This window comes from Shinella sp. CPCC 101442 (assembly GCF_024704725.1).
GTDB lineage: Bacteria > Pseudomonadota > Alphaproteobacteria > Rhizobiales > Rhizobiaceae > Shinella.
The window spans coordinates 1-52164 of sequence record NZ_JALIQS010000018.1; the positions used below are offsets into that span (position 1 = coordinate 1).

The following is a 52164-nucleotide window of genomic DNA, read 5'->3' on the forward strand; positions in this document are numbered from 1 at the left end:
CCCCTCGTGGGGCTTTCTTGCGTTTTAAGCCTTCAAACACCCCACATCCGATGGCCTATGCTCCCTATAACGAGGTTTGTCAGCATGAGGCGGAATCGTTTTGGGATTCTCTTCCAGTCTTGCTTATGATTGAAGATCATTGCTGGTGCGGAGGCTAGCCATGATGGCGCGACCTCTTTCTCTGGATTTACGGACGCTGCCCCTGGACCTGAAGACTGCAGGGATCGACGTGCCCTACGGCACGGCCTGGTGGTTCCTGCGCAGTGAAAGCAAAACCTTCAAAAAACTCCGCATGGCCACTGGAAGACCCTGACCGTTCTGGCGGGTCTGCGCCGCGACAGCATTGTCGCGCCATGCGTGCTCGACGGTCCCATCAATGGCATCGCTTTTACCGCAGGGGGCTGGGAATTCCTCGGCTTCGGCTGGCGGTATCTTGCCGATGGGCTCCAGAAGGCGTCGATGGTTGAACCAATCGACCTATTCCAGGGTAGCAAACTCGACCGCCTCGACGTTGCGCCATGGCCCACGGCGATGGATGACCTCGGCCTTGCAGAGACCGTTGATGGTTTCAGCGTGTGCGTTGTTGTAACTGTCGCCGACGCTTCCGACAGAAGGCTCGATGCCTGCTTCTACCAGCCGTTCGGAAGAGCGAATGGACACGTATTGAACGCCCTGTCCGAGTGATGCAGGAGGCCGCCGCCATGAACGGGACGCCGATTGTGAAGAGCCTGCTCCAGAGCATCAAGAACGAAACCCGCATGTGCCCGCCAGTCAACAATGCGACGGGCGAAGGCGCCGATGACGAAGGTCACGCAAACGAAGCTCTGCCAGGTCGCGATAGAGGTAAATCCGAAACCTACAGCCTGTTCGGCGCAGGCGCTTGAACTGGCGGTTCACGCGATCCAACGGGCTCGGGGCCGACATGTCCGGCAAGGTCGTGCGGATCGGCTTCCGCGAATGATGCCCTGCGGGCTCATCGATCTCATAAGCCTGGCGACTGTGCAGCGGGTGACCTCGGTTTTCTTCACCCATTCATGCAGCGTGGCAGGCGAACAGCCGATCTTGGTCGCGATAGATGGAACGGCAGCCCACGGCGACGGATGTTCTGGTTCGTGATCCTGCACCATACGGATGGTACGCTCACGGACTTCAGGTGAAAACGTATTCGTTGTCTTGCTCATAGCGGCTCCACTTTCTCAGAAGTTGGAGCCTCCGGCAAACCCCGAGCGGTTCAAAACGGTGGATGCAGGTATGCATCCTTTGGGGCTTCCTCGTCTGTTAGGATTTTGTGAAATCAATATGTTAGGACACCGTCTACCGCTCACGCCGGCAACTGCTTGTAAGGGCGGCTTTCCTCCTGGAGCCATTTAATCAGCGACTTTATCACAGGAAGGTTCTTCCGTTCGTTCTTCACGACCAAGTAGTGGCCGTCGGTGCTCGGCATGGTGTGAGGCTGGAACCGCACAAGCTGTCCAGCAGCGATCTTGTCGGTGACATGCGACTGCCAGCCCATCAGAATGCCATGGCCGGCGATCGCGGCGAGCAAGGCGTCGGTGTAATAAGTGTAGTGATGCGCGATGTTCAGCCGTTCGCCATGGATATCGTGATAGGCCATGAACTGGGACCAGTCCGGCCACTCACCATAGTTGTCGCAGTCGATGATCTTGTGGCGCCAGAGATCCTCTAGCAGGATTTCGCCGCCGCACTTGCGCAGATAGTCTGGGCTGCAGACCGGGAACAGCCGGTCGTGAAAGAGGTAATGCACCTCGCCATCGGTCCACCCGCCCTGACCGTATCGTAGCGCGACATCTACGGAACTCATCTGCAACTCCGCGCCACGATGCTGGCTCACAGTATGGAAGCTGACATCGGGATGGTTCTCCCCAAACCTCATGATCCGCGGGACGAGCCAGAGGCTGGAAAACGAAACGTAGGACGTGATCTTCAGGTCGACGGTTTTCCGGCTAACTCGAAGCCGCTCGACAGATCCGGCGATCTCCTCAAGGCAGCGTGTCAAAGTTTGTGCGAGTTCCCTACCGCGCTCGGTGAGTTCGACCGAGCGGTGGAGCCGATCGAAAAGCGGTGCGCCAATCATGTTTTCGAAGTCACGAATCTGCCGTGTGACGGCTGGCTGGCTGACGCCCAGCTCGTTGGCGGCACCGGTGAAACTTTTCAACCTGGCGGCTGCCTCGAAGGCGACCAGAGCGGCGAAAGGGGGCAGGCGAGTCCGGAACTTTGTCATGGAGAGCTCCACATAATCTCGCATTCTCCGATAATCTACGGTTATGTCAAGGTGATGCGAATTCGCGTTGACGCTTGGCGTGTCGGGCGTTGAAATAGGCCTTACAAACACAGCAGATAAATGCTGGTGAAGGGGAATGTGATGTCTAGTCTGATGCAGCCGGCGTCGGGAAATCGCCCAGCGAGAGAGATTTTCCATGTCGTATCGAGCGAGGCCCTGACGTGGGGCGATGGCGGCGGCGACGGGTTTCTCGGAAAGGAGTTGCTCAACGCCGAGGACGGGCGCCAAGCCTACATCATTAAGGTCGAGCCGGGCGCTTACGCCGAGAGCCATTCGCATGACCGTATGGAGCACCTCCTCGTGCTGGAGGGAGACTTCTACGACCAGAACCAGACTTACGTAAAAGGCGACTTCGTCGTCCGGGGGGCGGGCGCGAACCACATTGCAGGAAGCCACAACGGCGCGCTCATCTTCCTGATGTTCACGTAAGGCCTGCGCCGCAGGGCGGCACGCTCAATTCGCTCCTCCGCCTGGAGGTATGCAAGCCAAGCCTCGTCGCACCTCGCGCGGGCAATAGCCAAGGATGCGCCATGAAGGCCTCCCCCGTCGTCAAACTGCAAGGCATCTGCAAGAGCTACGGCAGCCACGCCGTGCTGAAGAATGTCGATCTGGAGGTCCAGGCCGGCGAGGTTCTGGCGATCATCGGACCGAGCGGGTCCGGCAAATCCACACTCCTGCGTTGCATCAACTACCTGGAAAGGCCGGACTCGGGCGTCGTCGCGGTGAACGGGCTCGCCGTGCAGGGCGGCACCGAGCCCAAGCGGAACGAGCTTTTCCTGTTGCGCCGCAGCTTGGGCATGGTTTTCCAGTCCTTCAACCTCTTCCCGCACATGAGCGTGCTGCAGAATGTCAGTCTGCCGCAGCAGCGGGTGCTCCGCCGGTCGCGCGCCGAGGCGGATAAGGTCTCGATGCAGCTTCTGGATCGCGTCGGCTTGGCCGACAAGGCACAGCAATATCCGGGCCGATGTTCGGGTGGCCAGCAGCAGCGCATCGCCATCGCCCGGGCGCTCGCGCTCGACCCGAAGGTCATGCTCTTTGACGAGCCGACGTCGGCACTCGATCCGGAACTCGGCCTGGAAGTGCTCGCAGTCATGCGTCAGCTCGCCGAAAGCGGTATGACGATGATCGTCGTGACACACGAGATGGGCTTTGCCGAGAACGTGTCGGACCACGCGATGATCATGGCCGACGGTCGGGTCATCGAATATGGGGCAAGCCGCGACGTCATCCGGTCACCGAAATCGGAGCGCGCCATCCGCTTCCTGCGTGCGGTCAACGAACGATGACCATCGACACCGCGCTCTATATTCTGGCCGGACTGCCAATCACGATCGCTGTGACCGGGCTGGCGCTGATCTTCGGGGCGATTATCGGCTTTCCGCTGATGCTGGCCGCGCAGTCGACCTTCGCGCCGCTTCGCCTCCTGACGGTAGGAATCATCAGCCTCGTGCGGTCGGTCCCGCCAATCCTCTGGCTTTTCCTGATCTTCTTTGGGCTCGGATCAGGACTCATCACGCTCAGCGCATTCTCTGCCGCAGTCGTAGCATTCGGCCTCATCGCTGCCGTCAACATGGCAGAGATTTATCGCGGCGGCATGGTTGCGATCCACCACGGTCAGTACGAGGCCGCGACCGCGCTCAACTTCAGCAAATACCGCCTCTATTGCGACATTCTGATCCCCCAAATGATGCGTGTATCGATTCCCTCCGCAGCGACATACGCGATCGGCCTGCTAAAGGACTCCGCGGTCGCCTCGACGATCGGTGTGGCCGAGCTTGCCTTTCGCGGTAATCAGGTCTCGCTCCAGACCTATCGTGGCCTCGAAGTCTATGCGGTCGTGGGCCTCCTCTACATCCTTCTGAGCCTGCCGATCGCCGCCCTGTCGCGCGAGGCCGAGCATCACCTTCGTGCAAAGGTATCTCGCTGATGGACGCTTTGCTTATGGGCGTGACCTGGGAAGACATCCGCAGCTGGCTTCCCTCCTTCTGGAGCGGCTTCCTTGTCAGCGTGCGCATCACACTGGTGTCCCTCGCGATCGGCATTCCGATGGGCTTCCTGTTCGCCCTGGGCGTGCAGGTGAAAAACCGCGGGGTCCGCTATCTCTGTCTGCTGCTGGTCGAGGTCGGCCGCGGCGCGCCTGCACTGGTGCTGCTGCAATTCGTATATTTCGGCCTCCCCAGTGCCGGCCTGTCGATTGGCGCCTTTGTTGCAGCCTGTACCGCCATCAGCTTCAACACGGGCGCCTATACAAGCGAGATCATCCGTTCGGGTCTCGCAGCCGTTCCGGCAGGCCAGAACGAGGCGGTGATGGCGCTCGGCATGACCCGTTGGGATGGCTTGCGTTTCGTCATCATCCCGCAGGGTGTGCGCGTCGCAATACCCGCGCTGCTCGGCTTCGCCATCCTGGTGTTCCAGGGGACATCGCTCTGTTTCGCGATCGCCGTGCCTGAGCTCATCAGCCGTGCCTACGACATCGGCTCGATGCAATTCTTCTATTTTCCCGCGCTCGGCGTGGCCGGGATATTCTACGTGGCCATCTGTATCCCCGCCTCCTTCATCGTGTCATGGGCGGAACGCAGGGCAGGCGCGTATTCGCAACGATAACTTCCAGAGGAGACTTAAATGCGCATCACACTGCTTGCTTCCGTACTCGCGACGACTGCCATGATGACTGTTCCGGCCTATGCGCAGGACTGTAAGCCAAAGCACGAGATCACCACTGCAGACAAGGGCTTCATCACGGTTGGCGCCGTGACCTTTGCTCCATTCTCCTACATCGATAGCTCGGGCAACGTGCAAGGCGTGGACGCCGACATTCTGGCGGAAATCGCCAAGATGGAATGCCTGGAGCTCAAGACCCTGCCGACCGATGCCGCAGCCGGCATCCAGACAGTTGTGTCGGGCCGCGCCGATGTCAGCACTGGCGCCTGGTACCGCACCAAAGCACGCACCCGCGTCGTAAATCTGTCAGCGCCGCTCTACCTCGATCAGATGGCGCTTTTCTCGAAAGAGGGCCTTGTCGAGTTAGGCACGCTGGAAGGCAAACCTGTGGGCTCCGTACAGGGCAACCTCTGGGTCGCAGACTTGCAGAAGGTGTTCGGCGAAAACCTCAAGCTCTATCCGACCTCGGTCGCCATGCATCAGGATCTCGTTGCCGGTCGCCTTGCGGCTGCCTTCGACGGCTACTCGACCGGCATGAGCGCTATCAAACAGGGCACGCTGAGCGGCATCCAGGTGAAAGTCATGGACGCCGACGATCGCATCGCCGCCTCGCGTGAAGCCGGCCAGGGCACTTTCCCGATGAGTAAGAAGAATGAGGCCTTCTCTGCTGCGATCGACGCCGACATCGCCGAACTGCATGAGAGCGGCAAGATCGCCGAAATCCTCGTGAAGCACGGCCTCGAAGCCTCGGCCGCTGACACCGGCGCGCCGCGCCTGATCGAATAACATATTCCCCTCTCCAGCGGATCGAAAGCCTGCAAACAGCTCCGGCAGGCGGGAGACTATCCCGCCTGCCGCATAGAACTCCTATTTTTTGGACAAGCCCCGTGCCTGAACCCACGACAGCCATGTTCGGTATTGTTGCCTTCGGCGTCCTGGTTGCCGTGGTCAGGGTCGCCATGCTTGCCATGCGCTGGCGGGTGGGCGCCAGCGCCCGAGTGCCTGTTCTTGCCGGTCTCGCCAGCATGCCGCGGCGATATCTGCATGACGTGCACGAAGTCGTGGCGCGCAAGCCGGAAAATGCACGCATGCACGCCACACTCGCCGGCGGCTTGCTGCTGGTGCTGGTGCTCGCCGTTGCCCTCGTCTTCCACGCTGGGACGCGTGCCCTGTCCTGGATGATCCTGGCCGCCAGCGCTGTCGCGCTTTACGGCCTGATCCTTCAGGGCCGTCGCCGGTTGCCTCGCCGGCCGGCTCATCTTTCGGGCGGCAAGTGGTCGATGCTGACGCCGGCTTTCGCCCTGGTCGTCGCGTCCTTCGCGACTCTTTCCGTCGCCGCGCTTGCCGCGCCGTCTACCGCCTGGGCCGTATCCAATGGCATCGCGTTCGCATGCGGCCTAGTCGGCCTTGGCTGGCTGGCCTGGACCGTGACCAGCGGCCCGATGCGCCATGCCATCGCTGGTGCCCTTCATCTTGCCTTCCACCCCCGTCCGGCTCGCTTCGGAACGAATAAGCCGGATGGAGCCCTCCGTCCGCTCGATCTTGATGCACCCGTTCTGGGTGTCGAGACCGCCGGAAGCTTTGCCTGGAACCGGCTGATCGGCTTCGACGCCTGCGTCCAATGCGGCCGCTGCGAAAGCGCCTGTCCGGCATTCGCCGCCGGCATGCCGCTGAATCCCAAGCGTCTCATTCAGGATATCGCCGGGAATCTTTCCGCGCCCGGAACCCCTCTGAGCTATGCCGGAAGCCCGCACCCCCATATTGATCTGGCGCGCCTTGCCGCCGGGCCGATTGCGCCACTGGTTTCGGACCGAGCGGGCACGTCGCTCGGCATCGCACCGGAAACACTCTGGGCCTGCACGACCTGCCGCGCCTGCGTCCAGGAGTGCCCGATGATGATCGAGCATGTTGATGCGGTTATCGACATCCGCCGCTTCCAGACCCTCGAAGAGGCCGCCGCTCCCGGCAAGGCGGCCGAAGTGCTCGACAATCTTGATAAGACCGACACGGCCTCCGGCCGGGCTCTATCTGAACGTCTCGACTGGGCCGCCGATCTCGCCCTGCCAGTAGCGACGCCGGATTGCGAAGTCGATATCCTGCTCTGGCTCGGCGAAGCAGCCTTTGATCGCCGCAACCAGCGCACGCTGCGCGCGCTTGTCACACTCTTGCGTCAGGCCGATGTCGACTTCGCAGTTCTGGAAGAGGAGCGCGACTGTGGCGATCTCGCGCGGCGTCTGGGCGACGAGGCGAGCTTCATCCGGCTCGCGTCGGAGAACACGCGCATTCTCTCCGGACTGCGGTTCAGGCGCATCGTGACGATCGATCCGCACGTCGTCCATTCGCTGCGCAACGAGTATCAGCAGTTCGGTACTCCGCTGCATGTCGAGCACCATACCGAAGTGCTGATGCGTCTCGTCGAAGAGGGAAGGCTCAAGCCTGGCCGCCTGGAAGACCGGCGTGTGACCTACCACGACCCTTGTTATCTCGGTCGCTACAATGGCGAGACGACAGCGCCGCGCATGCTGCTGTCTGCCATCTCAACGGATTTCGTCGAGATGGAGCGCTCAGGCATGCGCTCGCGCTGTTGCGGCGGCGGCGGCGGCGCACCGATCACCGATATTGCGGGTGACAGACGCATTCCCGACATGCGCATGGGGGATGCAAGGGAAATTGACGCGCAACTCCTGATCACAGCCTGCCCATACTGTACACAGATGCTGGAAGGCGTCGCGCAGCCCCGGCTCGAAATCATCGATATCGCCGAGCTTTTGCTGGCGACAGCGGGCGAGGCCCGGCCATGATGCGCATTCACAGGCAAAGGCGCGCTCCCTCGGCACCTGGCACCGTGCCACGCGTTGATCCGCGCAAGCATGAAGCGGATACCCGGGCTGATGCCGTCGAACGTTCCGGCGCCAGCGGCCTTCTACGTCGCGATCCTCGCAAGGACAAGGATCAGAGGCTTCGCCGTGAACTGCATACCGCCCGCGCGACCAGCCGCATCGGCCAAAACACGCACCTGCCTGTTGCACCGCAGCGGATCGTGCTGGCGGACGACGTTTCCTGGATCGTCGTCGTCAGCCTTTCGGAGGAGCCGTGGCCGGATGCCGAACGCGAACTGCTGGGTGCGGCGCACAGGGTGGCTGATGAAATAGGCGGCGGTGTCATCATGGTGCGCGTTGGTTTTCAGGACCCGGCGACAGACCTCGGACAGATCGGCGCCGACCGCGCCGTCCTGCTGCCGCTGATGACCGATCCGGATGCACTCGCAGCGCATGTCGTGGCCGTGACAGAGCACTTCAACGCGCGCCATGTGTTCTTCGGCGAAGGCGGAGCGGATGCCGATGTCGCACGGCGTACGGCCATCCTGCTTGGAGAGCGACCGGCCACGTCCCTGCATCTGCTTTCGAGCGAGAGGGCCACCTTCCAAGAGGCCGGAGGCCGGACCGAGGTTTGCCGACCACTGCCGAGGGTCGCAACGCTCGCGCCGGGCCGGTTCGACGTCTACGAGAGTGGCGTTGCGCGCGAAGGCAGACGGATCGAGATCGAACTCGACGAGAAGACCTCCGGCGTTCGCGACCTCGGCGCCGTCACCGCCTCGCAACTCGATGCGCCGCTCGACGAGGCGCGTTTCATCGTCAGTGCCGGCGACGGCGTCAACGACTGGGAGGCTTTTCGCGGCGTCACGGAAGCGCTTGGCGGAACGCTTGCCGGAAGTCGCCAAGTCGTGGACGCCGGGCATCTGCCCCGGCATCGCCAGGTCGGCGCCTCGGGCACGCTGGTGGAAGCGCGGTGCTATCTGGCCTTTGGTATTTCCGGCGCGCCCCAGCATTTGCAGGGCGTGCAACGCTGCCGCTATGTCATCGCCGTCAATACCGACCTGCACGCGGCGATGGTCAAGCGCGCCGATCTTGCCATCATCGCCAACGCCCAGCAGGTCATGCCCGCCTTGGCCCGGCTTGCCGGAGGGCAGGCTGATGCGTGATCCGAAGGTCGTCGTCCTCCTCTCGGTCGGCATGCACCCTGTCTCGGGCAGGACACGCATGGCGCCTGGCGATGCGCGCGCGCTGGAAATGGCGTTGCGCCTCAGCCCCCATCCCATCGCCCTCCATGTCGGCGATGCATCGAACACGGGTTTGCGAGACTACCTCGGCATGGGCCTCGACGCGATCGAGGTTCTCGGGATCTGGACCGACGGCGGCGACATCGTGCCCACGCTTTGCGAGCGCCTCGCCGAATTGAAGCCTGATCTGGTGCTGAGCGGCATGGCTGCCGATGCCGGCGAGGCGAGCGGGATGGTCCCTTATCTCCTCGCGCATGGCCTCGGATTCAGGCACGTCTCCAGTATAGCCTCGATCGAGGTGATCGAGCCCAACGAGGCGATAGTAATTCAGGCCTATCGCGGCGCGACACGCCGACGACTGGCGGTCCAGCTTCCGGCGGTCATTTCCGCCAGTGAACTGGCACCGGCGCCGCGCGCCCGAGCATTTGCCCGTTCGCGGCGGGGTACCTTGCAGGTGACCGCCGGAATTGTTGCGAAGGATCACGAAGCCTCGACCTGGGCGCGGGCGCCAGCGCGCCGGAGGCCGAAGAAGATTTCGGCCGGGCAAACTGCCAGTGACAGTGCGCTCTTGGTCGGCCTAACGCCGGATGAGGCGGCGCATCGCATCCTCGACTTCCTCAGAGACAAGAACATCATTCAGGAAAGTGGAAAATGACGGTTAGCGCTTACGACGTCGTCGTTATCGGAGGCGGCATCATTGGAGCTGGCGCGGGCCAGCACCTTTCGTCCGCCGGCTACAAGACCGCGCTGTTGGAACGCGGCGACTACGGGGTAGCCACGAGCAGCCGCACGTCGCGCCTGCAGCATTGCGGCCTGACGTACTTTTCGGCGGCGAACCACTCGATGTGGAACTTCATCAGCCGTCCGGCCTACGTGCTGGAATGCATGGAACTCGCCCGGCGTGCGATGCGCGAGCGCGGCGACTTCGTGAAGACGTCACCCGAACGCGTGCGCAAGGTCGAATTCGTGGTTCCTTTCAATGCCCGAAGCGCGATTTCGGGCCCGCGCGCACGGCTGGCCTTCGGCATCATGTCTCTCTTCGACAGAGGCGTGCCTCTCGATCTCAAGGTCATGTCGGCCAAGGAAGCTCGACAGCATCCCGGCCTGCAGGGCATGGCCGATCTCGAGGGCGTGCGGGGAGCGCTTGCCTTTACCGAATATCAATATGTCTGGCCCGAGCGGGTCGTCCTGGACACGGTCATGAAGGCCCGCGATATCGGCCTGGACGCCTTCAATTATGCCGAGGTCGTGGCAATCCGGCGCTCCGGTAGCGATGGTTGGCAGGTGGATGCACGCTTCGCCGACGGGACGAACCGGACCTTCGAGGCAAGGGCGATCGTCAATGCCGCCGGAGCCTGGGTGGACGACGTCACCGGGCTTTGCTCCAGCGCAGCACCGCGCCTCAATTCGGGCGCCAAGGGAACGAATGCCGTGGTGCGGCTTCCGGCTTCGATGCGTGGCATCGGCATGGAGACGATCACGCCTGAGGGGGCTCCCTTCTATCTCATCCCTTGGGGCGACCTGCACTATGCCGGTCCGTGGGACACGCCGTCGCAAGCGGATCACGCCGGCTACAGGGCCGCGGAGCCGGAGGTGGACGGTATCCTGAGGATCATGAACCAGGTTTATCCGGGCATTCCGCTGCACCGCGACGATATCCTCTTCACTTGGGCAGGCGTGCGTCCACGCACGGCCCGCGATGGCGAGCCGATGGGTTCGATGGAGGTCATGGAACACGATCTGACCGACCAGGGCATGAAGAACTTCTTCGTCTTCACGGGTGGCCTGCTGATGACCCATCGCGATGCCGGACGCAGGTTGACCGCCGCCGTGGCGCGCCGGCTCCCGCCGTCCGGTCCGAAGCAGCCGCTGGATTATTCCGCCCGGCTGGTATCGGAGGGAAACCGCGCGACGGAAGCCAGCGTGCGATACGCCATCGAAAAGGAACAGGCCCGTTTGCTCGAGGACATATTGCGCCGCCGGCTTTCTCTGGGCTGGGACGAGGACCTTGGCCTCGCCCATGTCGAGAGCGTCTCTGTCATCGCCGCACCGTTGCTCGGCTGGTCCGAGGACGAGCGCCGGACCAATGTCGCCGCGTATGTCCAATCAACGATTTCCGACTTTAACCCACGCAACCCGCGCCGCTGGATCAAATCCGCATGACCAATACTGAAGCTCTACTCAAACCTTTCAAGTTGAAGCATTTGACGCTTCGCAACCGCATCATGTCGACTTCCCATGCACCGGGCTATGCGGAAGATGGCATGCCCAAGGACAAATACCAGCTATACCACGCCGAGAAGGCGAAGGGCGGCATTGCACTCACCTGCTTCGGCGGCTCGTCCTCCGTATCGAAGGACTCGCCGCTGCCCTTTAACCAGATCGATGTCAGCGACGATCGCGTCATCCCGTATTTCGAGCAATTTGCTGACCGCGTCCACGCGCATGGCGCCGCCCTCATGTGTCAGATCACGCATCTCGGCCGGCGCGGCTCATGGGACTCGCGTGACTGGCTGCCGCTGATCGGCCCGAGTACCAACCGCGAGGAGATGCATGGTTCCTATGCCAAGGAGATGGAGGACTTCGACTTCCGCCGCGTGCGCCGCCATTTCGCGGAGGCAGCCGGGCGCATCCAGCGCGGCGGCATCGACGGTTGCGAACTGATTGCGACCGCGCATCACCTGCTCGACGCCTTCCTCTCGCCCGTTGTCAACAAGCGGACCGACAAATACGGCGGCTCGCGTGAAAACCGCATGCGGTTCGTGATCGAGGTCATGGAGGAAATTCGCAGCGTCGTCGGCAAGGACTTCATCCTCGGCATGAAGTTCGTGGCCAACGAATTGCAGGACGGGGGCATGGACGCCATGGAGTGTCTGCGCATCACCCAGGCGCTCGCCGCCACCGGCCTGCTCGACTACATCAACGTCCACCAGGGACATGGCGACACGGTTCGCGGTCTGCAGAGCATGCTGCCGGACATGTCCTACGATTCCGGCGCGTTCCTCTACCTTGCCTCTGCGGTGAAGACGGAAGTGGACATCCCGGTCTTCCACTCCTCCGCGATCCGTGATCTCGCCACCGCCGCGCGTGCCGTGTCGGAGGGCCATGTCGATATGATCGCAATGACGCGCGCCCACATCGCCGATCCGCATCTCGTTCGCAAGATGATGGAAGGCCGCGATGACGACATCCGCCAGTGCGTGGGCGCCAACTACTGTATCGATCGCGTTTCCGACGGCCATCCGGCAAGCTGCATCCAGAATGTCTCGACAGGACGCGAAGGCCAGTTGCCGCACGAGGTGAAGAGCGCTCCCGCCCGCAAAAAGGTTGTGATCGTGGGGGGCGGACCGGGCGGCATGGAAGCTGCGCGCGTCGCGGCCCTGCGTGGCCACGAAGTGGTCCTGTTCGAGAAGGAATCGCAGCTCGGCGGCCAGTTGCGGTTGGCCCGCGCGCTGGGTTGGCGCGAAAGCATGGGTGGCATCAGCCGATGGCTCGACATGCAGGTCCGCAAGCTGCGCGTCGACGTGCGGACATCGACCTCTGCCACTGCGCAGGCCGTGACGGCCGAAGAGCCGGACGTCGTGATCATCGCCACGGGTGGGCGTCCGGCGATCCCCGAGATCCCGGGCCGCGAACACATCACGCCAAGCTGGGACATCCTGGCTGGCACCGTGAAGCCCGGTGAGAACGTGCTGCTCTACGATGTGACGGGAGACGCGCAGGGCCTCACTGTAGCAGACTTCATGTCCGAGCGTGGCTCGCTGGTGGAGATCGCCGCACCCGACCAGATGATCGGCGCTCATATGGGCGGTACGGGGCGCATCAACTTCATGAAGCGCCTGCATGAGCGCGATGTGGTCATGACCCCCGGGTACTATCTGCGGTCCGTGTATCTCGAGGGCAACGCGCTAATCGCGGTTCTGCGCGAAGCCTACAGCGATCGCGATCAGGAGCGGGAAGTGACGCAGATCGTCTCCGAGGCGGGTGTGATGCCGAGCGACGATCTCTACCACGAACTGCGGCCTGCCGCGACGAATGTTGGCGAACTCGACCACCAGGCCTTCATCGACCTGGCCCCGCAGACCCTGGTGAACAACGAGGCGGGGCGCTACCAGCTTTTCCGCATCGGCGATGCCGTCTACAGCCGCAACATCCATGCCGCCATGTTCGATGCCGCACGGCTTCTGCGAGCCGTCTGAGGAGCGTACCATGATCCATCTTGATGCTGAACGCATCCGTAAACTGCTGGACTATCCCTACCTCGTTGAGGCGCTGAGGGACGCTCATGCCGGACAAGGCATGCCGTTGCTCGACCGGTGCATCACCGATGCGGGCAAGGACACGTTCGTTAATCTCATGGCCTGGGCTCAGGGACGGGCCGTCGCGGTCAAGCTGGTCGGCGTCTTTCCCGAAAATGTCGGGCGCTCGCCGCCTGAACCGTCGATCCAGGGCATCGTCGTGCTCTTCGACGGCCAAACCGGCAGGGCGCTGATGACCTGTGACGGCGCCGAAATGACCTATCGCAAGACCGCTGCGGATTCCGCACTGGGTGCAAGCTTCCTCGCGCGCCGGGACGCACGCACCCTTCTGGTGATCGGCGCCGGCGGTCTCGCCCCGCATATGGTGCGTGCCCATCGCGCCGCGCGACCGGAACTCGACCGATTTCTGATCTGGAACAGAAGCCCCGGAAAGGCGATGGCGGTTGCAGATGAGCTCTCGCACGAAGGCATCGCAGTCGAGGTCCAGGCCTCTCTCGACGATGCACTGGGCCTGGCCGATATCATCTCGTCCGTCACGATGGCGACAGCACCGCTGATCAAGGGTGTGCTCCTGAAGCCGGGCACGCATGTCGATTTGGTCGGCTCCTATCTCCCGGGCATGCGCGAGGCAGATGACGACGTGATGAGCCGCGCAGCCCTGATCTGCATGGATATCCGCGCGGGTCATGATTGCACCGGCGACATAATCCAGCCGATGGAGAGCGGGGTGATCCACTTCGGGGATATTCGCGCCGATCTTTTCGAGCTGGCAACCGGTGCACATCCAGGGCGCGCATCTGACAGCGACATCACCGTGTTCAAGAACATCGGCGGCGGCCATCTCGATCTCTTTACGGCCATGGCGCTGCACCGGCGCGTCGCGGAGGACTAAATCCGTGGTCAGACCGCGTTGCGACAAATTCAGGCATTCATGGGCCGGGTCCGTAAATGCCACCCAAAGCCGAAGCGATCGGCAAGACCCCTGTAGGAGGTAGACGATGTCATCGAATAACCAGGCTCGTATCGTGTCCGAGCGCTTCTCGACTGAAGTGAAAAGCTACCGCAACTATATAGGCGGCCGCTTTACCGAACCATCCGCCTCACAGATCGAGGTTCTTAACCCGGCCTCGGGCGCCGTCGTCGGTCGCGTGCCCGAGAGCACCGCGCAGGAGGTTGACGCGGCCGTGCGGGCCGCTAAGGCTGCGCAGTCCTCGTGGGAACAACTGCCGGCGATCGAGCGCGCTGGTCATCTGCGTGCTATCAGCGGCAAGCTGCGCCAGCACCGCACTGAGCTTGCCGATATTATCGTGCGCGAGCAGGGCAAGATCCGTGGCCTCGCCCAGGTCGAGGTCGATTTCACGGCGGATTACATCGACTACATGGCCGAATGGGCACGTCGCCTCGAAGGCGAGGTGCTGACGAGCGACCGGCCGAAGGAGACGATGCTTCTCTTGCGTAAGCCGATCGGTGTCGTAGCAGGCATCCTGCCCTGGAACTTCCCGTTCTTCCTGATCGCGCGGAAGATGGCGCCGGCGCTTGTGACCGGCAACACGATCGTCATCAAGCCGAGCGAGGAGACGCCGATCAATGCTTTCATCTTCGCCGAGCTCGTCGCGGAAACGGATTTGCCTGCCGGCGTCTTCAATCTTGTCGGCGGCAAGGGCGCCGAAGCCGGCACGGCGCTGGTCAAGCATCCGGACATCGATCTGGTAACCTTCACCGGAAGCGTCGCTACCGGTACCCGCATCATGCAGATGGCCGCAGAGAACCTGACTCGGGTGAATCTCGAACTCGGGGGCAAGGCGCCGGCGATCGTTCTCGCCGACGCAGATCTCGACCTGGCGGCCAAGGCTATTCATGCCTCCCGCGTGATCAATACCGGTCAGGTCTGCAACTGCGCCGAGCGGCTCTATGTCGAGGAGTCTGTGCACGATGCCTTCGTTGCAAAGTTGAAGGTTCTGTTCGAACAGACGCGCTGGGGCGATCCGTCGGAAGCGGACGACCTCGATATGGGGCCGCTCATCAATCGTGCAGCCCTCGACAAGGTCGAAGCGGCTGTGCGCAAGGCGACCGAAGAAGGCGCGCGCATTGTGACCGGCGGCAATGTGACCGGTCAGGGCAAGGGCCATCATTTCGAGCCGACGCTGATCGCCGGCGCAACCGCTGCCATGGAGATCATGCGTCGCGAGACCTTCGGCCCCGTCCTCCCGGTTCAGGCCGTGAAGAACCTCGACGAGGCAATCGCGCTTGCCAACGACACCGAATACGGTCTGACTTCGTCCATCTATACGAGCAACCTCAACTCGGCGCTGCGTGCCTGCCGTGAGCTGAAGTTCGGCGAAACTTACATCAACCGCGAGAATTTCGAGGCGATGCAGGGGTTCCATGCGGGCCGCAAGAAGTCGGGCATTGGCGGTGCGGATGGTAAGCACGGCCTCTACGAGTTCACCGAAACCCATGTGATCTACATCCAGGGTCAGTAACGCTCATGACTGCGGGCCGGGGCTTCGCGCCTCGGCCCGAACTCGCGCTGATGGATTTATCCGCCAGAAATGCGCTGGAAACACCGGGGGCATTTTGCCTTGGCTGAAGGTAGGCGAAGGCCCACATCAGGAATGGGGAAGATCGGGTGGGCTCCGACGATATCGGCTGCTAGGATGCAGCGAAGCCAATCGCGACCGCCGACTTGAGGTCGGCAGCGGAATGGCAGCTATCTGCTAAGCCAAGGCCAATGGCGACTGACAAGTGCCGGCCCCATTCGGACGGCGAGATTACTGCGCATACGACCGCTTCTGGCGTAAGCAGAAACTCTCAATGCTGGGCCAGTTTGAGATTGAGACTTTACAAGTCTCCGTCCCATCAGGCCCCTGCAACCAAACTTCCACGCGATACCAACAAAGCCCCCTCGTGGGGCTTTTTGCGTTTTAAGCCACCAAACACCCCACATCGGGGTCTGGCCTCTGCTCGCCATCAGTGACCAGCCCCTGAAGTTTCATCCTGCTGCGATTAGAGCCACGGCGGTTTTTATACGCCAGTTGGCGCGATGGGAGCAACCGGCGGAAGCGTGAAGCTTCCACATTGCGGAGTGTTGGATCCGGTTGCGGCGATGATCCCGGCATTGTCCGCCGGGGCCTGGTATCCGAGCGATGAGTGCGGCCGGAAATTGTTGTCGTCGTCGGCCCATTGCGCAATGGCGCTGCGGGTATGATCGAGACCAAAGAACAGGCTCTCATTGTGCAGTTCGTCGCGCATGCGGCCGTTGAAGCTCTCTACATAGCCGTTTTGCATTGGTCTTCCCGGCGCAATGTGGTGCCAGTCGACCTTGTGATCCTTCGACCAGGTTAGGGTGGCATTCGAGGTCAGTTCGGCCCCGTTGTCGGAGACAATCATGCCCGGCTTGCCCCGTCACTCGACAAGCGTCGTCAGGTCCCGCGCGATACGGCGACCGGAGATCGATGTGCCCGGGATCGCCGCCAGGCATTCGCGCGTGATATCGTCGACCACATTGAGGACGCGGAAGCGTCTGCCGCAGGCGAACTGGTCGTGGACGAAATACAGCGGGCATTGGCCTTTGTTTCGACGAGGATCGGCGCACGCGTGCCAACAGCACGACGCCGGCTTTCCGCTTGCGCACGGAAAGACCTTCCGCTCGATACAGTCGATAGATACGATTGACGCCGGACGGCTCTCCGTCTCGTCGAAGCAGGATGAACAGTCGACGATAGCCAAACCGGTGACGCTCATCGGCCAGATCGCGCAACTTCGCTCGCAGTTCGACCTCCGGCGGTCGAGAGGATCGATAGCGGATCGTCTTTCGGCCTGCGGATATGATCTGGCGGGCCCGCCGTTCCGAAAGGCTCATGACCGCCTTCAGGTGCGCGACAGCGTCACGCTTGGCGGCAGGCCCGACCATTTTTTTGAAAGAAGCTCGCGGAGTGCGGCTGTATCCAGCATCTGTTCGGCGAGCAGCTTCTTCAGCTTGGCGTTCTCGTCCGCTTGTAAAAGGTCGCCTCGGAAATCCCGTGCTTGCGGCAAAGATCAGCAGCCTTGACGCCCGCCTCCTGCTCCTTCAGCACCCCAATAATCTGCTCTTCCGTAAATCTCTGCCTCTTCATAAGTCCGTCCTCGATCGGCCGGACGCTAATCCATTCTGGAGAAAATTCTCAGTGGCAGGTCAGACTTCCCGATGAACCGGCTTCACCGAAATCGCTCCCAGCCATGCCAACGGCCGCTTCTCTCTCTCTCTCTCTCTCTCTCATCACGTCGAAGCGGGATTGTGCGCCTCAGAACTGCTTTGCAGCTCGCACGCGTCCGCCTGCGGATGTCTCGCCGCCGTCGGCGATGTTGAGCAGCAGGCTCAAGTCCAGCATCCACAGGTTCGCGGTTTGCAACGAAACCCCGGCCGTCAGCGAGCCGAACGCGCCCGAGCCATCGAGGCCCGAGTAGCCGCCCGTCAGGCCCAGTTTCGGTGTCACCTGCGTGCCGTTTTCCAGCGTGAACGACCGTGCGATCTCCGCGCCCAGGCTGACACGGAACTGCTCTGCGTCGAACCCCTCGATATCTACCGTCTCCCCGACATCGTTTCGGACCGTGTAGTCGTCAACGCTTTCCGAGAAGTACAGAATACGCAGTTTCGGCGTGAAGGTCGTCGCTTCGTCGATGTCCCATTGCCCCTCGAGCGAGGTGTCGGCCATCCAGCGTGTCGTGTCGAACGTGCCGTCCCAGAACGCCGTGTCGATATCGTTGGATGAGCCGCCGTAACGCAGGCTGGCGTTCCAGAAGATGTTTCGGGCGATCTCGAACGAGGCATAGGGACCCGCAAGCCAGCCGTTGCCGGTCAGTTCTGCATCCGCATCGCTCGGGTCGGTCATCCGGTCATAGTGGAAGGACAGGCCCACAAGCACCTTTTCCGTCAGGAGATAGTCGGCGCCGGCATTGATCATCGCGAAGCTGCCCCAGCGCCCGTCATTGTCATCCCGGTTGTGCGCCAGGAAAGTGCCGTCGATCCAGATGTTGAACGGCGAGGACGCGGCCGCACTCACGCCGTCGGCATTGTCGCGCGCCGCCTCCATCTGCCGCAGGCTGGTGGAAACGCTGCCTGTCATGCCCTCTTCCGACGGCATCATGCGCGCGGTGACCGGATCGGTCGCCGCCTCCATCTGCCGGCGTTCCAGAAGCCCGGGAACCTTGATGGCCGAGGAGATCATGTTCTGCCGCGTCTCGACGAAGCCGCGTACCAATGCATCTATGTCCTCGGCAACCCTGTCCGCATCATGCGCCAGCCGGTAGGTGACGACACCTATATTGGACGTGCCGAGCGCGCTGATCAGCCTGTAGCCGACCTGCACCTCACCGGAATAGGCGGGATCGGGTTTGTATTGCAAATACCAGCCGGCAGGGGCTGCAGCAGCGCCAACCGCCGCCACCTCGCCGCGAATGATCGTCGCCTTGCCCGCATTGGCCGGCTCGACAAAGGCAAGCTCAGCCCCCGTGAACGGACCACCCGTTGCACCACGGTTGAGGTAGACATTCGCAGGCGTCCCGCCAGCCGGCACCTCCACGACGAGGTCGATAACCGTGGTTGTCCGCCGCTTCACCCGCAAGGTGAACGTCGCCTTGCCGGTAGCGCCAGCACCATCGCGCACCTGAATGGTAAAGTTATGCGTACCGGCAGCGTCGGCGGAAAGCGGGCCGGTGAGTTCGCCGGTCGAGATGTTCAACACCAGGCCTTTCGGCAACCTGCCTGAAACGACGCTGTAGATCAGCGACCCCGTTCCACCCTTCGCGGTAGTCGATTGGCTGTAATCTTCGCCTGCCATCGCTTCATCCAGAGCGCCGCCTGGCGGGGTGAAGACGAATGTCACCTTGGGCGGCTTGATCTTCAGCGAATAGCTAGCCGCACCGCTCGTGCCGACTGTATCCGTCGCGGTAACGGTGAAGGAGAAATCACCGCTTGCCGTGGGGGTGCCGGTGATAGAGGCCGTCGCGGCATTGAGGCTCACGCCCGCCGGAAGCGTACCGGCCGTCACCGCATAGCTGATCGTACCCACGCCACCGCTTGCCGAGATCGAGGTGTTCGCATAGGCAACGCCTGCCGTGCCGGCCGAAAGCGTCGTTCCCGTTCCCGGTTTCAGCACCACTGCCGGCGCTTTGATCGTAATCGTGTAGCTCGCAGCCGCCGAACCGGCCGTTGCGGCCGCCGCCGTTACTGTGAACGTCACCGTACCGAACGCACCGGATGTTGGCGTGCCACTGATCGCACCCGTCGATGCGTTGAGCCTCAGGCCGGCCGGAAGCGCTCCACTGGTCACCGTATAGCCAATTCGGCCAACGCCGCCGCTCGCGGAGATCGATGTGTCCGAATAGGATTTGCCCACAGTGCCGGCCGAAAGCGCCGTGCCCGTGGCTGGCGTTAGCACGACGGCGGGTCCACGTACCGTAATTGTGTAGCGTGCCGACGCAGAGCCCGCGGTCGCAGCCGTCGCCTTGACTGTAAAGCTTGCCGTGCCGAGTGCACCCGCAGTCGGCTTGCCGGCGATCGCACCATTTGATGCATTGAGATTCAATCCGGCCGGAAGCGACCCGCTCGTTACCGCATAGGTGATCTTGCCGACCCCGCCGCTTGCCGAGATCGCCCTGTCCGAATAGGAGACCCCGACTGTGCCCGCCGCCAAGGCTGTACCAGTTGCGGGCGTCAACGACACAGCCGGTCCGCGTACCCTTAACGTATAGCGCGCCGATGCGGCACCCGCGGATGCCCCGGTGGCCTTGATCGTGAAGCTTGCCGTACCGAAGGCGGCGACCGTCGGCGTGCCGCTGATCGCGCCGGTCGATGCATCAAGGCTCAGACCAGCCGGAAGAGCACCCTGCGTCACGGCAAAGGTGATCGCGCCAACGCCGCCGCTCGCCGAAATCGACGTGTTCGAATAAGGAACGCCGACCGTACCCGCCGAAAGCGCCGTGCCGGTTGCCGGTATCAGCACCACAGCCGAGCCGCGCACCGTAATCGTGTAGCTCGCCGAGCCAGTGCCGCTGGTTGCGGCTGTTGCCGTTACCGTGAAGGTCGCTTTTCCGAGTGCTGCGGCCGTTGGCGTACCGGTTATCGCTCCGCTCGACGCATCAAGACCAAGCCCTGCCGGAAGTGCGCCGGCCGTCACAGCATAGCTTATGACGCCAACACCGCCTGTCGCCGAAATCGAGGTATCCGAATAGGCGACACCGACCGTACCGGCCGAAAGCGCGGTGCCGGTTGCCGGCGTCAGCGTCACGGTAGTGCCCCCCACCGTAATCGTGTAGCTCGCCGCCGCGGAACCGGATGTCGCCGCCGTCGCCGTCACCGTGAAAGTCGCCGTGCCGAAGGCTCCGGCGGTCGGTGTACCAGTGATCATCCCGGTCGATGCGTTAAGACTCAGCCCTGCTGGAAGCGCCCCGCTCGTAACCGCGTAGCCGATCGTCCCCACACCGCCACTCGCCGAAATCGAGGTGTCCGAATAGGCGACACCGACCGTACCGGCCGAAAGCGCCGTGCCGGTTGCCGGTATCAGCACCACCGCCGTGCCGCGCACCGTAATCGTGTAGCTCGCCGCCGCGGAACCCGATGTCGCTGCCGTCGCCGTCACCGTGAAAGTCGTCGTGCCGAAGGCTCCGGCGGCCGGCGTACCAGTGATCGCACCGGTCGATGCGTTAAGGCTCAGCCCTGTGGGAAGCGCCCCGCTCGTAACCGCATAGCCGATCGTCCCCACGCCGCCACTTGCCGAAATCGAGGTGTCATAATAGGCCACACCGACCGTGCCTGCCGATAGCGCCGTGCCGGTTGCCGGCGTCAGCACGATCGGCGGTGCGCCCACGGCGATCGAATAGCTTGCCGAGGCCGAACCCGCGGTCGCCGCGGTCGCCGTCACCGTGAAATTCGCCGTTCCGAAGCCTCCGGCGGTCGGCGTGCCCGAGATCGCACCTGTCGATGCATTGAGGCTCAGCCCCGCGGGAAGCGCGCCGCTCGTCACGGCATAGCTAATCGTTCCCACGCCGCCACCCGCGGAGATCGACGTATCCGAATAAACGACGCCAACGGTGCCGGCCGTCAAAGCAGTCCCCGTTACCGGCGTCAGCACGACCGTTGGTCCGCCCACCGCAATCGAATAGCTCGCCGAAGCCGAACCGCTGACCGCCGCCGTCGCCGTGACCGTGAAGTTCGACGTGCCGAGCGCGCCAGCCGTTGGCGTGCCGGTGATTGCACCCGTCGATGTATTGAGGCTCAGGCCTGCCGGGAGCGTGCCACCCGTCACGGAGAAACTGACCGCACCAACGCCGCCGCCCGCCGAAATCGATGTGTTCGAATAGGCAATGCCCACCGTGCCGGCCGTCAAGGCAGTTCCCGTTACCGGCGTCAGAACGACCGCGGTTCCTCCCACGGCAATCGTGTAGCTCGCCGAGGCCGAACCGGTCGTTGCCGCTGTCGCTGTTACCGTGAAACTCGCCGTACCGAAGGCTCCGGCGGTCGGGGTACCAGTAATAGCGCCTGTCGATGCGTTGATGCTCAGACCGGCGGGAAGCGCCCCTGCCGTTACGGCATAACTGATTGTTCCGACACCGCCGCTGGCCGAGATCGACGCATCCGAGTAGGCGGCACCGACCGTGCCGGCCGTAAGCGCCGATCCGGTTGCCGGCGTCAGCACCATCGGCGGCGCTACCACCGTGATCGAATAGGCGGCCGAAGCCGTGCCTGTCGTTGCCGCGGTCGCCGTTACCGTGAAATTGGCCGTACCAAGCGCAGCAGCCGTCGGCGTGCCGGTGATCGCACCGCTCGAGGCATTGAGGCTCAGCCCCGTCGGAAGCGAGCCGGCCGTTATGGCATAGCTGATCGTTCCCACGCCGCCGGTGGCCGAGATCGACGTAACCGAATAGCCTGTCCCGACCGTGCCGCCCGACAGCGCCGTGCCGGATGCCGGCGCCAGGACCATCGGCGGGGCTACCATCGTGATCGAATAGGCGGCCGAAGCCGTGCCTGTCGTGGCCGCCGTTGCCGTTACCGTGAAATTGGACGTACCGAGTGCAGCACCCGTCGGCGTGCCGGTGATCGCACCGCTCGAGGCATTGAGGCTCAGTCCTGTCGGCAGCGAGCCAGCCGTTACGGCATAGCTGATCGTTCCCACGCCGCCGGTGGCCGAGATCGACGTATCCGAATAGCCTGTCCCGACCGTGCCGCCCGACAGCGCCGTACCGGATACCGGTGTCAGCACCATCGGCGGGGCAACCACCGTGAGTGAATAGTTGTTTGCGCTGGAACCCGACGTCGCCGCCGTTGCCGTCACCGTGAAATTGGACGTGCCGAGGGCCGCGGCCGCCGGTGTGCCGGTGATTGCACCGCTGGATGCGTCGAGGCCAAGCCCGGATGGGAGCGCGCCGGCGGTGACCGTGTAGGTGAAGGCGCCAAGCCCGCCGCTCGCCGAGATCGTCGTCGCCGCATAGGCCGTCCCCACCGTGCCGCCCGTCAGGGCACCGCTCGCCGGCGTCACCACCACCGGCGGCGCCTCGATTTCCAGCGTGTAGCTGGCCAAGGCCGACCCGGTGGTCGTGGCCGTCGCCGTCACGGTGAAATTCGCCATGCCGAATCCGGCCGCCGTCGGCGTGCCGGTGATCGCACCGGTCGTGGTATTCAAGGCAAGGCCATCGGGAAGCGCGCCGGCCGTCACGGCGTAGCTCAGTGCGCCAACCCCGCCGCTCGCCGAGATCGACGTATTCGAATAGGAAACGCCAACCGTGCCGGTCGAAAATACGGTTCCGGTCGTCGGCGTCAGCACCACCGGTGGCGCCACAATTGTGATCGGATAGGTGGCTTGCTCCACGTTGCCGAACATCGACATTACCGCGACGTCGACGCTTGCGGTGCCAAGGGCGGCGGCCGTTGGCGTGCCTGTGATCTCGCCTGTTAAAGCGTTTATCGTCAGGCCGTCCGGAAGTCCGCTTGCTGAGAAGGTAACCCCACCCAAGGGGGAACTCGCCGAGATCGACGTGTCCGTATAGGCCGAACCGACAACGCCGCCGGTCAACGCAGTGCCTGACGCCGGCGAGAGATTCAGTGGCGGCCCGACGGTCGTGATCTGATAGGCCTCTGCAACCGAGCCGCTTGTCGCGGCAGTCGCCGTAATGGTGAAATTGAACGTGCCGATAGCGGTCGGCGTGCCGTTGATTGCTCCGGTCGACGTGTTCACGGTGAGCCCTGGCGGTAACGCACCTGCCGTTAGGGCATAGGTGATGGTTCCCACGCCGCCCGTCGCCGAAATAGCCGTCGAATAGGCGACCCCCGCCGTGCCTGATGTCAATGGACCGCCGACCGGGGCCAGGACCACAGGTGGCGCGGTGATCGTGATCGAATAGCTGGCGGCGGCCGACCCGGCCGTTGCGGCCGTTGCCGTCACCGTGAAGTTCGTCGTTCCAAGTGCCCCGGCTGTCGGCGTGCCCGTTATCGCACCTGTCGATGTGTTGAGGGTGAGCCCCGCCGGCACCGAGCCGGAGGTTACGGCATAGGTGATCGTTCCGGCACCACCCGTCGCCGAAATGGACGTGTTCGAGTAAGACGAGCCGACCACGCCGGCGGTCAGGGCCGTCCCGGTCGTCGGCGTCAGCACCACGGGGGGCGCCGTCACCGTGATTGAATAGCTGGCGCTGGCCGCGCCGCTGGTCGCGGCCGTCGCCGTCACCGTGAAACTCGCGGTTCCGATCGCGCCCACTGTGGGCGTGCCGGTGATCGCGCCGGTCGATGCATTGATGCCGAGGCCTGCCGGCAGCGCGCCGGCGGTCACCGCATAGCTGATCGCACCCGATCCCCCGCTCGCCGAGATCGATGCGTTGGAGTAGGAGGTTCCCACCACGCCGGCCGAAAGCGCCGTGCCGCTTGCCGGCGTCAGCGACACCGGGGGGAAGGCATTGATGGTGACGGTAACGTCCTGCAAGAGGAAGTGCACGCCGCCGGTCGAGATGGTGGTGCTGTCCTGGACCTTCAATTTGAAAGTCGAACTGCCGACCGCCGATGGTGTGCCGGACAGGAGACCGCTGCCTGAGAGACTTAAGCCCGGGGGCAGGCTGCCGCTGTCGCGGGTATAGGTGTAACCTGGGGTGCCGCCGCTTGCCGAAAACTGCACGCTGTAGGCCGTGCCAACGCCGCCGTCCGGCGGGCTGTCAGGCGTCACGTCGATGGCAGGCGCAGCGATGAGGACGCTGTAGGCCTTGTCGAGCGTATTGGCCGTCGGCGTCGTCGAATCGGTCACGCGGACGGTAAAGTTGTAGGGACCCGAGCCGGTCGGCGTGCCGGAGATGACACCGGCGGAGGAAAGGGTGAGGCCGGGCGGCAGGTTGCTGCCTGCCACGAGCGAATAGGTATAGGGGGTGGTTCCGCCAGTCGTGCTGAGTGCCTGATTATAGGAGGTCCCGATGACGGGCGTCGCAACGCTTGCGGGCGTGACCGTCAGCGGAGAGGTCGACGGATTGATCGTGATGTTGAATGTAACGGTCGGATTGCCGGTGTCGGCTTCTGTAAGGATGAACGTGTCGGATGTCGCCCCATCCCCGTTGTTGGTGTAAATGACGGAGAAGCCGTTAATTAAAATATCACCGTGGGATGGTAATAACGGGTGGCTATCCGTATAGCCCCAGAATGCACAAGTAAAGGTTACGCTGCCGCCCGAGGTTATAGTCGCGGTCTGCGGTGAGGTACAAGCCGCCTGAGCTGCTGTCACCGGCCACAGGACGATCAGCCAGATCAAGGTCAGAAATGACAAAAAAAACGCCGGCTTGGCGCGATGCCCGCGCAAAACGCACGATTTTTCAAGCCATTGCTTATACATTATCCCGCCCCTATTCACACAGAATGCCACGAGGGGGAAAATCCCACGTCGCGGCCAGCCCGTTCTGCGCTTTGGCTATTGACTGGCATGAAACGCGAGGCGACACAACCTTGCATCGTAGTTGATAAAAGTATTCTCTTATGTAGATACTACTGAAGCGCCCTTCCCAAGATGCCGTCATGAGAGAAATTGGGTGCGAGAGTAAGTTCAAAGTCGTTAAATTGTTGGTGGGGACAGCCATGACCGAAGTATATCTCGGGTAAATCATGATGAGTGGGTTTGCGTTTGCTCCGCACAATTTCGCGCTCCGCAACGGCCAGATTTTGGGGATTAACCAGAATCAGGGGCTTGTCACAAATTTTCCAGATTGACCGTATGTTGACCATAGGAAGAGAAATCCTCGCTCCAAGTGTTGTGGAGCGGGCCGATGATTCTGAATGCCATTGCCGAAAAGCTGAAACGCCAGTCGAAAAATGACTTCAAAGGAAGGCATTCTGAGGCGTGACTGATCGTCCAGGCGGTTATCTGGTATGTGTTTCGGCATGGAATATTGACCCCTCTGGCGAGGTGACTGGCGTCCAGTTTTGCCCCCCCCACCTGTTTCGTCTGACCATTCGTCTTTTGCTGGCGGATGGAGGGGGAGTTGAAGCGAGTGGATACGATTGCCCGTGTTCGCCGGGCCTTCCATGTGCAGGGCTGGTCAGTGAAGAAGGTCGTTCGGGAGCTGCACGTTTCCCGCAACACGGTGCGCAAGATACTGCGATCCGATGAGACTGACTTTCCTACGAGCGAGAACGCAAGCTATTGCCGAAGACCGGGGCTCGGAAGACCGAAATCGAGCGCTTTCTGGCCGCGAACGAAGGCAAGCCCTCTCGTGAACGGCTGACGGTGATCCGGATTTACGAAGAGCTTCGGGCGCTGGGTTGCGACGGCAGCTACGATGCGATCCGGCGCTACGCGAAGGGATGGTCGAAGGATCGAGGGGCCGTGACGACGACGGTGAAGGTGGTGCATGTCCGGCTCTGCCACAGCCGGATGATGTTCGCGCGAGCCTATATGCGCGAGAGCCAGGAGATGGTGTTCGACGCCCACGACAAGGCCTTCGACTTCTTCCATGGCACCTGCACACGCGGCATCTACGACAACATGAAGACGGCGGTGTGAATAGCCCCTAGATTTGTAGACGCCTTCTTTCCTAATTTTGAGGCAAGAAGAGCATCATGAGCAAATCGAATTTCAGCGAAGAGTTCACGCGATGAAGCTCGCCAGGACGTGTTCGATTACATCGAGATGTTCTATAATCCGAAACGCAAACACCTCAGAAACGGGATGCTGTCGCCCGTCGAGTTCGAAAAGCAGCAGAAAATCTGAGCCGAGGGTGCCTACGAAACTCGGGGCTATTCAGTGGAGCCGTCTTCATGGGCAAGGAACGGCCCTACAATCGTCGCTTCCTGCAGATGTACAGCAATTACCTCGCCCATCCCGTAGCCTGCACGCCAGCATCCGGCTGGGAGAAAGGACAGGTAGAGAACCAGGTCGGCCTCGTGCGAGAACGTTTCTTTACATCACGCCTCAGGGTCAAAAGCCTGGAGGAACTGAATGTCTGGCTGCTTGACAAGTGCATTGCCTATGCCAAGGCTCATAGCCATCCCGAACAGACGGGACAGACGATCTGGCAGATGTTCGAAGCCGAGCGTGGCAACCTCGTGCACTATGTGGGGCCGTTCGACGGCTTCCATTGCGTGCCAGTGTCTACGGGATACGCAGCGCCTACGATGAGGTCAGGGGGACTGGCATCAAACGACAGCATGAACCGCCGCGCATCGTCGGCGACCTGCTGCAGTCGGAGATCGCCGAGAAGCGGGGACGCTCCATTCGCCACCAACTCAGCATCGCTAAGCTGCCACTCACCAAGGGCATCGACGACTTCGACTTTGCCGACACGTCCGTCAGTGAATCCCTGGTGCAGGAATTGGCTACCGGCACCTTCGTCGCCGACCAATGCAACGTCGTTCTCGTCGGCGGCACGGGAACCGACTAGAGCCACCTGGCCATCGCGATTGCCCGCGCACTCATCCGCAACGGCACGCGCGGCCGCTTCTTCAACGTCGTCGATCTGGTCAATCGGTTGGAAACAGAGACGCGCAACGGCAAGCAGGGCCGGACGGCGGATTACCTTACACGCCTCGACTTCATCATCCTCGATGAAGTCGGCTATCTGCCGTTCGCGCAGGCCGGTGGTCAGCTCCTGTTCCACCTGATCAGCAGGCTCTACGAGCACACTTCGATCATCGTCACCACGAACCTTGCATTCGGCGAATGGCCGTCGGTGTTCGGCGATGCGAAGATGACGACAGCTCTCCTCCCCACGCAACCCGTCCAGCACAATGCGGATTTTGTCCCCGGCCGAGTGATGTTGCGCGCCGAACGGCGGATTTCCTTGATGACCTGTTCGGTCGCTGGTTTCTGCGGCCCGGCTTTCTGTCTCATCTTCGCTTCCCTACGATGAACCAGAAATCCTCTCCTCTCAGTTACACCCGATCTGTCTCAATGGCGCTGATCCGGGACACGGAAGGTGATGGTGTGGTCGGCCAGCACATGGTTCCATGTCGCCGGACAAATGATCCGTGCGCCAACGCCGAACGACGTCAGACCGCCTTGCTGCGTACCAGCAACCACAGCAAATAGAACCCGCCCAGAAGGCCGGTGGTCAGCCCGATGGGCATGTGGACATTGATAGGCAGGTGCTGGCTGGTGAGGTCAGCCGCAAGAAGTAGCGCCATGCCCATCATCGCGCCGGAGATGACGGGAACCTCCGGTGATGCGCTCAGCCGCCGCGCAAGCTGCGGAGCAGCGAGCGCGACGAAGGCGATGGGGCCGGCAGCGGCGGTGGCGATCGACGTCAGCCCGACAGCCGCCATGATCATCACGAGCCGCGTCCGTTCGGCATCGACGCCAAGCTGGCGGGCGGCATCGTCGCCCATTTCGAGCAGATTCAGGCGGCGCGCGTGGGCGATGGCGACCGGCAGGACGACCGCAAAGCCGATGGCGGCGGGCACGACATGCAACCAGACGCGCGTGTTCAGTGACCCAGCAAGCCACAGCTGGGCAGACGCCGCCTGATCGAGATCGCCGCTCACCAGCAGGATCGTGTTGACGCCGGAAAGCGTGGCGCCGACGCCGATGCCGACCAGAACAAGCCGGTATCCGCCCGTGGAGCGGCCCTTCCGGGCAAGCAGGAAGACGGCGACCGCCGTCAGCACGCCGGAAAGCACGGCCGCTACCGATGTCTCGAGCGGCCCGGCATCTAGCAGCATGATCTGCACGATAGCGCCGGTCGCCGCCCCCGTCGTGAAACCGATCACATCCGGGGAGCCGAGCGCATTGCGCGAAATGGACTGGAAGATCGACCCCGCCATGCCGAGCGCGCCGCCGACGAGAATGGCCGTCAGCAGCCGCGGAAGCCGGATGCGCAGGATGACGCGCTCGGCCTTCGCATTCTCGCCCTGCCCGGTAAGCGCCGCCAGCACTTCGCTTGCGCTGAAGGACAAGGTGCCTGTGCCGAGCAGCAGGATGGCGAAAACCGCAACGATCAGCGCTAGCACGCAGCAGAGCACGACGACCCTTGATCGCCAGCGAAACGACAGCGGGCCGAAACGGCAGACGGATACGGGCGCGTTTGTCATAGCTGCTTCAGTCGGAATTTTCGGACGATGAGGATGAAAAACGGACCGCCGATCAATGCGGTGACGATGCCGGCAGCGATTTCCTCCGGTGCGGCGATCACCCGGCCGAGACTGTCTGCGCCGAGCAGGAGAATGGCGGCGAAGAGAGCGGAATAGGCAAGTATCCAGCGATAATCCGGCCCGGTGACGGTGCGGGCAAGATGCGGGGCCACCAACCCGACGAAGCCGATGGGGCCGGCAGCGGCCGTCGCCGCACCGGAAAGCAGCATCACCGCGAGGCAGGCCAAAACCAGTGTAAGGCGTGTGTTGAGGCCGAGCGCCTTGCCGAGATCATCTCCGAGGGCAATCGCATTGAGGTTTCCGGCAATCGAGACGGCTGCTCCAACCCCGAAGAGTGTTGCGATGGCGAGGATGCCGGCAATGTCGAAGCCGCGCCCGGCGACGGACCCCGCCGCCCAGTTGCGGAAATTGTCGAGCACCGCGAGGGGCGCATTGATCAGAACGATGCCCGTAACCGCGCCCAGCATGACCGACAGTCCGGCACCGGCAAGCACCAGCCTCACCGGGTTCGTCCCGGTTTCGTGCGCTCGTCCCAGCAAGAAGACGGCGGCGCCCGCCATGCCCGCGCCGGCGATACCGAACCAGACGTAGCCTGCCATCGTCGTTGCTCCGAAAACCGAAGCACCGAGCACAACCGCAACGGCGGCGCCGGCATTGACACCGAGCAGACCGGGTTCGGCCAGTGGATTGCGGGTGACCGCCTGCATTACCGCACCAGCGAGACCTAGCGCGAGACCTGCAAGAAGCGCAACGGCGGTTCTTGGAAGACGCAGGCTCCAGACGATCAAATGCCGGTCGTCGCGCGTATCATGGACGAAGACTGCATCGAGAACGACATGAAGGGGAATGGGCCGCGATCCGAAGGCAAGGCTGGCAAGGCAGAGCAACACGAGCACCGCAAGGCCGGCGAGGAGCCCTGCGAGCCGCCGCCTGCGGCGCAAGGCGCCCACCGCCCTGCCCGAAATCGCCGTGGTCATTGCGTTTTCAGGGATAGGGCCACGGTGTCGATCATCTGCAGGCCGGAATAATAGTCGATGCGGAAGGACGTGGGTCCTAGCGGATAGACCCGCTTGCCGACGACGGCAGGAAGATTGGCGAGAACAGGATCGGCAAGAAAGGCCGCGACGTCCTCCTGCGTTGCCCGAAGCAGAAAGACGCTGTCGCCGGCGATCGCCGCCGGCAGGTTCTCCTGCGAAATGAACTCGAAATCGGAAGCACGGGTGACCTGGCCGCGAAGGCTCTCGGGTAGGCCGACCAGCGTCATGCCAAGTGCTGCGAGAAGCTGGGCCTGCGGGCTCGTGGGCTTGCTGACGGAATAGCTGCCGCCGACATTGTAGCCGACGATACTGGCGGTGCCCGCTACGGGCGGCAGCGCGGCGGCAACCTCCGTCGCATAGGCATCGAAACGGCGGATCGCATCGGCCGCCTGCTCCTCGAGACCGGTGGCCTTGCCGAGCTCCAGCGCGATGTCCTGCCAGCTCTGGTTGGAATAGTTGACCACGATCGCCGGGATGCCCTGCGCCTGAAGCTCGGCATAGTGCGCCACGACGCTGTCGGCGCCCGTCGCCGAAACGATCAGCAGGTCCGGTTCCGCACCGATCACGGCTTCGATGTCGAATTCAAGTTTGCCATAGAGCATCTCGACACCGCGCTCGTCAGCAACCGCCGCCCATTGCGAGAAGAAGCCCTTGTCATCCGTCAGCGCGCTCGGCGTTGTCGCGGCGGTCGCGACGACCGGCGCGCCGATGGCGAGAAGGATGCCGGTGAGGCTTGGCGCCGTCGAGACGACCCTTTTCGGCCGCGCCGGCAGGGTCAGTTCGCCGGTGTCATGGCGCACGGTGCGCGGCCACGCATCCTCGGCGCGCGTGGTGCGGAGCGGCAGGAGCGCGGTAGCAGCAAGGCCGAGAGTAGAGGTGAGGAATGTGCGGCGAAGCGTCATGGTCGTGTCTGCCGTAGCTGCAAGGGGTTCAGGCGAGAATGTCGAGATCTTCCGTCTGGGCAAGCCCGCCACCCCCGGCACGCACCGCCTCGTATTGCTGGAGGCGCATCCGGTCGATCTCGGAGCTGCTCATGCCCTTTCGCCAATAACCGAAGACGCGCACGCGGTCCTTCGGTAGGCCGCGCTCCTCGGTGAAATAGGCTCGGATGGTGCGGATATCCTGCCGCTCCCCCGCCGCCCAGATCATGCAGCCCTTCGGGTCCGGCAGCGCGCGGGCGGCCGCGACCAACTTCCCGGTCGTGCCGGCCCCCTCGTTCGGGCCACGCAGCAGAAGATGCCGCTCGACACCCTCGACCTCCGGCAGCTCATCGAAGGCGGCGCGGTCGGCGGTTTCGACGTAAAGGACACCATGGCTTCCCTTCTGCCAGGTGCTGAGGATCGCATGGATGGCTGGAATGGCGGTTTCGTCGGCGAAAAGCGCAATGCCACCCTCGGCGGCGTGGTCCGGCAGGAAATGCGGCCGGGGGCCGACGAGATGGATGGTGCTGCCGATTGCGGCGCGCTCCAGCCAGCGCATGGCCGGGCTGTCATCGGCATGGACCACGAAGTCGATGTCGATAAGGCTGCGGTTTTCGTCGAAGGAGCGGATCGTATAGACGCGCGATACCGGCCGCTGGTCTTCCGGGGTCTCGACCTCGAGACGCACCGCAAGATTGGGCCTGCGCCACGCAGCAGGATCGGTCGGGGCGATGCGGCCGGTTACGCGGACGACCGAAGGGACGGGCCGCGTCAGGGCGACGACTTCCATCGCCAATCGCTCCATGCTGCCCATATGATCTTCCTGCGAAAGCAGATTGTTTCGGTCTTCAACGCTTTCATTACGCGGTGCGGCCATGGCGCTCTCGCCTCCTGTCATCCCTCATGCCAGCCACTGTCCGGGTCAAAAACGGTTGCATAAAGCAGCTACGCGGCGCTAAAACATGAGCATTAAAGTCAGATTTGTTTGTCCATATTGCAGAATGCATTCTGCAATGCAATACGGATTGCCGCCACCGCTTGCTAGAAGAACTGCCATGACCCACCGCCTTCATGCCCGCTCCGTGACGCTGCGTTACGACGAGCGAACCATATCGAGCGACCTGACGATCGCCATACCGGACGGCTCCTTCACCGTTATCGTCGGGCCGAATGCCTGCGGAAAATCCACCTTGCTTCGAGCGATGGCGCGCCTGCTCACTCCGGCAACCGGTCAGGTGATCCTCGACGGCAGGAGCATCGGTGACTTCCCGACACGGGAAATCGCGCGCCGGCTCGGCCTGCTGCCGCAGAGCGCAACAGCGCCGTCCGGCATCACTGTCGCCGATCTCGTCGGGCGCGGGCGCTATCCGCATCAGTCGTTCTTCCGGCAATGGTCGAAGGCCGACGAGACGGCCGTGGCAGCGGCGATGCAGGCAACCCGCGTCACCGATCTTGCCGAACGGCTGGTCGACGAACTTTCCGGCGGCCAGCGCCAGCGTGTCTGGGTCGCCATGGTGCTGGCGCAGGAAACACCGATCCTGCTGCTCGACGAGCCCACCACCTTCCTCGACATCGCCCACCAGATCGAACTGCTGGAACTCCTGGCCGACCTCAATGCCGAGGGGCGAACCGTTGTAGCCGTGCTGCACGACCTTAATCATGCCTGCCGCTACGCCTCCCATCTCGTCGCCATGCGCGACGGCGCGATCCTTGCCGAAGGCCGCCCTGAGGACGTGGTGACGGAAAAGCTGGTCGAGGCGGTGTTTGGCCTGCGCTGCACCGTCATCGATGATCCGGTTTCGCACACCCCGCTCATCGTGCCGCTCGGACGCCATCGCCCGGCACGCCCTCGGCAGGAGCCGAAGAGGGTTTCAGCGCCATGACGGACAGGCAACTCCATATCGGATTGTGCCTTACCGAAACATGGCTGCAGGGCCGTGAGCCGGAGGACGCCGAGCTTGCCGAACAGCGGCAGGACCCGCCCGGCTTCTACATCAAGCTGGCGCAGGCGGCCGAGCGGGCCAAGCTCGACTTCGTCTTCAAGCCGGACGTGCTGGTCATGCGGCGCGGCAAATCGGGCACGTCGCCGTCTTTCGTCGGACTGGACCTGACGGTGCTGCTCGCCGCGATTTCCACCGCTACCCGGCGCATCGGCCTGGTCACGACCGCGTCGACGACTTTCAACCCGCCCTATGTCGTAGCTCGCCAGCTCCAGTCGCTGCACTGGATCAGCAACGGACGAGCGGCATGGAACATCGTCACCTCGATCGACGGCGCGGAGAATTTCGGCGATGCGCCGATGCCGCCGCCGCAGGAGCGCTACCGCAAGGCCGCCGAGTTCACCGAACTTGTCCGCGACCTTTGGCAAAGCTATCCCCTTGCTGCGCTGGAGGGTGAGGCCGAGGCAACGGCGCTCGACCATCGTGGCGAATTCTTCAGCGTCATGGGACCGCTGAACGTGCCCGGCCATGCGAGCGGCCCGCCGCCGCTGTTCCAGGCCGGGGCCTCGGAGATCGGGCGGGACTTTGCGGCTTCGGTGGCGGACGCAACCTTTGCCTCGACCCCTGACATGGCCGCGGCCCTGGACCTGCGCAACGACCTGCGGGCGCGGGCGCTGAAACATGGACGGACGGATGCGCCCCGGGTTCTGCCGGGCCTTTATTTCTTCCTCGCTGAAACGCGAGAGGAAGCGTGGGCGATGCACCGACGTGCGCATGCGCACCTGACGCCCGCACAGCGCCTCGACGCCGTGAAGACGATTCTCGGCCTCGATCTCTCGCATTTGTCACCCGGCGCACGCGTGACCGCCGACCTACTGCCATCAGACGACCAGCCGGTGCGCAGCCGTACCCATGCCGACCTGTTGCGCCGCTATATCGAGAAGAACGAGCCCTTTGTGGAGGACCTGCTGGCGCGACCGGAAGTGGTCGGCTCGGCGCATTGGGTTTCCGTCGGGACTGTCGAGGACGTCGCTGACGACATTACGGAATGGTTCGCCGCCGGCGCGATCGATGGCTTCATCGCGCTGCCGGGCGGCTCGCGGGAATCGCTGCGCCTGTTCCTCGAAGGCCTCGTGCCGCTTCTGGTACAGCGGGGCGTCTTCCGCAGGGAATATGACGGCGAGACCCTACGCGCGCATTTGCGCATCCGCTCGAAGACATGAAAGGGGGGGGCGGTTCACGCCCCTCCCGATTCCACTGTCACCTGCCGGGCAGCCTCGACGAGTGCGGCGCCGTGTCCTTCGCTTTCGGCCGTCTCGACGAAAGAGACGGTCGTGACCACGCAACAGATCTCCCCATAGACGTCGAAGACGGGGGCCGCCTTGCCGGTCAGCGCGGAAAACAGCCGCTCATTGAGTTCAGCACCACCGGCGCGGCGGATGGTCTCCAGCACGCCCGGCACCGGGGGACGGCCACGAAAGGCATCCGGCTGCAACCGCCGCACGGCCTCTATGCGTTCCGGCGGCATAAAAGCCTGAAACACCAGCCCGCAGGCGGTGTTGTCGAGCGGCAGCACATCGCCCAGCGTCACGGTGCTGATCGCGAAGCGCGCGCTGCGATACCATTGCACGATGGTCGGTCCCCGGTCGGTCCAGATCGCGACGCCGCAGCTTGCCGCCACCCGCGAGGCCATGGCTTTCATATGCCGACCCGCGACCGCCACGGGATCGATACGCTTCAGCGCGCTGATGCCAATGTTGAGCGCCGTCGGTCCGAGATCATAACAGCCAGTGACCTGGTCCTGCGCCACCAGCCCCTCGCGCACCAGGCTTTGCATGTAGCGATGCGCGGTGGATCGGCCCGTCCCGGCGCGGCGCGCAAGTTCGACCAGCGGCAACTCCCCATCGGAGGCGGCAAGAATCGTAAGAAACCGCGAGGCGATGGAAACAGACTGAATGATGCCGGCCCGCTTCTCGCCGGCGGCATCCGACAGTTCATCCGCACTTTCTTCGAATTCGGTCAACGACATCCTCCCTATCAACAAGATGCGGCGCGTTCGCCTCGACGCGGTGTCGATTGGCAAGCGTTTGCACTGTTGCGGATATGCCACGGCTTGTGCCAGACGGCAATCTGTTCAAAATGCGGAAAGCATTCCCTATTGCGGAACGATGACGGTCCCGCTACGTCAACATGACTGAAATACTCATGTTTAGGGGCTGTTATGGGGACTCACATCAATCGCAAACTGGCCGCAGGCGTCAGCGTCGCTGCGCTGTCACTGCTTCCGGCTTTGGCCGCCGTCGCACAGGACGGCACGGAGGCTACAATTCTCGAAACCATCACCGTGACCGGCGAGAAAGTAGCGCGCGACATGAAGAGCACGGCCTCGTCCGTGTCGATCAAGACGAGCCGCGAGATCGACCGGGAAAAAACCGGCAACGCAACGGTCCAGGAAGTGATTGCCGATGTGCCGAACGTCGTCTTTTCCGACACGGTCAGCGCGCCGGTCATCCGCGGGCAGGACACGCAGGGGCCGAACACCGGTGCGACCGCGTTTTTCGCCGGTACCGTGCCGCGTGCCACTATCAATCTCGACGGCCACTATCTGAATTATAACGAGTTCTATTTCGGCGCGTCATCCGTCTGGGATCTCGACAGCATCGAGGTCTTCCGCGGACCGCAGACCACCTCACAGGGTGCGAACGCCATTGCTGGCGCCATCATCGTCAACACGAAGGACCCGACGTTCACGCCCGAGGCGGCCTACCAGGCGGAGATCGGCAACTATCACAGCAAACGGGCATCCATCGCGCTATCCGGCCCGATTATCGAGGACCAGCTGGCCGCACGGCTGGCCATTGATTATTCCGGGCGCGACACCTTCATCGACTACATCAATTCCGGCTTCCAGCACGGCGATACCGATCAGGATTTCAAGGCATTGAATGCCCGCTTCAAGCTCTTGTGGGAGCCCACGGACATCCCCGGCCTGACGGCCAAGCTGACCTATTCCCACAACAGCAGCAACCGGCCGAGCCAGGAGGCGGCCTCCTGGCCCTTCGATGAACTCAACCATGTCACCACGACGATGCCGAGCTGGGAGCAGCACACCAATACGGGGATTCTCGACGTCTCCTATGAATTCGAGAACGGCATCAAGCTCTTCAACCAGGCGCAGCTTTCCACCTCGAATGTGATCCGCACCACCGGCCTGATCAATGGCGGTGACGCCGATATCGACCAGACCAACGCCTCGAATGAAACGCGCGTGACCTTCGGCGATACGCAAGACGAAATCAGCGGCGTCGCCGGTCTCTATTATGCGCATACGCAGACCGACGAACTGCTCTTCCTGAACGGCACATCCTCCTTCGACGACACGAAGCGCAATCTCGGCCTGTTCGGCGAGATCAGCTACCGCTTCGCCGAGCAATGGACACTGACAACCGGCCTGCGCTACCAGCAGGATCACATCCAGCGTGTCGGCAAGTCGGTCTATGCCCCAACGCCGGTCGATTTCGACACGACATACTCAGCTCTGCTGCCGAAGGCATCGCTTGCCTATGCCGTGAACGACGACTGGACCGTTGGCGCACTCGTCAGCCGCGGCTACAACCCCGGTGGGGTCTCGCTCAACATGACCGCGCAGAAATGGCAGCCCTTCGAGGAAGAGAAGATCTGGAACTACGAGCTGTTCGCGCGCGCCAGCCTCCTCGACGACCGGCTGATGGTGAACGGCAACCTGTTCTACATGGACATGAAGAACGCACAGTATAACATTCCGGTGGTGGTGTCGCCGGGCGTGACCCAGTCCTACACGATCAATGCCGAACAGGCCCACGCCTATGGCCTTGAAATCGGCGCGGACTACCAGCTGCTGGACAACCTGATGATCAGGGCCAGCGCCGGCGTGCTGCGTACCGAGATCGACGAGATTGCCAGCAATCTCGCTTACCAGGGCAACGAGTTCGCCAAGTCGCCCGGGTACATGGTCAGCCTCGGTGCGAGCTGGGACGTTACGGAGAAGTTCAACGTATCGGGCCAGGTCCGTCATCTCGACGGCTATTACTCCGACACGGCCAATACGCCAGCCTACGTGATCAAGCCTTACACGATCGCCGACGTACGGGCGAGCTACAAGGTGCATGACCATATGGAGGTCTACGGCTACGTGAAGAACATCTTCGACGAACGCACAGCGACCTACATGCAGCAGAACCGCGGTATCGGCGGCATCGAGGCGAGCATGACCGCGCCGCGCATGTTCGGCATCGGCGTCAAGGGCAGCTTCTGAATGCAGCGAGGTTCCATGTGGCGATAAGGCCACATCACCTTCGCCTCATCATCACGCGGTAGTTTCGCGAATGTGATGTTGGGCCAGCGTCTCTCGCCGCTGCCCCAATTGTTCACGAGGCGCCGATTGAAAGGAATTCACCGGGCCTGTCGCAAATTTTCCTGGTTAGCCTTATGTTGACCATCTGAAGAGAAATCCCGTTCCAAGTGCTGTGGAGCCTGTTGATGATTCTGAATGCCATTATTGAAAAGTTAAAACGCCAATCGAAGGACGCCTTCAAAGGGGCGTGACCTGCCCCTGAAGTTTCATCCTGCTGCGATTAGAGCCTCGGCTTTTTTTGATACGCTAGGTTATCCTTCGACCATGCAAGGTCTTAAGCCACCAAACACCCCGTATCGGCTGGCCTCTGCGCGCCATCGTCGCCCTGCTTCAAAATAAACGCCTTCTGGGAGTCCGAAAACTTCGATGCCTTCATGCTTCCGCTCCTGTTCCCAGCCGGGAAGTTACCGCGGAAAACTCCAGTTACGAACCGTCCAGCTTTTGGGGATCAGAGCAGGGATCAGAGCACACCGTACACAGGCACGGTTTTGCCTCTGCCCACGCCTGTCATGCACGCCCTTCAAGAAGTCGAGTGGCCCGCTTCTCAATGCCTTTTGCGTCGAGTTCGTAGTGGGCGTAGAGATGTGTCGGCGGTGCGATGAGGCTGTACTCATCGTAGATGCCATGCCTCGTGAGCTTTACGGGCAGGCCCTCGCCGGCGAGCACCTCGGCTACCGCCCCGCCAAGGCCGCCCAGAACATTGTGCTCTTCCACCGTCAGGATCTGCGGGCTTTGGGCCGCGGCCTCGAGGATGGCGTTCCGGTCGATCGGCTTGACCGTCGCCATGTCGAGGAAGCCGACACTGGCGCCCGCAGCACGCAGCGCCCGGGTGGCTTCGAGGGCGGGATGGACAGTGGAGCCCGTCGCGATGATCGTGAGGTCGGTTCCCGTATGGTGGGAAATCGCCTTGCCGATGGTGAATGGCTGGCGTTGCGCATAGACCTCCGGATCGCGGCCGCGCTGGATGCGAATGTAGATCGGATGGGGATAGTCGTTGGAAGCTTTGATGACCTCCATCAGCTGGTTGCCGTCCGCCGGGGCGATCACCGTCAGGTTGGCGATCGAGCGCATGATGGCGAGGTCTTCCGTCGCATGGTGCGAGGTGCCGTAGAAGCCGAGCGAGATGCCGGCATGGTGACCGATCAGCCGGACCGGGAGCTTCGAATAGGCCACGTCCATGCGGATCTGCTCGCAGCAGAGGAGGGCAAGGAACGAGGCGAAGGTCGCAACGTAGGGCTTCATGCCAACGGCTGCCATGCCGGCGGCTGATGATACCATGTTCTGCTCGGAAATGCCGAACTGCACGAAGCGATCCGGATGCTGTGCGTGAAACTTCGAAAGGCCGTTCGAGTACTGAAGATCGGCCGTGCCGGCGACGATCGGTTCGCCTGCGGCCACAAGCTCGATGAGCGCATCGGAAAGGGCGTCGAGGCCGGGCGTCACGGCATTGAGCTGACGGTATTGCCAGGACTTTTCGGAAAGCGGCTTGTTCATCTCAGATCTCCATCGCTTCGATTTCGGCGACTGCGCGTGCAGCATCCGAGGGGTCGAGATAGCCGAGGTGCCAGCCGGGCTCCGTTTCCATGTAGGAGACGCCCTTGCCCTTGACCGTCTGGGCGACGATCATGACGGGGCGCGTGCGCGCGCCATCCGCCCTGAGGCTGCGCAGCAGGGTGGCGACGGCAGCGACGTCATGGCCGTCGACGACGTGGGTCTCCCAGCCGAAGGCCTGCCATTTCTCGACGATAGGCTCGACGCCGATGATGTCGTCCACCGAACCATCGAGCTGGTAGCCGTTGCGATCGATGATGCCGATCAGCCGGCCGAGCTTGTTGTGGGCGCCGAACAGGGCGGCCTCCCAGACCTGGCCTTCCTGCAATTCCCCGTCGCCGATCATCACGAAGGTGAAGAAGTCTTTGTCCATCATGCGCCCGGCCAGCGCCATGCCGCAGCCGGCCGAAAGGGCATGGCCGATCGAACCGGAGCTGAAGTCGATACCCGGCACCTTCGTCATGTCCGGGTGATCGCCGAGGGGACTGCCAAGGCGCGTGTAACCGTCGAGCAGATCGCGGTCGATAAAATCGAGGTCGGCCAGGATAGGAAACAGCCCGACGGCGGCGTGACCCTTGCCCATCATGAAGCGGTCTCGATCCTGCCACGTCGGCTCGCCGCGGCGCAGGCGCATCGCGTCGTAATAGAGCGCGGAAAACAGCTCGGCCGCCGAGAAGACGGAGGTGTAGTGCCCGACCTTGGCGATCTCGATCAGCCGGATCGTCTCAAGGCGACAGAATTTCGCCCGGTCCTTGAGGAAGGCGATCTCCTCGTCGGTCGGTCTTAGGCTGTTCCGGCCACTCGTCGTTTCGATCTTGCCTGGTTGGGTCACGTCCTGTCCTCGTCCTCAGCCGCGGTGTTTTCTCCACGGCGTGCTTGATCACGGGGCCAGTTGTAGTCGCAGAAACGCTCGGCCGCTCGCCTCAATGCCTGAAAACAATCTTCAACTATTCCAAAGAAATGAATGGGTTGAGCCATGTTACTTGAGGAGGACGCAGTGATGGCGGCGATCTTCTTCAGGAGCTATGCAATGAAAGACGGGATGTTTGTTTTCGACGCGGCGGTCCACACCCAGGACTTTGGCGACAACCAGATCAAGCCGGGAAGCGACGGCAGGCGTGTCCGGCTGCTGCGCTCGCAGATCGCCGGTTTCATCAATCTCACCGGTCGTCGCGGACCGCCTCCGGAGACGGAAACCTTCTCCAATCCGGATCTCGAATGGGGTAACCGGATGCTGTTCGAAAACTCCGATACGGACATGGCGAGCGCCTGTTCCGTACCGCTGTTCTCGCACTGGCGCGCCGGCCTCGGCCCGGTCGAACTCAGCGATGCCTTCGCCAAATCAAACCCCAAGCGCGTTGTTCTGACGGGCGGCGTGGATCCCGCCTATCACGGGCTCGATTTCGCGCTGGAGGAGATGGAGCGGCAGGTCAAGGAACTCGGCGCCGTCAGTATGAAGTTCTACCAGTACCAGCGCCGCGGCTGTTCCTGGCGGGCGGACGATCGTGACATCGCCTATCCGCTCTGGGAAAAGGCCATCGAACTCGGCATCAAGATGGTGCAGTTCCACAAGGGCTTTCCGCTGGAACTCGGTCCGGTGGAGGCGTTCAAGCCGAATGATATCCAGTACGCCGCGGCCGATTTTCCCGAGCTGAATTTCGGTATCCACCATCTCGGTGACCCCTATGTCGACGAGACGATCTCGATCGCCAGCCGCTTCGACAATATCTACCTGATCCTGCCGCTGTGGTTTAACCAGTATTATCTGCAACCCTGGAAGATGCTGGAACGGCTCGGCGAAGCGCTGCTCTATGTCGGCTCCGACCGCATCTGCTACGGCTCGGAAGCGTTCATCTGGCCGCATGTGCAGACATACATCGACACGCTCGCCAATCTCGAAATGCCGGACGAGCTGCAGGATCGTTATGGCTATCCGGAGATCACCCGGGAGATGAAGGAAAACATGCTCGGCAAGGCGTTTGCCCGCGGCATGGGCATCGATATCGAAGCCAAGAAGATCGAGCTGGGACTGGTCGCATGACGACCCGTCCCGCCATCTCACCTGATGCGCTGGAGGCCGCCTTCGCGCGCATCCGGCCGCTCATCCTCGGCCATGGCGGCGATATCGAGATCGCCGATATCAGCCCGGGGGGCGTCGTCAGCGTCAGGCTCTTCGGCGCCTGCAAGGCCTGCCCGAACATGGCGATGACCTATGTCGGCCCGATCCGCACCTATCTGATGGAGGTGGAAGGGGTCGCGGAGGTGCGATGCGAGCAGGTCAATGCAAGCCTCAAATCGCTGGATCGCCTCGCCCGGCGGCTGGGATCAAGACCACTTATCGCCGGATAGGGCGAAGAGCGCTGGACAAACCCGCCCAGGCCTCGTAGACAGCCCTCGCTGCACCGAAGCAGCCTGGACGGGTGATTAGCTCAGTTGGTAGAGCAGCTGACTCTTAATCAGCGGGTCCACGGTTCGAACCCGTGATCACCCACCAAAACATCAACAAAATCCGAACTATGCGCCCCTCGTGAAAATCGAGGGCTGCGATTGTCTGCCGCTTGCAGTCGCGGGCAACTGGTGTGGCGTTGAAAGACCCTGGCCATCGTAGGAAACGCAAAAACGGCGCGCCCCAAGGCGCGCCGTAGATAGCCGCGAGGTTGCTTGACCTCACGGAATGATGCGCTCTGCCCGGAGTCGGTCGAACACATCGATGAAGGACTGTTCCGTGTCCTGGGTTTCCTTGAAGCCGAGGGCTCTTGCCTTGGACATGGAGTGCACGCATTCCATGGGACGGCCAAGGTCGAGATCGGTGTGCCAGGCGGAGGCGAGGCGGTCGAGCTTGTTCGGCTGGAGGCCGTGCTGGCTGACGAGGCGGTCCCAATCGTCGCCGAGATCCTTCATCTGGTCGGCGAGCGAGTTGTAGTGGCCGGGATAGTCCGCGACGGGAATGTCGAAGTAGTCGGCGATCGTCGTCCAGAGTTGCTCCCAGCGGAAGACGTCGCCGTTGACCGCATTGAAAGCCTCGTTGCGGGCATTGGGTTCCGTGCCGGCCCAGACGATTTGCTTGGCGAGGATGCGCGCGTCCGTGATGTCGTTGAGGCCGTGATAGGCCGTTGGGCTGCCGGGGAAGCGGAACGGCCGGCCCGTCGCCTTGCAGATCGAGGCATGCGTGGCGAGCGTCGCGCCGATGTTCATCAGGTTGCCGACGGCATAGCCGATGATCGTATGGGAGCGGTGGACCGACCAGCCGAAATCGTACCGGTCCGCATAGGCCATGACGATGTCTTCGAGTTCGTAATAGAAATTCTTCTTCGGCAGGCGCGGCGCGGTTTCGCGGAAGGGCGTCACCGGCTGGACTTTGCCGTAGTCCTCGAAGGGGCCGAGATAATGCTTCGTGCCGGTGACGACACCGACATGCTGTACGCAGCCCTTGTCCTTGAAGGCGTCGAGAACGGTTTTCAGCATGTCGCCGTTGAGGCGGATGTTCTCGTCCTCGTTGGCGCCCAGCGTCCACGAGCAGTAGAAGATATGCGTGGGTGCGAGGTGGGAGAGGGCGGCGATCGCCTCGTCCCGCTTCAGAAGATCGACCGTATGCGGCTGGATATAGGATGCGCCGACGGGCGGGCGGCGCGAGGCGCCGTGGATTTCCCAGCCGCCGAGTTCCCGGAGATGTTCTGCGACGTTCAGCCCGACGATGCCCGTCGCGCCGACGATCAATGCGCGTTTTTGATACATGATTTCCTCCCTTTGCGAAGTGTGAAGGAGAAGATGCCGCTTTACCCTCTGGTCAGGTAGGTCGGGATGGAGAATAACTGAAGTGAATAAAATTCACGAGAAAACGAGATGCAGAACCGCGCCCTGGAAATGGAAGTCTTCGTGACGATCGTCGATGCGGGCAGCTTTTCGGCGGCCGCGCGGGCCTTTTCGATGTCGCCCTCCGCGATCAGCAAGCTGGTGACGCGGCTTGAAAAGCGGCTCGGCGTGCAGCTCGTCGTGCGCTCCACGCGCAGCTTTCGCCTGACTTCCGAGGGCGCGGATTTCTACGAGACCTCCCGTGGGATCGTCCAGGAAATCGCCGAGGCCGAAGCGAAGATCGCGCGCAAGGCCGAAGCCGTCGGCGGGCTGTTGAAGGTCAGCACCAATATGCCGTTCGGCATGCATGTCCTCTCGCCGCTCGTCGTTCGCTTCCTAGACGACAATCCGGGCATGCGTATCGACCTGGAATTCAGCGACGAGCCGGTCGACCTGATTGCGGAGAAGACGGACATCGCGATCCGCACGGGCGTCCTGCGTGATTCCTCGCTGCGTTCCCGACGCTTGCTGGATTCACCCCGCCTTATCGTCGCATCGCCGGACTATCTGGCGCGGTTCGGTACGCCGCAACGGCCGGAAGAGCTGCGCCAGCATGCGTGCCTGACATTTGGCGCGCGGCCGCATCTCAATACGTGGCAGTTCAGCGACCCATCGGATGGTGCGTCGGTTCACGTTGATATCCTTGGCCGGCTCTTGGTCAACAACGGGGAATCCATGCGGCTCTTCGCGCTCGCCGGTGCCGGCATTGCGCGGCTTTCCCAGTTCCATGTCAGCCGCGACCTTGCCGAAGGCCGTCTGATCCGCTTGCTCGAACCATGGGATGCCGGCGAGACCGAACCGATCTCGGCGATCTATTCGGCCCAGACGCACGTTCCCCAGAGAATCCGCAGGTTCCTGGATTTTCTGGTGCGGGCGATCTGATCCAGAAATTATCAACTGATAAATTATCACTTGATCAGTTTTGAGAGCGATGCTACTTCTATGTCAGCTCAGGGAGAGAGCATGGGAGGTTCTCGGCCGTTACCGGCCGGAGCCAAGTCTGTTTTTCAAGGCATGAGGACTGGCGCCAGCGGGCGTCAGAACGATAGGCTATGGCAAAATCAGCACGAAAATATCTTGATGCGGCCGACCGCGAACAGCAAATCCTCGAGTTTGCGATCGACTTCGTCGCGCAGCGTGGCCTGCGGTTCACCACGCGGGAGCTTGCTGACGCGCTTGGCGTGTCGCAACCGTTGCTCTATCGCTACTTCAAGAACCGCGATGACCTGCTCCAGAAGATCTACGACGAGGTTTACCTGAAACGCTGGGATCCGGCATGGAACGCGCAGCTCGCGGACCGCTCGCTGTCGATCCGTGACCGTCTCGTGCGCTACCTCACGGCCTATACGGAAGCCATTCTGGACGAGCGCTGGATCCGGATCTTCATCGCCTCGGCGCTCGAAGACCCGCAGATCACCAAGAAATATCTCGGTCTGCTGCACGAGACGACCTTTCCTTTGATCTTCGCCGAGGTTGCCGCGGAAGCCGGCGTGGCGGCGCCGACCGGCCACCAGGCCGATGAATTGGCGATCGAGATCGTCTGGGGCTTCCACTCCAGTTTCTTCTACATGGGCGTGCGCAAATATATCTACCGCAACACGATACCGGACGATCTCGATCTCATCATCAGGGCGCGCGTCGACGTCTTCGTTTCGGGCCTGGTGGAAAGCATGCCGCGGCTTGAAGGACACATCGCGAACGCGGGGGCGGGACGATGAACAGCATCCAGGACCTGCGCGTCTTCTCCGAGATCGTCAAGTCGAACAGCTTTTCGCTTGCCGCATCGAAACTGGGCCTCTCGCCGGCAACGATGAGCGGGCGGCTCAAGGCGCTGGAATGTCATTTCGGCGTCGCGCTCCTCAAGCGGACGACGCGATCCCTGTGCCTCACCGAGGAGGGGCGGTATCTCTTCGAGACCTCGCAGGGCATCCTTGAGGATTTCGAGCGGCTCGACAAGACGATGCGGGCGCGCAAGAAGAACCCGAACGGCACGGTGACGATTGCAGCACCCTCGGAATTCGGCCGAAAGTACCTGATTCCGCTCACCAATGAATTCGGCTTGGCGCATCCTGAAGTCGGCTTCCGGCTCATTCTCGGCGATGACGACGTCAATCTGGTCGATGACGATTGTGATATCGCGATCCGCTTCGGCGCCATGCCGGACAGCACGTTGACCACGCGAAAGCTCGGCGAAAACCCGATGGTCATCTGCGCGGCGCCGGATTATCTCGCCCGGGTGGGAATGCCGGAAACGCCTTCCGATCTGTCGGCGCATAACTGTCTTGTCTATCTCGACGGCAAGGCGGCGGCCGACAAATGGGTCTTCGACATCGGCGGGGAGCCTGCGATCGTGCGGGTGAGCGGCAACCGTCTCGTCTCGGACCGGCAGGCGCTGATCGACCTCGCCAAAGCCGGGCAGGGGCTCATCCGCGTGTCGTCCTGGGATGTGGCGCGGGAGCTCGAGGAGGGCACGCTGGTCGCGGTCCTCAGGGATTTCGAGCGCGATCCGGAAATCATCCACCTCCTGTCTGAGCCGAGGCATCGGTTGCCCCTGCGGACGGCCGAATTCATCGATTTCCTCCTGCACCGCGTCAAGCGCCTCAGCCGCAGCGTGGAGCTTTGCAGGGACGAATATCTCAGGCTGCGCGGCGCCGCCTGACCGAACTTCGCGATCACCTTCCCTTCAACGGCGCGTCCGACAACGCACCGAACGACGACGCATGGAGAGTTTTCTATGGACTACGATCTTGCTGGCAAGCATGTGCTGGTTACGGGTGGCGCCACGGGTATCGGGCGCGCCATTGCCTCCGTCTTCCTGGCCGAAGGGGCGGACGTTACCGTGAGCGGCATCAGCGACGGCGAAGTGGACGCGGCGATCAGCGCTCTCGGCAAGGGCTGCCGCGGACTGGCTGGCGATCTCACCGCGAAGGGCGAGGCCGAGCGGCTCTACGCCTTTGCCACCGCGCACAGACCCGTCGATATCCTCATCAACAATATCGGTATCTTCGAAGTGCGCGATTTCTTCGAGACGACCGACGAGCACTGGTTCCGTTGTTTCGACGTTAACGTGATGACCGGCGTGCGGATGTCGCGGCTCGCGCTGAAGGACATGCTGGCACGCGGCGAGGGCAGTGTAGTCTTCATCAGCAGCGAAAGCGCCGTCAAGCCGCAGGCCTGGATGGCGCATTACGGCGCCATGAAGACCTGTCTGCTCGGCCTGTCGCGCGCCCTCGCCGAGTTGACGAAAGGCACACGGGTGCGGGTCAATACCATCCTGCCCGGCCCGACGAACACCGAAGCTGTTCGCCGCTACCATCAGGAAATCGCCGAGGAGAAGGGCACGACCCGCGAGGCCGTCGTCTCCGACTATTTCGATGAGACCGAGCCGACCTCACTCATCCGCCGCATGATCGAACCGGAGGAAGTCGCCCGCAGCGTCGTGCATCTCGCCGCGAGCGCCCACCTCAACGGCATGGCCATGCGGGCCGAAGGCGGCACGATCCGGGCCATCCTGTGAGCCTTCTTCAGTGGGGCTGAAGAGTGAATTCATGGCAACGGCCTCAATCGCCAGCGCCAATAGGTCTATGAAAAATCAGCATGTTTTGGAGGAGCAGGTGAACAGGTTCGATCTTTCCGGCAAGCGCGCCTTCGTCACCGGCGCCGGCAGCGGCCTTGGCCAGGCGATCGCCATCGCGCTGGCGGAGGCGGGTGCTGACATCGCCTGCTTCGACCTGCCGGGCGCGCAAGGTCAGGGCGAGACGTCGGCGGCCATAGCGGTCGCGGGTCGGGAGGCCCTCGTGCTCGGCGGAGACGTTACCGATCCGGCCTCGATCGAGGCGGCGTTCGACCGTGCCGAGCGCGCGTTCGGTGATATCGACATCGCCGTCAACAGTGCCGGGATTGCCAATGTCGGCGCGGCCGAGACGATGCCGCAGGCGCAGTTCCTGCGCATGATGGACATCAATCTCAACGGGCTGTTCTGGTCCTGCCAGGTCGAGGGCCGCCGCATGCTGGCGCGGGGGCGGGGTGCCATCCTCAACATGGCTTCGATCTGCGGCTCGACCGCGATCCCGGGCCTTGAACAGGTGCACTACGACGCCACGAAGGCGGCGGTGATCCGCTTGACGAAGAGCCTTGCGGCCGAATGGGCCGGGCGCGGCGTGCGCGTCAACTGCCTGAGCCCGGGGTTCATGGCCACGCCGATGAACAGCCGGCCCGAGGTCGCCGAAAATGTCCGCACGTTCGCTGGAATGACGCCGATGAAACGCATGGGGCTGCCGCACGAAGTGGGCGGACCGGCGGTGTTCCTGTCGAGCGATGCGGCCAGTTACTGCACCGGTGTCGATCTCAATATCGATGGCGGTTTTCTATCAATCTGACGACAGAGTGGAGGAGAAATCATGTCGACAGTTCTGAAATTCACCAGCGTTGCGATGATCGCCCTGTGGGCGGCATCGCCCGCACTGGCCGATCCGGTCAAGATCGGCTGGGTGCAGGGCAATGCGGCGTTCCAGGCCGAACAGCGCACCCAGGACGGCTTCAAGAAATATCTGAGCGACAACAAAATCACGGACTGGGAGGTCACCTATCTCGACTCGGCCGGTTCCGCGGAAAAGGTCGCCAACAACATCGAGGATGCCGTGAACCGCGGCGTCGACGTCATCTACGTCACCTATGCAGACCTTCGCGCTTCCAGCAACGCCCTCAAGGGTGCGGAATCGGCGAAGATACCGGTCTACACGGTCGATTCCGGCTGGATTCCGGGCTCTACCGCGGACATCACGACCAACAATTGGCAAATGTCCGCCGAGGTGTCGCTCAGCCTGATCAGCCAGATGAAGGGCAAGGGCAACCTCATCATCATCACCACCGACAAGATCAAGCCGGTGCGCGAGCGCACCGACACGTTGCGCGCGATCCTGAAGGAGTATCCCGAGGTCAAGATCATCGGCGAGTACAACTTCGACGTCGCGAACTTCTATCAGGAAACGCTGAACGCCGTGCAGGACTTCGCGACCCGCTACGGCGACGAGATCACTGCCGTCTGGACTCCCTGGGACGAGCCGGCGCAGGCGGCCATCACCGCGTTGCAGGGTGCCGGCCTGAACGTTCCGGTTTCCGGCATGGACGGGCACCCGGAAGCGATCAAGGCGATCTGCGAGGACAAGTCCATGTTCGTTGCCACCGGCCGCCAGCAGTTCGAGGAATGGGGCGTCAACCTGGCGAGCTATGCCAAGCGCGTGAAGGTGGACGGGGAAGATCCGAAGTCCGTCACCAACGGCAAGGATATCGTCTACTACGGCGCCACGCTCTTCACCAAGGACAACTGCAAGTGAACCGACCGGACGGGTGGCGATGCCGCCCGTCCCCTTCGGAGGACGCACCATGTCGATCGTGCTTGAGAACATCACAAAACAATGGCCCGGAACGCTCGCGCTCGCCGGTGTGTCCATCGAGATTGTCGAGGGGCGCGTGCACGGCATCGTTGGCGAGAACGGGGCGGGCAAGACGACCCTCGTCAGCATCCTGAGCGGGGCCGTCCAGCCGACGGCCGGGACGCTCAGCATGGCGGGCGGGCCGGTGGCGTTCGAGAACCCGGCAGCGGCGGTGGCAAGCGGCGTTTCGCTCGTCTCGCAGGAGGGTAGTCTCGTGCCCCATCTCACCGGCGCCGAGAATATCTGTCTCGGTTTCGAGCCGGTGAAGAGCCGCTTCTTCATCAACCGGCGCGAGGTGCAGCGGCAGGCGGAAGCGCTGGCGAAGCAATGGTTTCCCGATACGGCGATCCAGCTCAATCGCAAGGTGGACGAGCTTGCCTATGCCGACCAGAAGGTCATCGAAATCCTCCGGGCGCTGCATTCGCGCCCCAAGGTTCTCATTCTCGACGAGCCGACTGCTACGCTGCCCGCGAAGGAGAAGCAGAGCCTCTGGAAGCTGATCCGGCAATTGTCCGATGCCGGCATGGCCGTCGTCCTGATCAGCCATTTCCTGCAGGAAGTGATCGATCTTTGCGACGAAATCACTGTGCTGCAGGACGGGCGCAAGGTGAGCCATCTTTCCAACGCCGGCCATGTCGTGACCGAGCGGCAACTGATCGACCTCATGCTCAACCGCGGCCAGGCCGGCGGGCAGGATCGTTTGCTGAACGGAACGCAGAAAGAGCGTTCTATCGCGGACGATGCACAGATCGTCGTCGATGTTCGCGACTGGCAGGGGGACCGGTTCCACATGGCAGGCCTCGAGGTTCGCAGCGGCGAAATCCTCGGGCTGATCGGCCTCACCGGTTCCGGTCATTTCGAGTTCGCCCAGTCGCTCTTCGAACCGCGCCTGGCCGGAGACGGCCGCTACCAGTTTCAGGGACGTGACGTCGGACGCGCCAGCGTGCGGGACATGAAGCGGCGCGGCGCGGCACTCATCCCCGATCACCGCATGATCAATGCCATGATCGGCGATTGGACGGTGCGGGAAAACATGTCGATGGCCGGCATCCAGGAGATCAGCCTGAAACCTTTCGGCATCGTCCAGGCCAGCCGCGAGCGCAGTGAAACGCTGCGCCTGATCAAGCGCCTGAACATCAAGACGTCGAGCGCCGAGACCAAGATCGCCGAACTCTCCGGCGGCAACAAGCAGAAGGTCTCCGTCGCCAAGTGGCAGTTCGCGGCGGAGGGAAAATACAAGCTCTTCGTCTTTCTCGAGCCGACCGAAGGCGTGGATGTCGGTGCGAAGCGCGAAATCCACGACCTCATCACCTCACTTGCCGAAAAGGGCACTGCCGTGGTCGTGGCCTCGAGCGATCTTCTGGAAATCGCCCATGTGGCCGATCGGGTCGTGGCGTTCCGGAACGGCCGCGATGCCGACCAGATCGCCCGTCGCGACTTCAGCGAGGCCGTCTTCATCAATGCAATTGCGGGGGTAACCCAATGACCATGACCACAGGCACGCTTCCGGTCCGGGAATCGCATTCGATGCGCCTCGGCACCCTCATCCAGAAATACAGCACGCTCGCCGTACTCGTCGCACTGTTCCTGGGCTTCGCCATCGGTACGGATCGGTTCTTCACCGGTACGAATCTCGTGAACATCCTACAGCAGATTTCCATGCTGACCATCGTCGCGGTCGGACTGACCTTCGGCTTCGCGGCCAAGGAAATGGACCTCTCCGTCGGCTATGTCGTCGGTCTTGCGGGCCTCCTGGCGCCGCTGCTCATGGTGGCGGGCGTGCCGATCCCGCTTGCGATCCTTGCGGCTCTGGCGGCCGGCCTCGCCGTCGGCCTCATCAACTCCGCCCTGGTCGTCGGTGTCGGCGTGCCCTCGCTGATCGCGACGCTCGCGGCCGGCTCTATTTTGTGGGGCATCAACTTCATGATTTCGGGCGGCCGGGCGATCTATGGCGGCATTCCGGCGGAGTATCTCGCTGTCGGCCAGGGCAAGGTCGGCGGCATCCTGCCCTATCCGGCACTGATCATGCTGGTGATCGTTGCCGCGTCCTGGTTCGTCATGGAGCGCACCACCTTTGGCCGATATCTCTACGCCGTGGGAGGCAATGCGCGCGCAGCCGAGCTTTCGGGCATCAAAGTGCGCTCCTATCGGGTTTATGGCCTGGCGTTGAGCTCGTTTTTCGCAGCTATTTCGGGGATCATCCTCTCGGCCCGGCTCGGTTCCGGACAACCGAACGGCGGCGAAACCTACCTGCTGGACGGGCTTGCGGCCGTGTTCATCGGCATGACCATGCTGAGGCCCGGTACGGCGACGGTGATGGGCACGTTCTTCGGCGCGCTTCTCATCGGCATCATGAACAATGGCCTCAACCTGGTGGGCATGGACACCTACATCCAGAGCATCGTGAAGGGCGTCATCATCGTGATCGCCGTATCGGTGGTCTCGCGCACGACGAAGCTGAAGCTCCTTTGACCGGGCGCCGGGCAATGGGGAAAGCAGAAGGAACCTTGACGCGCACCTTGCTTGCCGTGGCATCCTTGCAGCAGCGAACGAGCAGCATGTGGAGGAGACAGCAGCCATGAACCTCAATCTCGAAGACAAGGTCGTCATCGTCACCGGCGCAAGCTCCGGCATCGGGCTGGAGACGACGAAGATGTTCCTGGCGGAAGGCGCCCGTGTCGTCGGTGTCAGCCGCGACATGTCGCCGGTAGCAAATCTGGCCCCGCGCGAGCGCTGGCTCCTCTGCGAGGCCGACCTGGGAGCTGCGGGCTCGGGAGAAACCGTGGCGCAGGCCGCTCTGGCGGCGTTCGGCCGCATCGACGTCCTCTTCAACAATGCCGGCATCTGTCCCACGCGCGGCGGTTTCCTTGATGTGTCGGACGAAGATTGGGCGCATACGCTCAACGTCAATCTCATCGGCTATGTCCGTATGGCGCGCGCCGTGCTGCCCGCCATGCTCGAGCAGAAAAAGGGCGTGCTTGTCCATTGCGGTTCGGAGGCCGGGCGCATGCCGCATCCGCTGCTGCCGGACTACAGTACCTCGAAGGCAGCCATAACACTGCTCTCCAAGGCACTTGCCCGGGAGTTCACATCGAAGGGCATCCGCTCGAACGTTGTTGCGCCCGCCCATATCCGAACCGAACTCTGGGATCGACCGGGTGGCTTCCTGCATGCACTCGCCGAGCGCTACGGTACGACAGTCGACGACGCTGTCAGGAGCTTCCTGGCTGAATCGAAGTTACCTGCCGGACGATTGGGAACAGCAAGGGATGTTGCAACGGCCGTTCTTTATCTCGCCTCAGACCTTTCGGAGTTCATCAGCGGTGATGTGATCAACATCGACGGTGGTGTGATACCAACAACATGACAAGGGATATCAGGATGGCATCGACAACTGGACGTGATCTGAGCATGTCACAGATGCTGCGCGATGAAATAGTCAATGCGGACGCGCGAGTGGGCCAAAATCTTGTGTCCGAGAATGGCCTCGTGCGGGTCTGGCATATCAGCCTCGCGCCGGGTGAACGCCTCGGGTTCCACCGGCACGAATTGGACTATTGCTGGATTGCCCTTACGCCAGGCCGCTCTCGATCGATGTTTTCCGATGGCAGGATGTTAGAAACGGAATACAAGGCCGGTGACTGCAAGGTCTTTGCTTTCGGCGAAAACGAAACCATGGTTCATGACCTTACTAATATTGGTGATACACGCTTGGCTTTTACGACCATCGAGTTCAAGGGGCCGCTCAGCTGCGAAGGCAGATGAGTGGGCTGAGCTAATGGGTTCAACCATCTTCCGCCATATATGGCGCCAGCGTCAGATATGCAGAACTGGTCCGTCTTCCAGGGGCTCGCTCTGCGGCTTGCCGCTTTCTGAAACGTCCCCATACCGCGCAAGATCAAGCTCGCGACGGTGTGGCTTTCCGGGTATCGCGCGTGGTTCGCGTTGGGTCTCGGCTTCGCTGTGGGCGCACTCGGCATGGCGCTGTTGTCGTCCTGACCCCGCGCATGGAAAAGCCCCCGCTGGTTTCCACCACCGGGGGCTTCGTCATGCATTTGCGTTCGCCTATTTCGGCTTGGTTCACTTCACGCTGTTCGCTGCGTCCTCGATGATCTTTGCGACGGCGTTGGGCTGTGAGACATAGACGGCATGGGAGCCGGCCTGG

General features: G+C 62.5%; 39 protein-coding genes, 1 tRNA gene and 8 pseudogenes. 36 read left to right on the forward strand and 12 right to left on the reverse strand.

Annotated elements, in window-relative coordinates:
• Nucleotides 1-160 precede the first annotated feature (160 nt).
• Both MUO32_RS28750 and MUO32_RS29445 read left to right on the forward strand, forming a co-directional pair.
• The gene (locus MUO32_RS28750) at nucleotides 161-313 is read left to right on the forward strand and encodes a hypothetical protein (RefSeq protein WP_257951848.1); all 153 of its coding nucleotides are present in this window, start codon (nucleotides 161-163) and stop codon (nucleotides 311-313) included.
• A pseudogene (locus MUO32_RS29445) lies at nucleotides 277-396 on the forward strand (IS630 family transposase); the annotation flags it as partial. The gene MUO32_RS28750 and the pseudogene MUO32_RS29445, both read left to right, overlap by 37 nt.
• A gap of 15 nt (nucleotides 397-411) precedes the next feature.
• Here MUO32_RS29445 and MUO32_RS28755 read toward each other — a convergent pair.
• A pseudogene (locus MUO32_RS28755) lies at nucleotides 412-1181 on the reverse strand (DDE-type integrase/transposase/recombinase); the annotation flags it as partial.
• 140 nt (nucleotides 1182-1321) lie between these two features.
• The gene (locus tag MUO32_RS28760; protein ID WP_257951811.1) at nucleotides 1322-2242 is read right to left on the reverse strand and encodes a LysR substrate-binding domain-containing protein; all 921 of its coding nucleotides are present in this window, start codon (nucleotides 2240-2242) and stop codon (nucleotides 1322-1324) included.
• A gap of 141 nt (nucleotides 2243-2383) precedes the next feature.
• Here MUO32_RS28760 and MUO32_RS28765 point away from each other — a divergent pair, with 141 nt between their 5' ends.
• The 12 genes from MUO32_RS28765 to aldA all read left to right on the forward strand — a co-directional run bounded on the left by MUO32_RS28765 (nucleotide 2384) and on the right by aldA (nucleotide 15765).
• Complete coding sequence (locus tag MUO32_RS28765; protein ID WP_257951812.1) at nucleotides 2384-2731, forward strand: cupin domain-containing protein; 348 nt, start codon at nucleotides 2384-2386, stop codon at nucleotides 2729-2731.
• Between the two features lie 101 nt (nucleotides 2732-2832).
• Nucleotides 2833-3588, forward strand: a complete 756-nt coding sequence (locus MUO32_RS28770; RefSeq protein WP_257951813.1) for an amino acid ABC transporter ATP-binding protein — start codon at nucleotides 2833-2835, stop codon at nucleotides 3586-3588.
• The gene (locus tag MUO32_RS28775; protein WP_257951814.1) at nucleotides 3585-4229 is read left to right on the forward strand and encodes an amino acid ABC transporter permease; all 645 of its coding nucleotides are present in this window, start codon (nucleotides 3585-3587) and stop codon (nucleotides 4227-4229) included. Before MUO32_RS28770 ends, MUO32_RS28775 begins: the two co-directional genes overlap by 4 nt.
• A gap of 14 nt (nucleotides 4230-4243) precedes the next feature.
• Complete coding sequence (locus MUO32_RS28780) at nucleotides 4244-4906, forward strand: amino acid ABC transporter permease (RefSeq protein ID WP_257951815.1); 663 nt, start codon at nucleotides 4244-4246, stop codon at nucleotides 4904-4906.
• Nucleotides 4907-4924: 18 nt separating this feature from the next.
• Nucleotides 4925-5749, forward strand: a complete 825-nt coding sequence (locus tag MUO32_RS28785; RefSeq protein WP_257951816.1) for an ABC transporter substrate-binding protein — start codon at nucleotides 4925-4927, stop codon at nucleotides 5747-5749.
• Nucleotides 5750-5850: 101 nt separating this feature from the next.
• Nucleotides 5851-7764, forward strand: a complete 1914-nt coding sequence (locus tag MUO32_RS28790) for a (Fe-S)-binding protein (protein WP_257951817.1) — start codon at nucleotides 5851-5853, stop codon at nucleotides 7762-7764.
• Entirely contained in the window at nucleotides 7761-8945 is a 1185-nt protein-coding gene (locus tag MUO32_RS28795) for an electron transfer flavoprotein subunit alpha/FixB family protein (protein ID WP_257951818.1), read from the forward strand. Before MUO32_RS28790 ends, MUO32_RS28795 begins: the two co-directional genes overlap by 4 nt.
• Nucleotides 8938-9678 carry a hypothetical protein gene (locus MUO32_RS28800; protein ID WP_257951819.1) on the forward strand — a complete coding sequence of 247 codons (741 nt, stop codon included), beginning with the start codon at nucleotides 8938-8940 and terminating at the stop codon, nucleotides 9676-9678. Before MUO32_RS28795 ends, MUO32_RS28800 begins: the two co-directional genes overlap by 8 nt.
• Nucleotides 9675-11186 carry an FAD-dependent oxidoreductase gene (locus tag MUO32_RS28805; RefSeq protein ID WP_257951820.1) on the forward strand — a complete coding sequence of 504 codons (1512 nt, stop codon included), beginning with the start codon at nucleotides 9675-9677 and terminating at the stop codon, nucleotides 11184-11186. Before MUO32_RS28800 ends, MUO32_RS28805 begins: the two co-directional genes overlap by 4 nt.
• Nucleotides 11183-13222, forward strand: coding sequence for an NADH:flavin oxidoreductase (locus MUO32_RS28810; RefSeq protein ID WP_257951821.1), 2040 nt, complete (start codon nucleotides 11183-11185; stop codon nucleotides 13220-13222). The genes MUO32_RS28805 and MUO32_RS28810 overlap by 4 nt, the downstream gene beginning before the upstream one ends.
• A 10-nt stretch (nucleotides 13223-13232) precedes the next feature.
• Complete coding sequence (locus MUO32_RS28815; RefSeq protein ID WP_257951822.1) at nucleotides 13233-14174, forward strand: ornithine cyclodeaminase; 942 nt, start codon at nucleotides 13233-13235, stop codon at nucleotides 14172-14174.
• Nucleotides 14175-14280: 106 nt separating this feature from the next.
• Nucleotides 14281-15765, forward strand: a complete 1485-nt coding sequence (gene aldA, locus MUO32_RS28820) for an aldehyde dehydrogenase (RefSeq protein ID WP_257951823.1) — start codon at nucleotides 14281-14283, stop codon at nucleotides 15763-15765.
• A gap of 509 nt (nucleotides 15766-16274) precedes the next feature.
• Here aldA and MUO32_RS28825 read toward each other — a convergent pair.
• Nucleotides 16275-17397, reverse strand: a pseudogene (locus tag MUO32_RS28825) (IS3 family transposase).
• A gap of 168 nt (nucleotides 17398-17565) precedes the next feature.
• Nucleotides 17566-25059, reverse strand: coding sequence for a putative Ig domain-containing protein (locus MUO32_RS28830; RefSeq protein WP_257951824.1), 7494 nt, complete (start codon nucleotides 25057-25059; stop codon nucleotides 17566-17568).
• Nucleotides 25060-25394: 335 nt separating this feature from the next.
• On the opposite strand from MUO32_RS28830, the gene MUO32_RS29450 reads away from it, so the two are divergent.
• From MUO32_RS29450 to istB, 6 genes and pseudogenes are all read left to right on the forward strand, one after another.
• On the forward strand, nucleotides 25395-25496 hold the full coding sequence (locus tag MUO32_RS29450; RefSeq protein ID WP_374708738.1) for a hypothetical protein: 102 nt from the start codon (nucleotides 25395-25397) through the stop codon (nucleotides 25494-25496).
• Between the two features lie 56 nt (nucleotides 25497-25552).
• A pseudogene (locus MUO32_RS28835) lies at nucleotides 25553-25627 on the forward strand (IS6 family transposase); the annotation flags it as partial.
• A 494-nt stretch (nucleotides 25628-26121) separates the two neighbouring features.
• A pseudogene (locus MUO32_RS29455) lies at nucleotides 26122-26286 on the forward strand (IS21 family transposase); the annotation flags it as partial.
• Nucleotides 26287-26373: 87 nt separating this feature from the next.
• A pseudogene (locus tag MUO32_RS28845) lies at nucleotides 26374-26496 on the forward strand (IS3 family transposase); the annotation flags it as partial.
• 2 nt (nucleotides 26497-26498) lie between these two features.
• Nucleotides 26499-26879, forward strand: a pseudogene (locus MUO32_RS28850) (IS21 family transposase); the annotation flags it as partial.
• Nucleotides 26864-27634 (forward strand): annotated as a pseudogene (gene istB, locus MUO32_RS28855) (IS21-like element helper ATPase IstB). The pseudogenes MUO32_RS28850 and istB, both read left to right, overlap by 16 nt.
• A gap of 139 nt (nucleotides 27635-27773) precedes the next feature.
• On the opposite strand, the gene MUO32_RS28860 reads toward istB, so the two are convergent.
• Genes MUO32_RS28860 through MUO32_RS28875 form a run of 4 tightly spaced genes read right to left on the reverse strand, consistent with a single transcriptional unit; the run spans nucleotide 27774 to nucleotide 31705 of the window.
• Complete coding sequence (locus tag MUO32_RS28860) at nucleotides 27774-28811, reverse strand: iron chelate uptake ABC transporter family permease subunit (protein WP_257951825.1); 1038 nt, start codon at nucleotides 28809-28811, stop codon at nucleotides 27774-27776.
• Nucleotides 28808-29848 (reverse strand): iron ABC transporter permease, encoded by a 1041-nt coding sequence (locus MUO32_RS28865; RefSeq protein ID WP_257951826.1) that lies wholly within the window; start codon nucleotides 29846-29848, stop codon nucleotides 28808-28810. The genes MUO32_RS28860 and MUO32_RS28865 overlap by 4 nt, the downstream gene beginning before the upstream one ends.
• Nucleotides 29845-30810, reverse strand: coding sequence for a Fe2+-enterobactin ABC transporter substrate-binding protein (gene fepB / locus MUO32_RS28870; RefSeq protein ID WP_257951827.1), 966 nt, complete (start codon nucleotides 30808-30810; stop codon nucleotides 29845-29847). The genes MUO32_RS28865 and fepB overlap by 4 nt, the downstream gene beginning before the upstream one ends.
• A 28-nt stretch (nucleotides 30811-30838) precedes the next feature.
• Complete coding sequence (locus MUO32_RS28875; RefSeq protein WP_257951828.1) at nucleotides 30839-31705, reverse strand: siderophore-interacting protein; 867 nt, start codon at nucleotides 31703-31705, stop codon at nucleotides 30839-30841.
• A 178-nt stretch (nucleotides 31706-31883) separates the two neighbouring features.
• Here MUO32_RS28875 and MUO32_RS28880 point away from each other — a divergent pair, with 178 nt between their 5' ends.
• Nucleotides 31884-32711: an ABC transporter ATP-binding protein gene (locus MUO32_RS28880; protein ID WP_257951829.1), complete on the forward strand. Its 828-nt coding sequence runs from the start codon at nucleotides 31884-31886 to the stop codon at nucleotides 32709-32711.
• Nucleotides 32708-33991 carry an NtaA/DmoA family FMN-dependent monooxygenase gene (locus tag MUO32_RS28885; RefSeq protein ID WP_257951830.1) on the forward strand — a complete coding sequence of 428 codons (1284 nt, stop codon included), beginning with the start codon at nucleotides 32708-32710 and terminating at the stop codon, nucleotides 33989-33991. The genes MUO32_RS28880 and MUO32_RS28885 overlap by 4 nt, the downstream gene beginning before the upstream one ends.
• Before the next feature lie 14 nt (nucleotides 33992-34005).
• On the opposite strand, the gene MUO32_RS28890 is transcribed toward MUO32_RS28885, so the two are convergent.
• Nucleotides 34006-34797 carry an IclR family transcriptional regulator gene (locus tag MUO32_RS28890; RefSeq protein ID WP_374708737.1) on the reverse strand — a complete coding sequence of 264 codons (792 nt, stop codon included), beginning with the start codon at nucleotides 34795-34797 and terminating at the stop codon, nucleotides 34006-34008.
• Between the two features lie 192 nt (nucleotides 34798-34989).
• Between MUO32_RS28890 and MUO32_RS28895 the strand changes: the two genes are divergently transcribed.
• A complete protein-coding gene (locus MUO32_RS28895) occupies nucleotides 34990-37062 on the forward strand; it encodes a TonB-dependent receptor (RefSeq protein WP_257951832.1) in 2073 nt (690 codons plus the stop codon).
• Nucleotides 37063-37668: 606 nt separating this feature from the next.
• Here the strand turns inward: MUO32_RS28895 and MUO32_RS28900 are convergent.
• Both MUO32_RS28900 and MUO32_RS28905 read right to left on the reverse strand, forming a co-directional pair.
• Nucleotides 37669-38655, reverse strand: coding sequence for a transketolase family protein (locus MUO32_RS28900; RefSeq protein ID WP_257951833.1), 987 nt, complete (start codon nucleotides 38653-38655; stop codon nucleotides 37669-37671).
• 1 nt (nucleotide 38656) lies between these two features.
• Nucleotides 38657-39544 carry a transketolase gene (locus MUO32_RS28905; protein ID WP_257951834.1) on the reverse strand — a complete coding sequence of 296 codons (888 nt, stop codon included), beginning with the start codon at nucleotides 39542-39544 and terminating at the stop codon, nucleotides 38657-38659.
• 198 nt (nucleotides 39545-39742) lie between these two features.
• Here MUO32_RS28905 and MUO32_RS28910 point away from each other — a divergent pair, with 198 nt between their 5' ends.
• The 3 genes from MUO32_RS28910 (at nucleotide 39743) to MUO32_RS28920 (ending at nucleotide 41206) form a co-directional block, all read left to right on the forward strand.
• Nucleotides 39743-40753, forward strand: coding sequence for an amidohydrolase family protein (locus MUO32_RS28910; RefSeq protein WP_257951835.1), 1011 nt, complete (start codon nucleotides 39743-39745; stop codon nucleotides 40751-40753).
• Entirely contained in the window at nucleotides 40750-41061 is a 312-nt protein-coding gene (locus MUO32_RS28915) for a NifU family protein (RefSeq protein ID WP_257951836.1), read from the forward strand. Before MUO32_RS28910 ends, MUO32_RS28915 begins: the two co-directional genes overlap by 4 nt.
• Nucleotides 41062-41130: 69 nt before the next feature.
• Nucleotides 41131-41206 (forward strand) — tRNA-Lys (locus MUO32_RS28920).
• A 173-nt stretch (nucleotides 41207-41379) separates the two neighbouring features.
• On the opposite strand, the gene MUO32_RS28925 is transcribed toward MUO32_RS28920, so the two are convergent.
• Nucleotides 41380-42447, reverse strand: coding sequence for an SDR family oxidoreductase (locus tag MUO32_RS28925; RefSeq protein ID WP_257951837.1), 1068 nt, complete (start codon nucleotides 42445-42447; stop codon nucleotides 41380-41382).
• A 108-nt stretch (nucleotides 42448-42555) separates the two neighbouring features.
• Here MUO32_RS28925 and MUO32_RS28930 point away from each other — a divergent pair, with 108 nt between their 5' ends.
• From MUO32_RS28930 to MUO32_RS28975, 10 genes are all read left to right on the forward strand, one after another.
• Nucleotides 42556-43446 (forward strand): LysR family transcriptional regulator, encoded by an 891-nt coding sequence (locus MUO32_RS28930; RefSeq protein ID WP_257951838.1) that lies wholly within the window; start codon nucleotides 42556-42558, stop codon nucleotides 43444-43446.
• A gap of 170 nt (nucleotides 43447-43616) precedes the next feature.
• Nucleotides 43617-44282, forward strand: coding sequence for a TetR/AcrR family transcriptional regulator (locus tag MUO32_RS28935; RefSeq protein WP_257951839.1), 666 nt, complete (start codon nucleotides 43617-43619; stop codon nucleotides 44280-44282).
• Nucleotides 44279-45223, forward strand: coding sequence for a LysR family transcriptional regulator (locus MUO32_RS28940; protein ID WP_257951840.1), 945 nt, complete (start codon nucleotides 44279-44281; stop codon nucleotides 45221-45223). The genes MUO32_RS28935 and MUO32_RS28940 overlap by 4 nt, the downstream gene beginning before the upstream one ends.
• Nucleotides 45224-45298: 75 nt before the next feature.
• Complete coding sequence (locus MUO32_RS28945; protein WP_257951841.1) at nucleotides 45299-46081, forward strand: SDR family NAD(P)-dependent oxidoreductase; 783 nt, start codon at nucleotides 45299-45301, stop codon at nucleotides 46079-46081.
• Nucleotides 46082-46178: 97 nt separating this feature from the next.
• Nucleotides 46179-46943: an SDR family oxidoreductase gene (locus MUO32_RS28950; RefSeq protein WP_257951842.1), complete on the forward strand. Its 765-nt coding sequence runs from the start codon at nucleotides 46179-46181 to the stop codon at nucleotides 46941-46943.
• 21 nt (nucleotides 46944-46964) lie between these two features.
• A complete protein-coding gene (locus tag MUO32_RS28955; RefSeq protein WP_257951843.1) occupies nucleotides 46965-47900 on the forward strand; it encodes a sugar ABC transporter substrate-binding protein in 936 nt (311 codons plus the stop codon).
• Between the two features lie 49 nt (nucleotides 47901-47949).
• A complete protein-coding gene (locus MUO32_RS28960) occupies nucleotides 47950-49485 on the forward strand; it encodes a sugar ABC transporter ATP-binding protein (protein WP_257951844.1) in 1536 nt (511 codons plus the stop codon).
• The gene (locus MUO32_RS28965; RefSeq protein WP_257951845.1) at nucleotides 49482-50471 is read left to right on the forward strand and encodes an ABC transporter permease; all 990 of its coding nucleotides are present in this window, start codon (nucleotides 49482-49484) and stop codon (nucleotides 50469-50471) included. Before MUO32_RS28960 ends, MUO32_RS28965 begins: the two co-directional genes overlap by 4 nt.
• A gap of 106 nt (nucleotides 50472-50577) precedes the next feature.
• Nucleotides 50578-51366, forward strand: a complete 789-nt coding sequence (locus MUO32_RS28970) for an SDR family NAD(P)-dependent oxidoreductase (protein ID WP_257951846.1) — start codon at nucleotides 50578-50580, stop codon at nucleotides 51364-51366.
• A 14-nt stretch (nucleotides 51367-51380) separates the two neighbouring features.
• Entirely contained in the window at nucleotides 51381-51764 is a 384-nt protein-coding gene (locus tag MUO32_RS28975; RefSeq protein WP_257951847.1) for a hypothetical protein, read from the forward strand.
• The last annotated feature ends 400 nt before the right edge of the window (nucleotides 51765-52164 follow it).

What these genes read in the sequence shown, in the direction of transcription:
- MUO32_RS28750 (WP_257951848.1), top strand. Translation starts at nt 161, where the DNA reads ATGATGGCGCGACCTCTTTCTCTGGATTTACGGACGCTGCCCCTGGAC.
- MUO32_RS28760 (WP_257951811.1), bottom strand. Translation starts at nt 2,242, where the DNA reads ATGACAAAGTTCCGGACTCGCCTGCCCCCTTTCGCCGCTCTGGTCGCC.
- MUO32_RS28765 (WP_257951812.1), top strand. Translation starts at nt 2,384, where the DNA reads ATGTCTAGTCTGATGCAGCCGGCGTCGGGAAATCGCCCAGCGAGAGAG.
- MUO32_RS28770 (WP_257951813.1), top strand. Translation starts at nt 2,833, where the DNA reads ATGAAGGCCTCCCCCGTCGTCAAACTGCAAGGCATCTGCAAGAGCTAC.
- MUO32_RS28775 (WP_257951814.1), top strand. Translation starts at nt 3,585, where the DNA reads ATGACCATCGACACCGCGCTCTATATTCTGGCCGGACTGCCAATCACG.
- MUO32_RS28780 (WP_257951815.1), top strand. Translation starts at nt 4,244, where the DNA reads ATGGGCGTGACCTGGGAAGACATCCGCAGCTGGCTTCCCTCCTTCTGG.
- MUO32_RS28785 (WP_257951816.1), top strand. Translation starts at nt 4,925, where the DNA reads ATGCGCATCACACTGCTTGCTTCCGTACTCGCGACGACTGCCATGATG.
- MUO32_RS28795 (WP_257951818.1), top strand. Translation starts at nt 7,761, where the DNA reads ATGATGCGCATTCACAGGCAAAGGCGCGCTCCCTCGGCACCTGGCACC.
- MUO32_RS28800 (WP_257951819.1), top strand. Translation starts at nt 8,938, where the DNA reads ATGCGTGATCCGAAGGTCGTCGTCCTCCTCTCGGTCGGCATGCACCCT.
- MUO32_RS28805 (WP_257951820.1), top strand. Translation starts at nt 9,675, where the DNA reads ATGACGGTTAGCGCTTACGACGTCGTCGTTATCGGAGGCGGCATCATT.
- MUO32_RS28810 (WP_257951821.1), top strand. Translation starts at nt 11,183, where the DNA reads ATGACCAATACTGAAGCTCTACTCAAACCTTTCAAGTTGAAGCATTTG.
- MUO32_RS28815 (WP_257951822.1), top strand. Translation starts at nt 13,233, where the DNA reads ATGATCCATCTTGATGCTGAACGCATCCGTAAACTGCTGGACTATCCC.
- aldA (WP_257951823.1), top strand. Translation starts at nt 14,281, where the DNA reads ATGTCATCGAATAACCAGGCTCGTATCGTGTCCGAGCGCTTCTCGACT.
- MUO32_RS29450 (WP_374708738.1), top strand. Translation starts at nt 25,395, where the DNA reads ATGAGTGGGTTTGCGTTTGCTCCGCACAATTTCGCGCTCCGCAACGGC.
- MUO32_RS28860 (WP_257951825.1), bottom strand. Translation starts at nt 28,811, where the DNA reads ATGACAAACGCGCCCGTATCCGTCTGCCGTTTCGGCCCGCTGTCGTTT.
- MUO32_RS28865 (WP_257951826.1), bottom strand. Translation starts at nt 29,848, where the DNA reads ATGACCACGGCGATTTCGGGCAGGGCGGTGGGCGCCTTGCGCCGCAGG.
- fepB (WP_257951827.1), bottom strand. Translation starts at nt 30,810, where the DNA reads ATGACGCTTCGCCGCACATTCCTCACCTCTACTCTCGGCCTTGCTGCT.
- MUO32_RS28875 (WP_257951828.1), bottom strand. Translation starts at nt 31,705, where the DNA reads ATGGCCGCACCGCGTAATGAAAGCGTTGAAGACCGAAACAATCTGCTT.
- MUO32_RS28880 (WP_257951829.1), top strand. Translation starts at nt 31,884, where the DNA reads ATGACCCACCGCCTTCATGCCCGCTCCGTGACGCTGCGTTACGACGAG.
- MUO32_RS28885 (WP_257951830.1), top strand. Translation starts at nt 32,708, where the DNA reads ATGACGGACAGGCAACTCCATATCGGATTGTGCCTTACCGAAACATGG.
- MUO32_RS28890 (WP_374708737.1), bottom strand. Translation starts at nt 34,797, where the DNA reads ATGTCGTTGACCGAATTCGAAGAAAGTGCGGATGAACTGTCGGATGCC.
- MUO32_RS28895 (WP_257951832.1), top strand. Translation starts at nt 34,990, where the DNA reads ATGGGGACTCACATCAATCGCAAACTGGCCGCAGGCGTCAGCGTCGCT.
- MUO32_RS28900 (WP_257951833.1), bottom strand. Translation starts at nt 38,655, where the DNA reads ATGAACAAGCCGCTTTCCGAAAAGTCCTGGCAATACCGTCAGCTCAAT.
- MUO32_RS28910 (WP_257951835.1), top strand. Translation starts at nt 39,743, where the DNA reads ATGAAAGACGGGATGTTTGTTTTCGACGCGGCGGTCCACACCCAGGAC.
- MUO32_RS28915 (WP_257951836.1), top strand. Translation starts at nt 40,750, where the DNA reads ATGACGACCCGTCCCGCCATCTCACCTGATGCGCTGGAGGCCGCCTTC.
- MUO32_RS28925 (WP_257951837.1), bottom strand. Translation starts at nt 42,447, where the DNA reads ATGTATCAAAAACGCGCATTGATCGTCGGCGCGACGGGCATCGTCGGG.
- MUO32_RS28930 (WP_257951838.1), top strand. Translation starts at nt 42,556, where the DNA reads ATGCAGAACCGCGCCCTGGAAATGGAAGTCTTCGTGACGATCGTCGAT.
- MUO32_RS28935 (WP_257951839.1), top strand. Translation starts at nt 43,617, where the DNA reads ATGGCAAAATCAGCACGAAAATATCTTGATGCGGCCGACCGCGAACAG.
- MUO32_RS28940 (WP_257951840.1), top strand. Translation starts at nt 44,279, where the DNA reads ATGAACAGCATCCAGGACCTGCGCGTCTTCTCCGAGATCGTCAAGTCG.
- MUO32_RS28945 (WP_257951841.1), top strand. Translation starts at nt 45,299, where the DNA reads ATGGACTACGATCTTGCTGGCAAGCATGTGCTGGTTACGGGTGGCGCC.
- MUO32_RS28955 (WP_257951843.1), top strand. Translation starts at nt 46,965, where the DNA reads ATGTCGACAGTTCTGAAATTCACCAGCGTTGCGATGATCGCCCTGTGG.
- MUO32_RS28960 (WP_257951844.1), top strand. Translation starts at nt 47,950, where the DNA reads ATGTCGATCGTGCTTGAGAACATCACAAAACAATGGCCCGGAACGCTC.
- MUO32_RS28965 (WP_257951845.1), top strand. Translation starts at nt 49,482, where the DNA reads ATGACCATGACCACAGGCACGCTTCCGGTCCGGGAATCGCATTCGATG.
- MUO32_RS28970 (WP_257951846.1), top strand. Translation starts at nt 50,578, where the DNA reads ATGAACCTCAATCTCGAAGACAAGGTCGTCATCGTCACCGGCGCAAGC.
- MUO32_RS28975 (WP_257951847.1), top strand. Translation starts at nt 51,381, where the DNA reads ATGGCATCGACAACTGGACGTGATCTGAGCATGTCACAGATGCTGCGC.